Annotated in this window: 46 protein-coding genes and 2 pseudogenes (2 of these 48 cut by a window edge); 12 read left to right on the top strand and 36 right to left on the bottom strand. The window is 59.7% G+C overall.

Annotated features, from left to right (window positions below; translation table 11 throughout):
- A protein-coding gene (locus WS68_RS22070) for an NAD(P)-dependent oxidoreductase (RefSeq protein ID WP_059572769.1) crosses the window boundary here: on the bottom strand, nt 1-713 show its 5' portion. The gene continues 163 nt to the left of window position 1, outside the view; only the first 713 of its 876 coding nucleotides appear in the window; its start codon is at nt 711-713; its stop codon lies off the left edge, out of view.
- 248 nt (nt 714-961) lie between these two features.
- Here WS68_RS22070 and WS68_RS22065 point away from each other — a divergent pair, with 248 nt between their 5' ends.
- Together WS68_RS22065 and WS68_RS22060 are read left to right on the top strand one after the other, a co-directional pair.
- Nucleotides 962-2,068: a CE1758 family FMN-dependent luciferase-like monooxygenase gene (locus WS68_RS22065; protein ID WP_059572768.1), complete on the top strand. Its 1,107-nt coding sequence runs from the start codon at nt 962-964 to the stop codon at nt 2,066-2,068.
- 58 nt (nt 2,069-2,126) lie between these two features.
- A complete protein-coding gene (locus WS68_RS22060) occupies nt 2,127-2,687 on the top strand; it encodes a CE1759 family FMN reductase (protein WP_082710210.1) in 561 nt (186 codons plus the stop codon).
- Between the two features lie 315 nt (nt 2,688-3,002).
- On the opposite strand, the gene rfbA is transcribed toward WS68_RS22060, so the two are convergent.
- From rfbA to WS68_RS22015, 9 genes are all read right to left on the bottom strand, one after another.
- On the bottom strand, nt 3,003-3,878 hold the full coding sequence (gene rfbA / locus WS68_RS22055) for a glucose-1-phosphate thymidylyltransferase RfbA (protein ID WP_442857182.1): 876 nt from the start codon (nt 3,876-3,878) through the stop codon (nt 3,003-3,005).
- Between the two features lie 36 nt (nt 3,879-3,914).
- The gene (gene rfbB, locus WS68_RS22050; protein WP_059572765.1) at nt 3,915-4,970 is read right to left on the bottom strand and encodes a dTDP-glucose 4,6-dehydratase; all 1,056 of its coding nucleotides are present in this window, start codon (nt 4,968-4,970) and stop codon (nt 3,915-3,917) included.
- Nucleotides 4,971-5,002: 32 nt separating this feature from the next.
- The gene (locus WS68_RS22045) at nt 5,003-5,890 is read right to left on the bottom strand and encodes a prenyltransferase/squalene oxidase repeat-containing protein (RefSeq protein WP_197419655.1); all 888 of its coding nucleotides are present in this window, start codon (nt 5,888-5,890) and stop codon (nt 5,003-5,005) included.
- 85 nt (nt 5,891-5,975) lie between these two features.
- On the bottom strand, nt 5,976-6,503 hold the full coding sequence (locus tag WS68_RS22040) for a hypothetical protein (protein ID WP_059572763.1): 528 nt from the start codon (nt 6,501-6,503) through the stop codon (nt 5,976-5,978).
- A 781-nt stretch (nt 6,504-7,284) separates the two neighbouring features.
- The gene (locus tag WS68_RS22035; RefSeq protein ID WP_059572762.1) at nt 7,285-8,211 is read right to left on the bottom strand and encodes an alpha/beta hydrolase; all 927 of its coding nucleotides are present in this window, start codon (nt 8,209-8,211) and stop codon (nt 7,285-7,287) included.
- 41 nt (nt 8,212-8,252) lie between these two features.
- The gene (locus WS68_RS22030) at nt 8,253-8,750 is read right to left on the bottom strand and encodes a thioesterase family protein (protein WP_059572761.1); all 498 of its coding nucleotides are present in this window, start codon (nt 8,748-8,750) and stop codon (nt 8,253-8,255) included.
- A 2-nt stretch (nt 8,751-8,752) separates the two neighbouring features.
- On the bottom strand, nt 8,753-9,718 hold the full coding sequence (locus WS68_RS22025) for an L-carnitine dehydrogenase (RefSeq protein ID WP_059572760.1): 966 nt from the start codon (nt 9,716-9,718) through the stop codon (nt 8,753-8,755).
- Nucleotides 9,719-9,769: 51 nt separating this feature from the next.
- Complete coding sequence (locus WS68_RS22020; RefSeq protein ID WP_059573087.1) at nt 9,770-10,699, bottom strand: 3-keto-5-aminohexanoate cleavage protein; 930 nt, start codon at nt 10,697-10,699, stop codon at nt 9,770-9,772.
- Nucleotides 10,700-10,758: 59 nt separating this feature from the next.
- The gene (locus WS68_RS22015) at nt 10,759-11,709 is read right to left on the bottom strand and encodes a choline ABC transporter substrate-binding protein (RefSeq protein ID WP_059573085.1); all 951 of its coding nucleotides are present in this window, start codon (nt 11,707-11,709) and stop codon (nt 10,759-10,761) included.
- A 265-nt stretch (nt 11,710-11,974) separates the two neighbouring features.
- On the opposite strand from WS68_RS22015, the gene WS68_RS22010 reads away from it, so the two are divergent.
- Together WS68_RS22010 and WS68_RS22005 are read left to right on the top strand one after the other, a co-directional pair.
- The gene (locus WS68_RS22010; protein WP_059572759.1) at nt 11,975-12,919 is read left to right on the top strand and encodes a GlxA family transcriptional regulator; all 945 of its coding nucleotides are present in this window, start codon (nt 11,975-11,977) and stop codon (nt 12,917-12,919) included.
- 443 nt (nt 12,920-13,362) lie between these two features.
- Nucleotides 13,363-15,066, top strand: coding sequence for a M36 family metallopeptidase (locus tag WS68_RS22005; protein ID WP_059573083.1), 1,704 nt, complete (start codon nt 13,363-13,365; stop codon nt 15,064-15,066).
- Nucleotides 15,067-15,125: 59 nt separating this feature from the next.
- On the opposite strand, the gene WS68_RS22000 is transcribed toward WS68_RS22005, so the two are convergent.
- The 12 genes from WS68_RS22000 to WS68_RS21945 all read right to left on the bottom strand — a co-directional run bounded on the left by WS68_RS22000 (nt 15,126) and on the right by WS68_RS21945 (nt 30,783).
- Nucleotides 15,126-16,274: a porin gene (locus WS68_RS22000; RefSeq protein ID WP_059572758.1), complete on the bottom strand. Its 1,149-nt coding sequence runs from the start codon at nt 16,272-16,274 to the stop codon at nt 15,126-15,128.
- Between the two features lie 235 nt (nt 16,275-16,509).
- Nucleotides 16,510-18,165 carry an APC family permease gene (locus tag WS68_RS21995; RefSeq protein WP_059572757.1) on the bottom strand — a complete coding sequence of 552 codons (1,656 nt, stop codon included), beginning with the start codon at nt 18,163-18,165 and terminating at the stop codon, nt 16,510-16,512.
- Between the two features lie 177 nt (nt 18,166-18,342).
- Nucleotides 18,343-19,206, bottom strand: a complete 864-nt coding sequence (locus WS68_RS21990; protein WP_059572756.1) for a glycine betaine ABC transporter substrate-binding protein — start codon at nt 19,204-19,206, stop codon at nt 18,343-18,345.
- Nucleotides 19,207-19,320: 114 nt separating this feature from the next.
- Complete coding sequence (locus WS68_RS21985) at nt 19,321-20,487, bottom strand: hybrid-cluster NAD(P)-dependent oxidoreductase (RefSeq protein ID WP_059573081.1); 1,167 nt, start codon at nt 20,485-20,487, stop codon at nt 19,321-19,323.
- Between the two features lie 19 nt (nt 20,488-20,506).
- Complete coding sequence (locus WS68_RS21980) at nt 20,507-21,748, bottom strand: aromatic ring-hydroxylating oxygenase subunit alpha (RefSeq protein ID WP_059572755.1); 1,242 nt, start codon at nt 21,746-21,748, stop codon at nt 20,507-20,509.
- Between the two features lie 45 nt (nt 21,749-21,793).
- On the bottom strand, nt 21,794-22,579 hold the full coding sequence (locus WS68_RS21975) for a drug:proton antiporter (RefSeq protein ID WP_059572754.1): 786 nt from the start codon (nt 22,577-22,579) through the stop codon (nt 21,794-21,796).
- Complete coding sequence (locus WS68_RS21970) at nt 22,576-23,748, bottom strand: electron transfer flavoprotein subunit alpha/FixB family protein (protein ID WP_059572753.1); 1,173 nt, start codon at nt 23,746-23,748, stop codon at nt 22,576-22,578. Before WS68_RS21970 ends, WS68_RS21975 begins: the two co-directional genes overlap by 4 nt.
- Before the next feature lie 3 nt (nt 23,749-23,751).
- Nucleotides 23,752-25,674, bottom strand: coding sequence for a (Fe-S)-binding protein (locus WS68_RS21965; RefSeq protein WP_059572752.1), 1,923 nt, complete (start codon nt 25,672-25,674; stop codon nt 23,752-23,754).
- A 3-nt stretch (nt 25,675-25,677) separates the two neighbouring features.
- Nucleotides 25,678-27,741, bottom strand: coding sequence for an NADH:flavin oxidoreductase (locus WS68_RS21960; RefSeq protein ID WP_059572751.1), 2,064 nt, complete (start codon nt 27,739-27,741; stop codon nt 25,678-25,680).
- Nucleotides 27,742-27,801: 60 nt separating this feature from the next.
- The gene (locus WS68_RS21955; protein WP_059572750.1) at nt 27,802-28,335 is read right to left on the bottom strand and encodes a DUF5943 domain-containing protein; all 534 of its coding nucleotides are present in this window, start codon (nt 28,333-28,335) and stop codon (nt 27,802-27,804) included.
- Between the two features lie 132 nt (nt 28,336-28,467).
- Nucleotides 28,468-29,439: a dipeptidase gene (locus WS68_RS21950; RefSeq protein WP_059572749.1), complete on the bottom strand. Its 972-nt coding sequence runs from the start codon at nt 29,437-29,439 to the stop codon at nt 28,468-28,470.
- Nucleotides 29,440-29,508: 69 nt separating this feature from the next.
- Nucleotides 29,509-30,783: a serine hydroxymethyltransferase gene (locus tag WS68_RS21945; protein ID WP_059572748.1), complete on the bottom strand. Its 1,275-nt coding sequence runs from the start codon at nt 30,781-30,783 to the stop codon at nt 29,509-29,511.
- 433 nt (nt 30,784-31,216) lie between these two features.
- Between WS68_RS21945 and WS68_RS21940 the strand changes: the two genes are divergently transcribed.
- The gene (locus WS68_RS21940) at nt 31,217-32,242 is read left to right on the top strand and encodes a GlxA family transcriptional regulator (protein WP_059572747.1); all 1,026 of its coding nucleotides are present in this window, start codon (nt 31,217-31,219) and stop codon (nt 32,240-32,242) included.
- Nucleotides 32,243-32,368: 126 nt separating this feature from the next.
- On the opposite strand, the gene fdhA is transcribed toward WS68_RS21940, so the two are convergent.
- Both fdhA and WS68_RS21930 read right to left on the bottom strand, forming a co-directional pair.
- Entirely contained in the window at nt 32,369-33,568 is a 1,200-nt protein-coding gene (fdhA, locus tag WS68_RS21935; RefSeq protein ID WP_059572746.1) for a formaldehyde dehydrogenase, glutathione-independent, read from the bottom strand.
- A 212-nt stretch (nt 33,569-33,780) separates the two neighbouring features.
- Complete coding sequence (locus WS68_RS21930) at nt 33,781-34,803, bottom strand: succinylglutamate desuccinylase/aspartoacylase family protein (RefSeq protein ID WP_059573079.1); 1,023 nt, start codon at nt 34,801-34,803, stop codon at nt 33,781-33,783.
- A 391-nt stretch (nt 34,804-35,194) separates the two neighbouring features.
- On the opposite strand from WS68_RS21930, the gene WS68_RS21925 reads away from it, so the two are divergent.
- The 3 genes from WS68_RS21925 to WS68_RS21915 all read left to right on the top strand — a co-directional run bounded on the left by WS68_RS21925 (nt 35,195) and on the right by WS68_RS21915 (nt 38,081).
- Nucleotides 35,195-35,431 carry a DUF7661 family protein gene (locus tag WS68_RS21925; RefSeq protein WP_059514867.1) on the top strand — a complete coding sequence of 79 codons (237 nt, stop codon included), beginning with the start codon at nt 35,195-35,197 and terminating at the stop codon, nt 35,429-35,431.
- 163 nt (nt 35,432-35,594) lie between these two features.
- The gene (locus tag WS68_RS21920) at nt 35,595-36,515 is read left to right on the top strand and encodes a YihY/virulence factor BrkB family protein (RefSeq protein ID WP_059572745.1); all 921 of its coding nucleotides are present in this window, start codon (nt 35,595-35,597) and stop codon (nt 36,513-36,515) included.
- Nucleotides 36,516-36,908: 393 nt separating this feature from the next.
- On the top strand, nt 36,909-38,081 hold the full coding sequence (locus WS68_RS21915; RefSeq protein WP_059572744.1) for a porin: 1,173 nt from the start codon (nt 36,909-36,911) through the stop codon (nt 38,079-38,081).
- Between the two features lie 220 nt (nt 38,082-38,301).
- Here the strand turns inward: WS68_RS21915 and WS68_RS21910 are convergent, their stop codons facing one another.
- The gene (locus WS68_RS21910) at nt 38,302-38,745 is read right to left on the bottom strand and encodes an HU family DNA-binding protein (RefSeq protein WP_059514874.1); all 444 of its coding nucleotides are present in this window, start codon (nt 38,743-38,745) and stop codon (nt 38,302-38,304) included.
- Nucleotides 38,746-39,726: 981 nt separating this feature from the next.
- Nucleotides 39,727-40,614 carry a UTP--glucose-1-phosphate uridylyltransferase GalU gene (gene galU, locus WS68_RS21905; protein WP_059572743.1) on the bottom strand — a complete coding sequence of 296 codons (888 nt, stop codon included), beginning with the start codon at nt 40,612-40,614 and terminating at the stop codon, nt 39,727-39,729.
- A gap of 588 nt (nt 40,615-41,202) precedes the next feature.
- Here galU and WS68_RS21900 point away from each other — a divergent pair.
- Nucleotides 41,203-42,369 (top strand): acyltransferase family protein, encoded by a 1,167-nt coding sequence (locus WS68_RS21900; RefSeq protein WP_059572742.1) that lies wholly within the window; start codon nt 41,203-41,205, stop codon nt 42,367-42,369.
- A 261-nt stretch (nt 42,370-42,630) separates the two neighbouring features.
- Here WS68_RS21900 and WS68_RS21895 read toward each other — a convergent pair.
- Nucleotides 42,631-45,060: pseudogene (locus tag WS68_RS21895) on the bottom strand (glycosyltransferase family 4 protein); the annotation flags it as partial.
- Entirely contained in the window at nt 45,057-46,523 is a 1,467-nt protein-coding gene (locus WS68_RS21890) for an oligosaccharide flippase family protein (RefSeq protein ID WP_059572741.1), read from the bottom strand. The pseudogene WS68_RS21895 and the gene WS68_RS21890, both read right to left, overlap by 4 nt.
- Nucleotides 46,524-47,071: 548 nt before the next feature.
- Here WS68_RS21890 and WS68_RS21885 point away from each other — a divergent pair.
- From WS68_RS21885 to WS68_RS21875, 3 genes are read left to right on the top strand one after another with little or no spacing between them, the layout of a single operon-like run.
- Complete coding sequence (locus WS68_RS21885; RefSeq protein ID WP_059573078.1) at nt 47,072-48,127, top strand: acyltransferase family protein; 1,056 nt, start codon at nt 47,072-47,074, stop codon at nt 48,125-48,127.
- On the top strand, nt 48,124-48,333 hold the full coding sequence (locus WS68_RS21880) for a hypothetical protein (RefSeq protein ID WP_059572740.1): 210 nt from the start codon (nt 48,124-48,126) through the stop codon (nt 48,331-48,333). Before WS68_RS21885 ends, WS68_RS21880 begins: the two co-directional genes overlap by 4 nt.
- A complete protein-coding gene (locus WS68_RS21875; protein ID WP_059572739.1) occupies nt 48,330-49,307 on the top strand; it encodes an NAD-dependent epimerase/dehydratase family protein in 978 nt (325 codons plus the stop codon). Before WS68_RS21880 ends, WS68_RS21875 begins: the two co-directional genes overlap by 4 nt.
- Nucleotides 49,308-49,468: 161 nt before the next feature.
- Here the strand turns inward: WS68_RS21875 and WS68_RS21870 are convergent, their stop codons facing one another.
- From WS68_RS21870 to WS68_RS21835, 8 genes and pseudogenes are all read right to left on the bottom strand, one after another.
- Entirely contained in the window at nt 49,469-50,458 is a 990-nt protein-coding gene (locus WS68_RS21870; protein ID WP_231753084.1) for an alpha/beta hydrolase, read from the bottom strand.
- Between the two features lie 100 nt (nt 50,459-50,558).
- A pseudogene (gene cysE, locus WS68_RS21865) lies at nt 50,559-51,068 on the bottom strand (serine O-acetyltransferase); the annotation flags it as partial.
- Between the two features lie 91 nt (nt 51,069-51,159).
- On the bottom strand, nt 51,160-51,783 hold the full coding sequence (gene thrH, locus WS68_RS28525) for a bifunctional phosphoserine phosphatase/homoserine phosphotransferase ThrH (RefSeq protein WP_231753083.1): 624 nt from the start codon (nt 51,781-51,783) through the stop codon (nt 51,160-51,162).
- Between the two features lie 16 nt (nt 51,784-51,799).
- Complete coding sequence (locus WS68_RS21855) at nt 51,800-53,665, bottom strand: FAD/NAD(P)-binding protein (RefSeq protein WP_059572737.1); 1,866 nt, start codon at nt 53,663-53,665, stop codon at nt 51,800-51,802.
- Nucleotides 53,659-54,675: a 2,3-diaminopropionate biosynthesis protein SbnB gene (gene sbnB / locus WS68_RS27925; RefSeq protein ID WP_059572736.1), complete on the bottom strand. Its 1,017-nt coding sequence runs from the start codon at nt 54,673-54,675 to the stop codon at nt 53,659-53,661. The genes WS68_RS21855 and sbnB overlap by 7 nt, the downstream gene beginning before the upstream one ends.
- On the bottom strand, nt 54,672-55,721 hold the full coding sequence (gene sbnA / locus WS68_RS27920; protein WP_231753082.1) for a 2,3-diaminopropionate biosynthesis protein SbnA: 1,050 nt from the start codon (nt 55,719-55,721) through the stop codon (nt 54,672-54,674). The genes sbnB and sbnA overlap by 4 nt, the downstream gene beginning before the upstream one ends.
- Nucleotides 55,715-57,022, bottom strand: coding sequence for a SidA/IucD/PvdA family monooxygenase (locus tag WS68_RS21840; RefSeq protein WP_059572735.1), 1,308 nt, complete (start codon nt 57,020-57,022; stop codon nt 55,715-55,717). The genes sbnA and WS68_RS21840 overlap by 7 nt, the downstream gene beginning before the upstream one ends.
- A gap of 10 nt (nt 57,023-57,032) precedes the next feature.
- Nucleotides 57,033-57,671, bottom strand: the 3' portion of a protein-coding gene (locus WS68_RS21835) for an ABC transporter substrate-binding protein (RefSeq protein WP_059572734.1). 354 nt of this gene lie beyond the right edge of the window; the window shows 639 of its 993 coding nt (coding positions 355-993); the start codon falls outside the window, past its right edge; the stop codon is at nt 57,033-57,035.

The following is a 57,671-nucleotide window of genomic DNA, read 5'->3' as shown; positions in this document are numbered from 1 at the left end:
TTCAGACCCAACGCCAGCTTGAATCCAGCCGGTTGATAATTTTTTTCGGCCATCAGCCGGCCATATCCCTGATACACCGGAACGGAAAATAGTGTGGCGCCGATCAGCTCAATGAAATCCTTGGTGGGAATACCATGACTTTCGGCCAGAGCAGCACCTTCGGCCATCGATTCGATAGCGGACGCGATCATGAGATTGACCGACAATTTGACGGCATTGGCCTGAGCCGGATTCTCCCCGAACTGCCAGATTTTTTGCCCTAAAGGCGCTAATAGCGGCCGAATCTTATCGATCAAATCGAATCGCCCGGCGGCGAGAATATTCAGCTTTCCCGATGCGGCGACGTCGGGCCGCCCCAATACCGGCGCTGCGATATACCCGATTCCTCTTTGTTGATGCAATGACGCCTGTTCTGCGGCCAGCGCCACCGAGACCGTAGCCATATTGACGTGAATCGCCCCGCTCTGCATTTCATCGATGACACGGCCGCGTACCAATATCGCCCGAACCGCATCATCGTCGGACAACATCGAAAACAACACGTCAACCTTGGCTGCGTCGGCAGGCGTGCCGGCGACTTCCGCCCCGAGCCTATTCAGCTCCTCGACAGCCGATGATGAGCGATTCCAAACCCGGACATCGTACCCGGCCTTGATGAGATTGGCAGCCATCGGCTTGCCCATGGTACCCAACCCGATAAACCCGAGTTTCATTCACATCTCCCGAAAATCGATCATTCGAAGCTTCGCGCCGCCGGCAAACGGCTGGTGGACATGCCATCGAGGCAATATTTCGTGCCGCTCGTTGTTATTGTACACGTATCAACGTACTATCGAACAATAGATCTGATGTTCTGCACTTGGCCGTGCACCGAACAATTCGGGCGTCGGCGCGAATGGTGAAGGTGAGCCGTTCGAATGTTGGCTGCAGTGCCGTCAGGCTGTCATTTAACGGAGGCTACATGCAGTTCGGAATTTACAGCGTTGGCGATGTCACGCGCGACCCGACGAACAATACCGTTCCCACCGAAGCAGAGCGCATACAGGCCATGATCCAAATCGCGAAAAAGGCTGAAGAAATCGGCCTGGATGTATTCGCGAGCGGCGAGCATCACAACCCACCTTTTGTTACGCCCGCTCCGCCGGTCACGCTGGCCTATATCGCTGCGGTAACCAAAAAAATCATTCTGTCGACATCGACGACTCTGATTACGACCAACGACCCCGTCCGCCTCGCCGAAGAATATGCGCTGCTGCAGCATCTAGCCGGCGGCCGGGTCGACCTCATGCTTGGAAGGGGCAACACGGCACCGGTCTATCCGTGGTTCGGCAAGAATATTCTGGATGCGGTGCCGCTTGCATTGGAAAACTACGACCTGCTGTATCGCCTATGGCGCGAAGAGTCCATTAATTGGCGCGGAAAATTCCGGACGCCGCTACAGAATTTCACGTCCATACCCCGGCCGCTGGACAATGTGCCGCCGTTCGTCTGGCATGGTTCCATTCGCACGCCGCAATTCGCCGAACAGGCCGCATATTATGGAGACGGATTTTTCGCGAGCCATATCCTCTGGCCACGCGAACACTTCATGCAACTCGTCAATTTTTATCGGGAACGCTACGCACATTATGGCCACGGTAAGCCTGAGCAGGCCATCGTCGGACTCGGTGGGCACATTTACATCAGGCCCAATTCGCAAGACGCAAAGAGAGAGTTTCGCCCTTATTTCGACCATGCGCCGGTTTACGGCTACGGGCCTTCTCTCGAAGAATTCATGGAGGCCACCCCGCTGTCGGTCGGCAGTCCGCAGGAAATCATCGACAAAACGCTGACCTTCAGGGAGCACTTCGGCGACTATCAGCGCCAGCTTTTTCTTTTCGACCATGCGGGGATACCGCTGAAAACCGTGCTTGAAATGCTGGATCTGTTCGGGAGTCAGGTGCTTCCCGTGCTGAGAAAAGAAACCCAGAAGAATCGAAACGCTTTGGCTGTCGATCCGCCGACTCATGAAAACAGGAAAGCGGTGCATAAAAACAACGAAATCCTTAAAAGCTACGCAAGCTCTTAAAATTCATTGATACGAAAACTCGATTTCCGATTCCATCAACGAGCATGAGGTGACCCAAATGAAAAAAATCGCCATCATCACTGCCGGTGTGAGCTTTCCATCATCCACCGATTTTTTGGCATCCAGAATCATGGATACCGTCAAGGAAGTATCCGGAGAAGACGATGAACTGGAATTTGAATGGGTGGAGTTGCGAAAGCTAGCCGCTGAAATCAGCCAAGCTATTGTGACGGGGGAAAAAGGCGCCGCGCTGCAAAACGCGATTGACTCCACCATGGATTCGGATGCCTTGATCGTGGCAACCCCCGTCTATCAAGGATCGTACAGCGGGCTTTTCAAGATGTTCATCGATCTGCTGCGCCCGGACGGGATAACCGCCAAACCGGTGTTACTGGCGGCAACGGGCGGCAGCGTCAGACATTCGCTGATGCTGGACGGTGCAATGCGAACCCTCTTCGGCTATTTGCGTGCGTGGGTGGTACCTACCGCGATATTCGCCACGTCCAAGGATTGGGCTCAAAAGGAAACCGAAGAGATCTTGAATGAAAGAATAAAATCGGCATCCAGCGAACTTTGGACCCTGACAGCCAATCAATCCCAACCAGCCTTGCTTCAATAAACAAGCCACGATCGAGGCGATTGATGATGAAAATTCAATTCAAATAAATCGCCACTCTATTTTCAAATTCATCTCATGAAAAATATTTCAGGAGCACGATATGTTCCTCCATGAAGACGGCAAATGCGCAACTTCATTCACAACATCATTCCCCGCAATACCTTTCCGCAAGCGCCCCAGCAATAACGAGCCCAGGCACGCCTAAACCTATACCTGGCCGAAGTGCCCGCTCCACCGCGCCTTCGAACTTGCCAATCCCAAAAAACCCAGGCAAGCTGCAATGCTTACCTGAGTCGCAACCTGCTCAATGCTCCGTTATGCCAACAGCGTGGAAAGATATCGTCCGTAGCTATTCTTGCTCAAAGACGATGCGCGCTCATGCAACGCTTGTTGACTGATCCAACCTTTGGAGAAAGCGATTTCCTCCAAGCAAGCGACTTTCAACCCCTGCCGCTTTTCAATCGCTTGAACGAAATTCGACGCCTCGAGCAACGAATCATGGGTACCGGTATCGAGCCACGCGAAGCCGCGCCCAAGAATATTGACGTACAAATCACCTCGCTCCAAATAGGCTCGATTGACGTCCGTTATTTCCAGCTCGCCACGCGCGGACGGCTTGATCGATGCGGCGATATCCACTACATCGTTGTCATAAAAATAAAGGCCCGTAACGGCAAAATTCGATTTCGGTTCGCGCGGCTTTTCTTCCAGGCTGATCGCCCGGCCGGACGCATCGAACTCCACCACACCAAATCGCTCCGGATCCAGCACGTGATAGCCGAAAATCGTGGCGCCGGTTTCCCTCGATGTAGCGTCGCCCAGAATCCCCGACAAACCGCTGCCATAGAAGATGTTGTCGCCGAGAATCAGGCAGACGTTGTCGTTTCCGATAAATTCTTTTCCGATCAAAAACGCCTGTGCCAAACCATCAGGGCTCGGCTGAACTGCATAGCTGAGTGAAACGCCGAACTGACTGCCGTCACCTAGCATTCGCTGAAAACTACCGATGTCGTCCGGCGTGCTGATGATCAGTATGTCCCGGATATTCGCCAAAAGAAGCACGGACAACGGATAGTAGATCATCGGCTTATCGTAAACCGGAAGCGACTGCTTCGAAACACCGAAGGTTAGCGGATGCAGCCGCGTGCCGCTGCCCCCGGCCAAAACGATTCCCTTATAAGTGGCCATCATTCAATCTCATGAAATTTTATACTTTCGACCGGCGGCCTAGACCACACCGATCCGTTCAAGCCGGTAAGCGCCGGACAACACTCTTTCCCACCACCAGGAATGATTTAAATACCACTCGACTGTTTTTCGCAGCCCGGTGCTGAAGCTTTCGACCGGCTGCCAACCGAGTTCCGACGTGATCTTCCGATGATCGATCGCATATCGGGTATCGTGCCCGGGCCGGTCTGCGACAAAGGTAATCAGATCGCGATAATGGCCGATCTCGCGCGCGGGCCGCAGCTCCTGCAGCAAATCACAGATCGATTCGACGACTTCTAGATTCGTCCGCTCATTTCCACCGCCGATGTTGTAGGTTTCGCCGACCTCCCCCTTGGTCACCACCAGATACAGCGCCCGTGCGTGATCCTCGACATACAGCCAATCTCGAATCTGCTGACCGTTGCCGTAAACCGGCAACGGCTTTCCGCCCAAAGCACTGAGAATCATGTGCGGAATAAGCTTTTCGGGGAAGTGATAAGGGCCATAGTTATTCGAACAATTCGTAATAACGACCGGCATCCCATAGGTGCGATGCCAAGCTCTGACCAAATGATCGGACGCCGCTTTCGATGCGGAATACGGCGAACTCGGCGCATAAGGCGTTTTCTCCGTAAACGGACTGTCATCCTTCTCCAGATCGCCAAACACCTCATCCGTCGAAATATGGTGGAACCGGAATGCCTCCTTCTTGGTTGCCGGTAATCCGGACCAATAACGGCGGCTGACTTCGAGCATCACGAACGTCCCGTTCACGTTGGTCTGGATAAAATCGGCTGGCCCGGTAATTGAGCGATCGACGTGCGACTCGGCTGCCAAATGCATGACTGCATCCGGCTTGAACTTTTCGAAGATCGACTGAATTTCTTCCGTATCGCAGATGTCTGCCTCGAAGAAAAAATACCGCCCCGAACTTGACACGTCCTGCAGGGAATCGATATTCCCTGCATAGGTAAGCTTGTCGATATTGCCGATCACGGCATCTGTCGACGTGGCCAAATATCGAATCAAAGCAGAACCGATAAAACCGGCTCCACCCGTCACGAGAATTCTCATAGCATTGCCTTGCTCAATTTAACAAGCGGTTTTCAGTTGACGACAGCAACCCAATACGGAGTCAGTGAGCGCTGCAGAATCAAAAGGGTTTGGATACAAGTAAAGCTTTCGTCCGTCGTCGCGGAAGTTGTCCCTAGCGGGCCGAAGCCGCCGTCCTCTTTCTGGTGCAAAGCAACCCACTGCTTGGCCTCTTCGGGGAATTTCGGCTCCGAATCCAGCAAGTAAAGCGACGCGATCGCCATGTAAGTCCCGACCAGGCTGCGCGCACGCCCCGGCCGGTACAGAAACGGGCCGCTGGGATCCTGGAGCGCGCGCAGCCAGTCGACCGTTGCCGTCACATGAGCAAGCCGTTTGCCCAGCGCGCCAAGCGTCGACACCGCGCGGTACGTGGAAAAGGTATCCGGCGGTAAGCCCGGCATATTCGAGAATCCACCGTCAGCGCAGCGGCACGCAAGCGCGAACGCGAACACACCACGCTTGTCGGCAGGCTCTGCCTCCAATGCATGCAGCGACAAAACGGCCAAATTCGTATGCCAAATATCCGAGCGCAAGCCGGGCACGTTTCCGAATCCGCCATCCGGGTTCTGGCAGCGATTGACATAGTCGATGCATGCCTGCGGATTCAGCGGCTCGCTATTAAGCAAGCGCAGCGAGACCGTCGCGCAATACGTTGCGAACACATCGCTGAGCTGCCCCGGCTGCTCCGAAAATCCGCCGTCCGCGTTCTGGCAATTCCGTATCGATCTGACCAAGTCTTCCGCCGCGGCGATCGGCATATCGAGCGCGCGCAAATCGGACAGCACGTGCAACGCGGAAAACACTTGCCAAGTGCGATCGGCACGAAATCCGAGCGGCGAGATCTCGGCAGTCAACCCATACGGCAACGAATTGGACGGCCTTGCGCGATCCAACCAGTTCAAATATTTGTCCACGTTGACTGGAAGCGTCGGAACCGCGCCGGTATGCGGATCTCGAAAGTTGCCGTTGAGCGCATGGTCAATCAGTTCACTGCCGATAGCTCACTTCCTCGTCCTTGTCCGTGACTTCAGCCGACTCAGCCAACTCCAATATCTTCACGGCGGCCCGATCCGCCCCCTTCCAATCGGGTGACGCAACCCTTGAGTGCGGCAGGAAATATTCGTCGGCCTTGCGGTCCTTCAATAGCTCGGCCTCGATGATCTCCGCCAATTCATCCTTGTCGTAACCGACATAGGTCGGGAACCCCAACTCGCACAAACGGCGCAGTGCTTCGACTTCGTGGTATTCCGAGTTGGACGGCAGGATGAAAAGCGTCGGGATGTTCAATGCCGAGATTTCGGTCACCGTGATCCAGCCCGGCGCCGACATCAGCAATTCCGCTTCTTTGAGCAACCCCATCCAGTTCGGGTAGTAAGGAACGCTGATGATGCCGTCGCCCGCCTTGACCTCGTCGCGCCCGAGCAGCACCATCTTGAGATCCGGACGCTGCTTTTTGAGGATTTCGTAGCTCTCGATATACCCGTTGAGCAACCCTTGCTTGCTTTCGGCGAACATCGTGGTGCCGCTGATCGACGCGATGATGTACGGCGAATCGCCAATGCCCAGGTCTGCGCGAACCGTACCCCCGGCCCAATTTCCGAGCCGTTCGATATTTCCGAATGGATTTCGATAAGTGCGTCGCCAGACAGCGCATCCTTTTCGGATGGTTGTCGAGTGGTCATACCTGGAAATTCCCCGTACATGCCGACTCGTCACTCAAAGACGAATAGGCGGATTCCTGTGAACATGCGAGCAGCGATAGTTGCACTGTACGATAGTAATAGTACTTTTCGTTTCGTATTGCAATACCCCTTGAGTTACGTCGGGCATTATATGTAACTATTTGATTTTTAATATATACGCCAGCTATGAAACCCGAGAAGTCTACCGGCACAGGCTATTTTTAGCAATTTTCTTATTATGGCCACACAAAATGAACACTATAGAATTCAATGTTTATTATTTATGCCCAAATCGAGTGAATCCTTGTGCGGAATCAGTGATACTTTTGCCCCACCGCAATGCACATACCCAAATCAAATCATTGAAGCAAGTAATTTTTTTACAGAAAAATATGCCAATCATTCCAGTAAAAAAATTTTATTAAGCATCTTCTTAATTGAATTTTCACGGAACTCCGTGCCATCCTCAGCATATTTGTGCGGGCGGATTTCTTGCGATCGCGGGGTATCGCATCGCGAATGCAGCCACGCTCGTCACGGTACGTATAACGCGTCGTTATGCGGCTAATCTTTTGACGGAAAAGCGCGGCCAAATCAAACATTCAGAGTTCTTGTCAAAAGCGTTTTGCCTGAACGAGAAAATCGCAGACGATCCGGTGCATCCGCGCTGCCTGCGGACTTGTGTCGAGCGCCCGCCACGCGCCGTGCACCAGCCCTCTGCCGAGCCAATAGTGCGCGTCAGCGCCTGCCGAACGAATACGGCAAACATATGCATATGCATCATCCCGCAGCGGGTCATGTTCGGCACCGATCGCAAGCACCGGCGGTAAGCCGTCCAAACGATGCGCATCGAGCGGCATGGCGCCGTGCGGCGGTGCATCGCCCCAATAATGCCGAAGATATGCATGGACGTCCGCGAGCGTCAGCATTGGCGCATGGGCTTCCGTCTCGCGAGCCGGCAGTTGCGGCTCGAAGCCCAGCATCGGATAGATAAGTGCGATAGCACAAACACCATCACGGCCGGCATCGCGCAACGATGCAGCAACCCATGCGGCGAGCGTGCCGCCCGCACTGTCGCCAACCAAACGAAAAGGCCCCGAGGTCGAATCGAAAGGCAAATAGCCGCCAAGTGCGGCGCCGGCAATGCACAGGCAATCGTCGAATGCGGCGGGCGCGCGATGCTCGGGCGCAAGCCGATAATCGACAACGATCACATCGAGCCCAGTATCCGCCGCGATTCTGGCTGCGATCGGCGCATGGCTATCAAGCGAACCAACGACAAAGCCACCGCCGTGAAAATACAGGACCGTTCCGCGCGCAACGCGGCAGTGCGACCGATAACGGCGTAACCGTATCGCACGACCGCCGGCAGCGATGAACCTGGCATCGGATACAACAACGCCGATCGGCAGCGGCGGCGTAAAAGCCGCAGCAAATCGATCGTAAAGCGCACGTTGCTCGTCGATCGGTCGCGATGAGGCATCGTCTGGATACCATGCGGCAGCCTGAGCAATAAAAGCTTCAATTTCTGGCTCCAGCATGACTTGCCTAGGTCTGAATCGGTTTGTCGATTGGAAGCGGATCAGCGTGGAGCAGGCAAGCCTATGATGCGTCTCGCATAAGCCGGAGTCGAATATCGGCGCTGCATTGCATGCAACTGCGCGATACGCTCGGCGATATCATCATCGAATGGTACGGCTTTTGGGCCGCTCGTATCGACGTGCAACAGCATCTGCTCGCTCGCCGACACAGCTTCATCGGCTCCATTCGCAAACATTTCGAGATATAAGTGCAGCCGCTTCGCGTCGTGCGCAAGCACGCGGACATCCACTCGCACGCTCGCGCCTTCCTTGATTTCGTGCAGGTAATTGATATGTGCCTCAAGCGTATAAACGGATCGGCCGCGCGATCTGCGCGCGGCATCGTCAAGACCGATCGAGTCGAGCAATGCATCGGTGGCGAAGCTGAAGATCAGCAGATAAAACGCGTCACGCAAGTGCCCGTTGTAATCTGTCCATTCCGAGCGCACCGTATCGCGGTAAATCGTCAGTTCCGTCGCGTGCATTGACGTCGTCGTCATCGTCACTCCTCGTAGCGCATTCCGTGACGCGCTTTCACCGCGGCAATCGCCGCAATTACTTCTGTAATGCACTCGTCCCGATAGCGTTCGAGCGATTTGATGCTCCGCTGTCCTTGCTGTTTCTCCGTACCCTCAACAATGCGATCGACCAGTGCGTCGGTCAAGCGCGGCGCAACCAACTTGGTCCACGGCAATTCCAGTGCGGGACCGAATTGCTGCATGAAATGGCGCATGCCAGCCTCGCCGCCCGCCAGGGTATACGTTAGAAAGGTTCCCATGAACGACCAGCGTATTCCCGCGCCGAAACGGATTGCGTCATCGATCTCGCCCGTCGTCGCAACGCCTTCGTCGACAAGATGCAATGCTTCGCGCCACAATGCTTCGAGCAGACGATCCGCGATAAAGCCGGGCACTTCCTTACGCACCCTCAACGGCCGCATTCCAAGTGAGCGGTAGATATCGATCGCCGCGTCGATGGTTTCCGGCGCGGTTTGCACACCACCAAGCACCTCGACCAGCGGAAGCAGATAGACCGGATTGAACGGATGCCCGACGACGCAACGTTCCGGCCGGAACGCGCGCGCATGGAAATCGGTCGGCAACAATCCGGACGTCGATGAACCGATGATTGCATCGGGCTTTGCCGCACGACTGATTTTCTCGTGCAGCTCAAGCTTTAGTGTTTGCCGCTCCGGCGCGCTTTCCTGAATAAAATCCGCATCGGCGACGCACGCTTCAACCGTCGAAGCGAAACGCAATCGCTGTTGCGACGCACCGGGCTTCAACCCGATGCGCTCGAGCGCTGGCCACGCGTTCTCGACATTCGCCCGCAATTGCTGCTCCGCATCTTTTCCGGGATCCCAAGCAATGACGTCGATCCCGTTTGCCAGTGCGCGCGCCACCCAGCCACTGCCGATGACGCCGGTGCCAACCGCCGCGAACGTATTGATTTTAGTGATGACAGCCATGGACGATCTACCCTTGGTGGAGAATGAAACCAAATCAAGCAGTCCGATGCATTACGCATAGTCAGTAATCGCCCGCCTTTCGAGCTGCCGCTCGCCGCGTGGCGCAAGCCCGAGCTTGCGCCGCCCTTCAGCCGGGTCCAACACGCGCCCGCCCAATCGTTCGACGATCTCCCGCGCACGCTCGACGAGCGAACCGTTCGATGCATGAACCCCGCGATCAAGCCATAGATTGTCTTCGAGACCGACCCGCACATGCCCTCCAAGCAGCATCGCTTGCGCGACCATCGGCATCTGCATCCTGCCGATCCCGAAGCCGGCCCACTGCGCGCCGGAAGGCAAATTGTCGACCATCGCCTTCATCGTGCCCGTATCGGCAGGTGCTCCCCATGGAATACCCAGGCAAAGCTGGAAAAGCGGCGGATCATCTAGGAGCCCTTCCTTCAGTAATTGCTTCGCGAACCACAAATGGCCGGTATCGAAAATTTCCAGCTCGGGCTTCACGCCAAGCGCCTGAATTTTCTTCGCACCCACTCGCAATTGTGCGGGCGTCGACACGTAAATAAAGTCACCGTCGCCGAAATTCAGCGTTCCGCAATCCAGCGTGCAAATCTCGGGCAGCAATTCCTGGACGTGCGCAAGCCTCGTCAGTCCGCCCACGAGATCCGTGCCTTTGCCAAAGCGCATTGGATCCTCGCCGGGACCGATCTCGAGATCGCCGCCCATGCCTGCGGTCAGGTTGATGATGATATCGACGTCGGCTGAGCGGATCCGGTCCACCACTTCCCGATATAAATCCGGATCACGACTGCCTCGGCCCGTTTGCGGATCACGCACGTGGCAGTGCGCAACCGTCGCGCCCGCTTTTGCCGCCTCGATCGCCGCGTCGGCAATCTGCTTTGGCGTCACGGGGATGGCCGGATGCCTGCCGACCGTGTCGCCCGCGCCCGTCACCGCGCAAGTCACTATGACTTCCTGATTCATCGCGCCCGCCTTGTTCGAATAAAAATGAGTATGCTCGATGACAACTGTCAGCAGGCCGCTCAAAGCCCGAGATATGCCTTTACTGCAAGCAAGCCGTCCTTGCCATCGTAGGTTTTCACCCCCGCCAGCCACGTATCGAGCACTTGCGGGTTCTGTTTGATGTATTCCTTCGCTGCATCCACTGGCTTGACTTTGTTCATCACGGACAGCATCAGCCGGTTTTCCATTTGTGTCGTAAAGTGCAGATTGCCGACGAGCTTGCCTGCATTCGGGCAACGCGCCATATAATCGGGCGCAGTGAGTGTATAGACCCGCGCCTCGCCATAGTTCGCCCCGAATGCCGCATCGCCACCCGACAAATAATTCATGTTGATCTGGATATTCATCGGATGTGGCTCCCACCCGAGGAATACGATCCATTTCCGGTTGCGAATCGCCCGGTTCACTTCGACGAGCATCCCCGCCTCGCTCGATTCAACGAGCTTGAAACCACCGAGCCCATACTGATTCGTATCGATCATCTTTTGGATCGTCGCATTCGCGCTGCTGCCCGGTTCAATGCCGTAGATCTTGCCGCCGAGTTCGGCGCGATGCTTCGCGATATCGTCGAATGTCTTCAAACCCGCCTGATAAACATAGGCTGGTACCGCGAGCGTCGCTTTCGCCCCCGACAGATTCGGTGGTTCAACAACCGTGATCGACTTCGAGTCGATAAACGACTGGATCTGATGTTGTTGCACCGGCCACCAATAACCAAGTGAAACGTCAAGTTGCCTATTCTTCAGGCCTGCAAATGAAATCGGCACGGACGCAATCGTTGTCGTCGGCTTGTAGCCGAGGCCAGCGAAGAGTAGCGACGCGAGCGCCGTGGCCGACGTAATGTCGGTCCAGCCGATATCCGCGAACCGCACATTACGGCATGCGGCCGAATCCTGCGCAAACGACGGTTGTGACAGCAAGCCGACTGCGAGAAGCGTTACACCGGCTGCGAGTGTTTCGATCGGCTTCATCGTTCCCTCCCGATTCGACGGATCATGCATGCCGATTCCGGTAAAGCGGTTCGGCCTGCATCGTGGAATCAAAGGTAACGAGTCATATTCGTGATAAAGCGACCAGCGGCGACGTTCCCTTGCCTGTTTGCGACTCTTCGTAAAAACCACTAGGTGACCAAAAGATCGAATGGAACGGTGCTTTTCCAGCATTTTTGGAAAGCCTGCCTTGCCTCGGTGCGTCTTGCTTGATACGCTCAGTCACAATCGGTCAGATGCGCGAGCCATGCCAGAAGACTTTTATTTCCTATTGCTGCCTGGCTTTTCCGCACTCGGCTTCATGTCGGCAGTCGAGCCGCTGCGTGTCGCGAACCGCTTCAAGCCCGATCTTTACCGATGGCGCATCGTCAGCAGCGACGGTATGCCGGTTGTCGCGAGTAACGGCATTTTGCTGAATGCGGATGCCGCGTTTGCGCAAGTCACGCGTGCAAGCACGATCTTTGTCGTGGCAGGCTTCGATCCGCTTGCTTGCTATACGCGCGCGCTCGGCGACTGGCTGAAACGTGAATACCGGCACGGCACGACGCTTGGCGGGATCGATACAGGCAGCTTCGTGCTCGCGCAAGCTGGCCTGTTCGATCCGTCACATGCGCTGACGCTGCACTGGGAAGCGCTTGCAGCATTCCGCGAACGCTACCCGCACCTGAAGACGACCCAGGAGCTGTTCGAAATCGACGGGCGGCGCATCACCTGTGCCGGCGGCACGGCATCGATTGATATGATGCTCGCCCTGATCGCGCGCCGGCACGGTGCCGAGCTAGCCGCCACGATCTCCGAGCAGTTCGTGCTGGGCCGCATTCGCCAGCATTCCGAGCGCCAGCGCCTCGAGATCGCCGCGCGGTACGGCGTACACAATCGCAAGCTGATTCAAGTGATCGGCATGATGGAGCGGCACATCGACAATCCGCTGACGTCCGCCATGCTCGCTCGAGAAGTCGGTGTAACGCGCCGTCAGCTCGAACGTCTATTCAGTTCGACCTTGAACGACACACCGGCGCATTTCTATCAGCGCCTACGGCTTGAACGTGCCCGCGAATTCATTCAGCAGACCGATATGACGATCGCCGCCGTCTGCGCGGCTTGCGGCTTCGAATCACCTTCGCATTTCTCACGAACCTATCGCGCGCAATTCGGCTTGAGTCCGACGGACGATCGGCGTGCCCGGCGCTGAATTTTTGCACCGCATCACCTGACTGTGCACTACCTTACTGATCTTGCACGTCGAGTCCGACATCGAAAATACATCGAAATAGCATTGAAAATATTCCGTAACATGGCTAAAAATAGAGGGTCACGCCGGCAACTCGAGGCTCTACACGAGGGTGCGTGAATAGAAAAGCTGTATATCGAATATCGATTCCGAGGGGCTCATTATGACGATGCACGATCTATTCTCGCAGCACCTGTCTTTCGATTCGCACGCCATCCTGCACGTCCTCTTCCATCCGTCACCCGGCTCGCGCTGCATGCGCTGATCGCCGGCGGCGACACGCCGCTTCACGCTTTTATCTGTCCGATTGCATCGGCTCGATCGAGCCGGCGCAGGGATTTTGTCGTCCGAGAGTTTTCTCGTGTTCGTTTCGTTATCCAAATCTTTTGAGATCAGGAGAGATGATGCTGACATCCCCAAAAGCACTGCCGCTCGCATTGAGCCTCGCCATCGGTTTCGGCATCGCATCGACGGCCTGGGCAGATTCGAAAGCGCCGAATCCGCAAGAAGAAAGCCGCCGCGCCAGCCTGACGCGCGGCATCGTCCCTCCCATCGATCAGATAAGCAAAACTGGGCAAATCCGCCCTGGGGTAGTGTCGATTACGCTGCCAAGCCCGGCATTTCGTGCAAAGAAAGCCGATGCCGCGACGATGGCACGCGAATTTATTGCTGCGCACGCCGCTCAACTCGGAATCGATCAAAGCTCAGTCGCCAATCTAGCGGTTGCAGCAGAGCGACGCGATGATACTTTTACCGTCGTGCGTTTCCAGCAACGCGCGGCGGGGCTTCCCGTCTACGACAGCGACATCGCAGTCACGGTCACGCCGGACGGTCGCGTCTTATACGTCGCCAGCAATGCGGTGAGCGGCGTCACGCTTGTATCGAGTAAATCACAAGCCGTCGATAGTCAACAGGCGCTCGATCGCGCACGCGCCTATCTAGGCATTGGCGGATTTGCAAACGTTCGGTCACAACTCGTCGCGTTCGTCGACGGCAACGGCACGCACACGGCATGGAAGGTGCGCGGCAAACCGCAAGACAGCTTGCACGGCGATTGGGAGTTGATCATCGATGCAAACAGCGGCGAAGTGCTGCGCGCAGAAGACAAAGCATCCTACGCGACGGACGGTGCAGGTTTCGCATTTTTGCCTGATCCCCTCTCGTCGACGAGAAGCAGTTACGGTAGCACCGGCTTCAAGGACAACAACAACGCGGATTCGACGCAATTGACCGCCGCAAGGGTGCCTGTGACGCTCAAGGAGCTTACTCAGGCGGGAACGAATTACAAACTCGCTGGCCCCTACGCGGTATGCGTCGATTTCGATGCACCCAATGACAATGCATGCCCAGCACAAACATCGACAACATTTGATTTCACACGCTCCAGCCCGTATTTCGAAGCGGTAAACGCGTACTACCACATCGATACGTTCCTGCGCTATGTAAACCTTGATCTTGGTATCAAGGCGACGCCGTATCAATATGCGGGAGGCGTGCAATACGACCCACACGGTCAATCTGGCGCAGATAATTCGTCATACTCATCGAGCTCCGGCAAGCTCTCGTTCGGCCAGGGCGGCGTCGACGATGCGGAAGATGCGGACGTCGTCGTTCATGAGCTGGGACATGGCATTCATGACTGGATCACGAACGGCGGACTCTCGCAAGTCGAAGGGCTGTCCGAAGGCACGGGCGACTACCTCGCGGCTGGATACAACCGTGATCACGGCCGCTGGAACTCGTCCGATGCGCAATACAACTGGGTGTTCGTCTGGGATGGTCACAACGAATACTGGGCCGGCCGCGTGACGAACTACAACGTAGGGCGCACCTACGCCCAGATTCGGAACCAGGAAATCCATTCCGCCGGACAATACTGGGCTTCGTGCAACCTCGTCGCGCGGGATGCGATCGGCGGCGCGGCCATGGACAAGGCATTCCTCAAAGGGCTATCGATGACCAATAGTTCGACCGGCCAGAAATCCGCGGCCCAAGCCGTGCTGACTGCAGCCGCAGCGCTCGGCTACAGTAGCACACAGATCGATGCGATCGGCAACGCATACAACAAAAGCTGTACATATAGCGTGACCGTGCCTAAGGCCATGTGACAAGAGCCCCGCTGTACCGGGGCTCCATCGGGGCGTGCGGTGTAATCCGCGCGCCCGAATCAGAACGAATGCCGCATCCCGATTCGGATGTCGGCCTGCGTTTGCGTCGTCGATGGCGTAAAGCTGTAGCCAATCACCGCATCGACGCCACTCGACGCACGCAGGTAATCGCCGGATACATAGACATCGGTCCGCTTCGACAACAAGTAGTGAAGCCCTGCCGAGCCCTGGTTCCAATGGTGCCCCTCAAAACGTGTGTGCTGATAGCCGCCGATGAAGCTGAATGCAGGCGTGATCTGGTAGCTCGCCCCACCTTCGTAGACTTGCATGTGCGACGATTGACCGAACCCTTTGATCGTCGTGTAAGTGAAATTACCGATCAGCGTTAGATTCTTGACCGTATAGCTTCCACCGATGCCCAACGTGCTCTGGCTATCCACGTCCATCGGCGTGCTCGAAAACAAATCGGAAATTTGCCCTGTAGCGGGATCGACGCGAGCCGTCGGCTGACCTAGAAAAGTCTTCACACCGAGCATTGCATAAGGATCGAATGCATAGATGCCGTTCGGATTGTTCAGACGCGTATACGCAGCGCCCATCGACAGATCGCCTTGCGTGTAGTTGGCACCGACGCTGTATGCACTGTTACGGTGAAAGTTTCCTGCAACGTTGCCGAACGAGTACATTGCGCCGAACTTGAAGCCTCCAAACGTATTCGACAGAAACTTCACGGAGTTCGGCAAACGGTCGCCGTTGAACCGGTCGAAATCGCCCTGGTGAATCGCATAGCCGCTCGCCCATGCGGATACGTTGGTTAGGAAGACCATCTCCTCCGTCATGTCGAGCTGATTGCCGAACGATAGCGTGCCCCAATCGTTTTGTAATCCGACATATGCCTGCCGACCAAATTCCGCTCCGTTGAAGCCGAGCGCGCCGGTTCCAAGCCTGAAGCCGGTTTCGAGCGTAAATACGGCTTTCAGCCCGCCACCGAGATCCTCGACGCCTTTGAAACCGATTCGGTTTCCATATGAGACGCCATCGTCGAACTTGAAGACGTGCGAGCCACCGGAATTATTCACGTAGGTCACACCTCCATCAACGATGCCATACAGTGTGACGCTGCTTTGCGCACGGACCGCAGCCGGCATACCAGCCATTGCAACCGCAATCGGAATCACGCGCAGCCAAGCGACATTCGAGCTTTTCATTATCACCCTCCCCGAGTCATCGGAAAATTTCGCGCGCAGTTCACGCGCCCGCGAGCACCGTCGAATGACGCCAAGCCGCGGCATCGCTCGCTGATACCGTTGGCGAAAAATACAAACCCATATTTCATTCAACCCGCGTAAACGCGACAGCGAATGTTCCACACGCGACGGCGAGCGTCGCGTGTTCCAAACAGACAGATATGTGAAAGGAAGTGAGATGGCCGCGATGAGCGCCTTAGCGGCCCCACGCAACGTAATATGAAATACCGATGGTCAGCACTGCGCCGGCCAGCGCAGCGTAAGGCGCGATATCGAGCCAGCGGCTGCGCTGCGATATCGTCAGCGAAATATCGCGGGCCATTTGCTCGGGGAAACGACCACGGTCCTGCCAGTAATGGCGATAGACGAAAACCGGCACGATCAGCAGCATCGCAATCAAGCCGTTACGCAACGTACCCGTGCCTTGCAGATCTGCCCCAACGCCTACGTAGACAAGATTCGCGTAGCCGCATACGGCACCGAGCACAAGCAACCATGTCGGGCACCGGAACGGCCGTGCCCGGTCGCCACGGTCCATTCGATGAATCCATCCCGACTGCAAATTCAGGAAAACGAACAACATGTAGCAGACATTCGAGATCGACAGCACCGTCATGTAGTCGGACATCATCAGCAGCACGAGATTGAAACCGAGATCGGTCCACATTGCGCGCGTCGGCGCACCATGCTCGTTGACGTGCGAAAGGTATTTCGGCAGCCAGCCATCAACGGACGCCTGATAGAGCGTGCGAGACGAGCCCATCATCGACGTCATCACGATCAGCAGGATCGACAGCATCAGCATCACGACGATCGCATTGGCCACCCATGCCCCGCCGCCGACGATACGTGCCATCGCAGCAGCAACACCCGTGCCATCGCCGATGTGTGGGTCGAGCATCGCCGCAGTGCCTAGCGCCCCCTGAAACGCCATCGGCACGAGTGTCATGACGATCAGGCACAGCGCACCTGACCAGAAGATCGCCTTCGCGGTATCGCTGCGCGGATCGCGAAATTCGCGGGTATAGCACACCGCCGTTTCAAAACCGTATGACGCCCAACCAGCCATAAACATCGCGCCGAGTGCCATCACGACACCCTGCCCATTCCAACTTCCGAAGGAAGCCGCGGTCAGGTTGCCGTGTGCATCGCGTCCGAGTGGTAACAAAGGCAGCAGATTCGACATCGGCACATCGCCCGTGACAAACGGCACGGTGCCGACGATCAAAAGAGGCGTCAATGACGCGATACCGAGAATGCGTTGCGTACGCGCGGCTTTCGAAGCACCGCTATGCTGCAGCCTGAAGGTGACGAGCAACAGGACTGCCGCGATCACAAACGTTGCGTCGACACGCAGAGTAAGACCGGACTTGATGAAGCCGAGATCGAAAAGCGTCCATTTCCAATTGAGGATCGCCGCGTCGGCAGGAAACAAGCTGGTGAGTGCGTAGCTTGCAGCAAGACCGCAGCCCAGAGCAAGCATCGGCGACCACGCGAGCCAGTTGCACCACACCGAAACGGGTGCGATCAACTTGCTGTAACGCACCCAACCCATCGCACCGTACACCGATGCGCCGCCCGATTTATGGGGAAACAGCCCGGAAATTTCCGCATAAGTCGCGCTTTGAATCAAACCCATCGTGATCGCGGCGATCCAGATCGCCCACGCAGGTTGACCGACCGTCGCACATACACCGCCGATCGTGAACAGCACACCCGCAGGCACACCGCTCGTTACCCAAAAAGCATCCTTCCAATCCAAGCCGCGATGCAGCGTGCGGCCTTCTTCTTCATGTGAGATCGTTGATTCGATATCGCTGGTGCTGCGCGTGCGCAGTCCTGCTTGACTCATTAAAAGCCCTCCCGTGAGGAGCCCGAACAAGATTACATTCTACCAACAATTTTGAACAAAACTAAAAAAATGCTAATTTTCCGGCTTAAAAGTTCAATTTTTTGTTAATTAATTCGGATAACTGTATATTTTATTTGCCCTCCCAATTCCTGCCCCAATAGGCTCGCACGGGGCTCGTCACGGCATTGAGCCGAGCCATTCGGCAACCCGATCGCGATGTGCCGCGATCCATGCATCGGCTGCGGCGGCAGGCTTCGTACCGTTCTGAATCGCGAGCATCACGTTGTCGATCTCGCCAGGCTTCCACTGAAATTTCTTCAGGAACGCGACAACCGGCTTAGCCTTCGCTTCAAGGCCAGGGTTCGCGACGCTATCGACATGCTCGGCCGCGCCGTAAACCCTTTTGGGATCCTCTAGAAAGCGCAGATTCCACTTTGCGAACATCCAGTGAGGCGCCCATCCCGTCACGACGATCGGTTTGTTCGCGTGAATCGCGCGCGCTAGCTCTGCAGTCATCGCACTACCCGAACTCGGCATCAGCGTGTAGTCGAGGCGGTATACTTTGAGCACATCGCCGGTCTTGCGCATCAGACCCGCGCCCGCATCGATACCGACAATGCGGGCGCCGAATTCGGTTTTATCAGCATTCAAATCCTCGATCGTCTTCGCATTCACGTAGGCAGGCACAACCAGGCCGAGCCGCGCATCCGGAAAATTCACTCCGAGATTGACGACCTTAGCCTTGAACTGATCCCAATACGCGCCCTGCGTGGTGGGCAACCATGCAGACAACGTCGCATCGAGATCGCCGCGCGCAACGCCTTGCCACATCACGCCGGCTGCAACAGGAACAAGTTGGACTGGGTAGCCCAGCCGCGTCTCGATGATCCGTGCGGCGACATTGGAAGTCGCAACGCTATCGTCCCAGCCTTCGACATAACCAATTTTCAACGTCGGCTTCGTATCGGCAAACGTCGACGAAACCGCAAACAAAAGTATCGATAGCACACCGCTGCTCACCCATTTTGCAAAGCGCTTCATGCTCGATCCCCCAAATGTTTTCAAGACGTGAATGACTTCTTTAGATTCGTCGATCAGAAATCCCCGATACTCCGTCTTTACGACATGCATTTGCCAAGCCACGACGCGGCGAGCCTATTTATCAACGACTAGATCGGACAGTGGCTTGCTGCAACATAGCAGCACCATGCCTTGATCGATTTCCCTCTGGCGGATGCCGCCGTTGTGCTTCATGTCTACCTGTCCCGAGACCAGCTTCACCTTGCAGGTACCGCACATTCCCTGGGTACACGATGCTGCTAAACGCACGCCTGCCAGCCGTGCGGCATCTAGCACGTTTTGATCCGGATTGCAGATGATCTCGCGCCCGATTTTCGCGAAACTGACCGCATACTGCCGGGCTTGGGTACCGCCGGCGCTACCCGGCTCAGCACTGCACGGCTCACCTTGCACGTTGCCGCCGCTCGTCGGTGCGTCCTCTTCGATAAGCGCTTCGAATGAAAAACTCTCCTCGTGATAACGGCTTCGATCAAATCCCGCTTCGCCCAGTAGATCCCGAACAGCCTTCATATACGGCGCTGGCCCGCAAGTGAAGATTTCTCGATCGAGAAAATCCGGAGCGATCAGCTTCAATAGCGGCAGGGACAAATAACCGGTTACGCCGTGCCAGTTAGTACGCGAGCCAAGCCGCTCGCAAACGAATGCCGTGCGGAAATTCGCCTGAGATGCGGCAATCAGATCGAGTTCGTGCGCAAAGATGATGTCGTCCGGCGTGCGTGCGCTGTGCACGAACACGATGTCGCGATCTTCGGCAAGGTCGTGATGCGCTCGGCTCATCGACATCAGCGGTGTGATGCCTGAGCCCGCGGACAAAAACAGATACTTGCGCGCGGGATGCCGAGCACAACTGAATACGCCCGCAGGCCCGAGCACACGGACCGGCGCGCCGGGCTGCAGATTGTCGTGCAGCCAGTTCGACACCCTTCCACCGGGCACACGTTTCACCGTGATCGAAATCGTATGCGGCCGTGCCGGCGACGATGAGATCGTATAGCAGCGGTTAAGCGTCTCGCCGTCAATGTCCAGTTCCAGCGTGACGAACTGCCCCGGCTCGAACGAAAATGCCCGCCCCTGAGGCGAACGAAAGAAGAAACTTTTTACATCGTGCGTTTCCTGCCGCACCTGGCAGCAGACGAGCGATTCCTCGACATCGCTCGACCAGCGTTCCGGCAATTCCCTCCAGAATGCCGGACGTGTCACACGGCTGTCGATGGGCTCGAAATTCTCGGTATCTCGCATCATGTTGCACTCCGTCGCCGCGCTATACGCCAATATAGGCGGCCAGCCGGTCGATATACCATTCTGAGAATTTCTCGACATACCCTTCGGTATACGGGGAATATGGCCCCGGCTCATAGGCGCTGCTCGACGCGCCTCGTTGGGAAAACTCAACGAGCGCACGATCCTGATCGTTCGTCGCGTTCCAGACGGCAGTCAGATTTTTCAGGTCGTAATCGACACCCTCCCGCGCATCCTTGTGTACGAGCCATTTTGTCCGCACGAGCGTTTCACCCGGCGACAACGGAATAACCGAAAAAGTCACGATATGGTCACTCATGAAGTGATGCCATGAGTTGGGCTGCGTCCAGAAAGACAGGCCGCCGAGATCCGCGCGGCGGAACTCGCCAAGCAGTTTCTTCGACGCGATCTTTGCATCAAGCGTTTGGGATTCACCACTGCGATCGAGCGGCAAGCGCTGCGTGCGAAAACCGGTCACGTCGGTCAAGCGCTCGATTTCAACGGACGGCAGATTCAGCGCATCCCACTGCGCGGCGCGCTCGACGCAGACACGTTCGAACTCGGCCATGCCTTGCGCATTGGTCGGCGACGGCTGATAGCCGAATCCATATTCGTACAGCGAAACGACCAGTTCCGGATGGTTCGCGATGCAGTGATAGCATTCGCGATTGTTCTCCATCGTCAGTTTCCAGTTTCCTTTCTCGACGATGTCGACCTGTGCCGCAATTTTCGCGTTCGGCAAATCATGCGGCAGCATGTACGGCTCCATCGCCGCACGCATCCTGGCGAAATCGGCAGGCGGTTCATCGGCGAGACAAACGAACAACAGCCCCGCTAGATTTTGCAAATGCACAGGCTTGAGGCTGTGTTTGCAACGATCGAATTGCTCGCCCATGTGCTCGGCGAACATGAGTTTGCCGGTCAAATTGTAGGTCCAGCTATGGTATGGGCAAACGATATTGCCGACCGATCCCTTCCCCTCGTTGCACAATCGCGCGCCACGGTGCCGGCAGACATTGTGAAATGCGCGGATCTCCATATCGTCGTCGCGCACGATCAAAATCGAATCTGACCCAATCTCGACCGTTACGTAATCGCCCGGCTCAGGCACATCCGGTTCGACTGCCACCTGGATCCAGTGCCTGCGAAATATCGCGTCGATATCGAGTGTGAAAACCTCGTCGCTTAGATAAAACGGAGCCTCCAAGCTATAGCCTGCTTTGCGCCGCGCCACCAGCGCGCGGATGTCTGCCGATACTGTCATCTTTTGCTCCGGATTCCTTGGTTTTTGCCGACAGGCATCGTCGATTCAATAGTCGATAAGCCGATGCTCGCGCAAATACGCGAGAATCACTTGTGCTTTTTCGACCGAACTCCCTTCAATTACGACGTTTCCGCCACGGCTCTCGGTGGTCGTCGCGCTCAGCATCCGTGCATGGCCCGAACGCTTATCCTCCGCCGCGAGCTTCACCGGCTGACGAGTCGCGGCGTGCTTCGTCCACGGTGCGGCATCGGCCGATGCGTCCACCGTAACGTGCGCCGCGCGCACCGCGCCCGCCCGCAATCGTGCATATGCGTAGCGCGGCGCGGCGGTCGCGAGCGGATGCACAGCGACGACAGCGGGCAATGCCGCGTCGACACGTCTTCGCAGACCTTTCGGCAAGAACTGGCGCAGCGTCGCCCGACCCGCTTCGACGCCGACGTCTACCGCCGCCCCGGCAAATTGCCAGCCCAGTGATGCCGCCAAGCGATACGGCAACATACCGGAGTCATACGCTCCTTCCGAACGGGTTCCGGTCAGCACGAGATCGCAACCGCGCACGCGTGCGGCAAGCGCGGCGATCTCATCGTCACGGTCCACGCATTCGAGCACTTCGATTTCAGCCGCACCTAGTGCAAGATACTCGGCAAGCGCCGGATTGCCAGGATCGCCCGCATGAATCACGTCGAGCCGCGCGCCATGCTCGGCGGCGAGCGCGCGGCCGATGTCGAGCGCTGCCGCGTCGTTGCGGCTGTAGCGCGGCACCCCCGATACCGGATTGCGCCCGATCGACACCAGCACCGCGATAGTTTCAAGCCGGCGATACGTGTTCATGCAATCACTCCTTCCCGCTCATGCGAATGCTGCGCGACGCCCGTCTTCGCGTGCGCCGCGCGGGCAGCGCTTACCGCCTCGATCAATGCAGCGATCGTCGACTGAGCATCACCGACGATCGTCAGGTTCGCGCGCTTGACGATTGGGGCGCTGCCGTCAAGATTCACCGCGATCACATGTCGGCAGTCCTTGATTCCTTGCAAGTGTTGGACGGCCCCCGAAATGCCGAACGCAATGTAGACACTCGCTTCGACCGTCTTGCCAGTCGCGCCAACCTGCTTGTCACGTGCGAAGTGGCCGTTGTCGACCGCGACACGGCTTGCGCCGATCGCCGCGCCGAAGGCTGTCGCCAGTTGCTCGAATGCCGTGATGTCGGTCACGCCGTTGCCGGCTGACACGATGAAATCCGCCTCTTCGAGCGCGACTTGAGCCGCGTCGATCGCTTCGATGCCAAAATCCCGATATGCATCGCCAGCAGTCGAACCGAAGCCTGAGGACGAGTCGATCGCAAGCGCACGCGCCGCGCCCGAGAACGGGAGCTTCATTTCAACGGCGTTCGGTGCAAGCAGTACGACGTCGGGCAGCGAGCGCGTCGAGAAACTGCGTTTTGCGTCGGTATAAACGCCCACGTGCTCGGCGTCGATCTCGACAACGTGCGTCGCAACGCTCGCATTCATTGCGGCGGCATAGCGACGGCCGAGATCGCCGCTGCCTGACGCGTCGTCGGGCATGAACACGTGCTGAGGCGACAACGCGGCAGCACACGCTCGCAATGCGTCGAGTTCGCGCTCGGGTTCAAACGTCCGGCGGTCGAAATCAGGCAAGACGATCAGCGCATCGGCGCCAAACGCTCTCGCGTCGTCGATCAATGCGCCGAAAACAACGAGCACGACCTCGGTTTGCGCATCGGCAATCAGTGCAGCCGCCGCGATCGCCTGGCGCGCATGATCATCGAGCGTGCCACGCTCGCTGTGGCATGCGACCAGCAACACACGCTTTGCATCGTGCACTGCGCGCAACGGCTTCGCCGATTCCACATGCCCGGCGCGCGGCGGCCACTGCGCGGCATCGGCCGATATGCCACCCGTCTCGCCAAGCGTGATACGCCTGAACCCTGCAGCCGTCACGACGAACGGCCGGCGTGGATCGATTCTTTTGAGCAGCGTCATTGATTACTCCAGCGATGCGGCGACCAGTTCCGCGATGTCGAGCACGTCGGGCCGTGGGCCAACGACGCCTTCGAGCATCGCTGTGCAGTTCGGGCAGCCCACTGCGACTACTTCGGCGCCCGCTGTCCGCGCATCGGCAATCCGAATATCGGGAATCCGCTGCTTGCCTGGAATATCGGTGAGCGGCGCGCCGCCGCCGCCGCCGCAACAGCGGCCGCGCACGCCGTGCCGCTCCATTTCGACGATTTGGATGCCGATCGTCTTCAGAAGCTTGCGCGGCGCATCGGTCTGCCCGTTGTAACGGCCGAGATAGCAAGGATCGTGATAGGTAATACGCTTGTCACGCAGCGCTTCGGCTGCGCGCGGCGAAATTTTGCCCGCTGCGATCAGTTCCGCGATGAACTCCGTATGGTGCTTCACGGTATATCGCACACCAAGCGCCCGATATTCGTTTTGAAGACTGTGCATCACGTGTGGATCGGCCGTCACGATCTGTGTGAACGAAAGTTTGCCGAGCGTATCGATCAGGCGCGTCGCGCTTTGCATAAACGTCGCCTCGTCGCCAAGCCGGCGTGCGACGTCGCCCGTATCCGTTTCCGCCGCACCAAGCACCGCATAGTCAACGCCCGCTCGATTCAGCACTTTTACGAGCGCGCGCAGCGTGCGCTGATAGCGCATGTCGAACGCGCCTTCGCCCGCAACGATCAGCACATCGACAGGATGTGCCGGTTGCGCGATGCGCGCACCGAGATCGACCGACCAGTCGTAACGCGCTGCCACGTCATAACCGCCCATCGTGCCTGTTTCACGCAGATTCGCGAGCACTTGCGCACCCTTGCCAGGCACCGCTCCGTGAACGAGCGTCTGGTTACGGCGCATGTCGACGATCGCGTCGACATGCTCGATCAGCATCGGACACTCGTGCACGCAGGCACGGCATGTCGTGCACGACCACAAGGTATCCGCCTCGATCAGTTCGGGCACGATCGCGCGTTGTGGCGCGCCGCCATGCTTGCCGACAGGAATACCTGGCGTGGGACTGCCCGCATAGGCCGAATCGGTGCCGCCCGCCATCCCGACGACAAGATCTTGGATCAGCTTCTTCGGATTGAGCGGCTGGCCGGCCGCGAACGCGGGACACGCGGCTTCGCATTTACCGCACTGCACACATGCATCGAAGCTTAGTAGCTGATTCCATTGGAATTCCAAGGGTCTCGCGACGCCGAATTCGTTATGTTCGACATCGACGGGCTTCAGCGCGTTCGGCGGTATCGCCGGGCCGCCCGCATACGTAGCACGCGTCGCGTCGAAGCGCTCCTGGCGCGGATGAAACGCAAGGTGCAACAGACCGGCAACCGCATGCTTCATCGGGCCGCCGCGCGCCGCGCCCACGGTCATCGCGAACGCGCCCGCACCGGTCATCAGCGCACAGATCAACGCGAATCCGCCCGACATCACCGACGCCGGCACGAACACCAACAGCATGAGACCGAGCGAGAATGCCCCAAGCAACCACGGCAGCGTATTCCAGGGGCCGCGCGACAGCCTGGCAGGCACGTCCTTCGCATGCCGCCGGCGCCAAACGTACACCGCGCCGACGAACATCACGAGCGCTGCAATGAAGATCATTACATCGAGCCACGGCGAATAGAGCGCAAGCCCGTAATTGATGAACACGAGCATGAGCGCAGCTATCGCGCCGCCAGCGGTCGCGACATGCGTTTTTGCGATATATGGATCGCGGGCAACGACATGATGCAGATCGACGAAATAGCGCTTCGGAATTGTCAACAGGTTGGTAATCCCAAACGTGCCGGGCGCGCTCGCGCGGCCAAGCCGCCAGTATGCCGCCCGCTTCGCGACGGCAAACGCGAGCCCTATGATCGACATCCACAGCAGCACGGTAATCAGAATGGCCGGATTCATCGGTCAGAAATCCTTAGCAAGTCGCAGTGCATCGTAGATTGCGCCGTGGATGTTATGCATCGAGATGCAATCGCCGACGCGAAACAATAGGAAACGGCCGTTACCCAGCGCTTCGGACAAACACGGCTGAGGTTGTGCGGCGAAGAGCTTATGAACGTCGATCTGCCCGCGGTTCACCGATTCTGGTTTCAATTGCCAGTACAGCACATCGTTCGGCGCGATACCGTTTTCGATCACGACTTGATCGACCGCGCGCTCCTCCTGTTCTTCCGTGTATTCATTGCGCAACACGGCGATCTTCTTGCCGTCCTCCTCATACACGCGATCGAGCCAATAATTCGGCGTATGGATCACGCCCTGCGCATACAGCCTGCGATAGAAGATCGGGAATGTCGTGCCGCCGCAATCGTCAGCAACCTTCACGTCCGGCGTGACGATCTCGACCTGAGAGCCGCGGCTTGCGATGAAATCCGCCACGCCCGCGCCCGCGTGCGTGCTGACCCCGTCGTAAACCAGCACGTTGCGCTTCGGCTCAACGCGGCCCGACAGAATGTCCCAAGCGCTGACCGCGAGGCCCTCGGCGACACCCCATGCGCTCACCTGCGATGTGAAACTCGCGCCGCCTGTCGCAAGCACGACGATATCCGGCTTCTCGGCCAGAATCGCTTTCATATCGGCTTCGACACCAAGCCGCCGATCGACGCCCAAACGCTTCGTTTCCAGGTCAAACCAGCGGACGATGCCAGCCATCTGTTCGCGTTGCGGCGCCTTGGCGGCCAGCAGGATCTGCCCGCCGACTTCGCGATTCTTTTCGAACAACACAACATCGTGACCGCGCGCACGCGCGACGCGCGACGCCTCGAGTCCAGCCGGCCCCGCGCCGACGACGACGACCTTGCGCTTCGGGCCGCGCGATTTCTCGATCACATGGGGCATCGTCGCTTCGCGCGATGTCGCCGCGTTCTGCACACACAACACGTCGAGCCCGTTGTACTGACGGTCAATACAATAGTTCGCGCCGACGCACTGCTTGATCTCGTCCTCACGGCCATCGCGGATCTTGATGACCATATGCGGATCGGCGATCTGCGCACGCGTCATCCCGACGAGGTCGACCATCCCGTTCGCGAGCAGCCGCTCGGCCTGCCCCGCGTCGCGAATGCTCTGTGCATGCATCACCGGCACCTTGACGACCGATTTGATGCCTGCCGCGAGGTGCACGAACGGCTCCGGCGGCAACGCCATCGGCGGCATGCAATTCGCGAGCGTATTGTGTGTATCCGCTCCCGAGCCGATTACGCCGAGATAATCGATGAGGCCCGTGTCGGACATTGCATGCGCAATCTCCTTCAACTGCACGTGATCGAGGCCGTCCTCATGAAATTCGTCGCCGCACATCCGCAAGCCGACGCAGAAATCGCTGCCGACCGCTTCGCGCACCGCACGCAGCACCTCCAGACCGAAGCGCAAGCGGTTCTCGAGGCTGCCGCCCCATTCGTCGGTCCGGAAATTCGTGCGCGGGCTCCAGAACTGATCGATCAGATGCTGGTGCGCGGCGGAAATCTCAATGCCGTCCATGCCGGCGTCTTTCACACGCTTGGCGGCTGCGGCAAAATCGCCAATGATGCGGCGAATCTCCTCCGGTTCGATCACTTTCGCATTGCCGCGATGGACAGGTTCACGCACGCCGGACGGCGACATAAGATGCGGCCAATGCTCGCCATGGAACGCCGAGCGGCGGCCCATGTGGGTGGCCTGAATCATGATTTTCGCGCCGTGCCGATGCATCGCTTCGGCAAGGCGAGCAAGCGGCTCTATCACTTTGTCGGTCGACAAATTAACCGATTTCCACCAACCTTGCGGGCTGTCGATCGATACCGGGCTTGATCCGCCACAGACAGCAAGGCCAACGCCGCCTTTCGCTTTTTCCTCGTAATAGCGAATATAGCGCTCGCCCGGCAACCCGCCCGGCTCGGCATAGACTTCGGCATGCGCGGTGCTGACGATCCGGTTGCGCAGCGTGAGCTGGTTCAGCGTCAGTGGTTTGAACAAGTGGGGGTAACGCATTGCGATCGACCTCTGACGTTTATGCTAGCGAGATGTGATGTTGACCTGACGAATATCGTGTCAGTGCGCAAGCGGCGACACTTCGAATACGCAATAGTCGTGCCCTTCGGCCGAACATTGCGTCTCGCGCGACCACGAGCGCGGCGCGTTCTTATTTTCCGGTGTCGTATCGTTGACCCAGTCCATTGCACCGGCGAACCAGCCCGCGAACATGTAGCAGAGCTTGCCTTCCTTGCCAGGCTGCGCGAGTACGAACGACGAGTGGCGCAGTTCGATGCGTGCGCGCGCATGAATAGGGTCAGCGTCGATGATCGAAAACAGTCCCCAGCCGCGCTGAGACAACCTTTTCAGGTAATGCTCGAACACCGCAAGCCCGGCGAGCCCGTGCTGTTTCGCTTCCTTATCGCACCAGTGATAGGCCGACTTATAGCCGGCTCGATAGAGAATCTGCGCGTACACGTCGCGGCCAAGGGCTTCCTCAACCGCCGTGTGATTGTTCGTGAAAAAATGTCGCGGCACGTATAGCATCGGCAGCGCATCGGTGGTCCAGACGCCGGTAGTCGGATCGACGTCGATCGGCAATTGCGGTTGCATCGTGTGGCTCCGAGAAAATTGCGTGTGTCGCAGCGGCTTGCGCGCGGCACTTATCCATATGCCGTGGCGAATTTCGGCTTATTGAATCAAGTGTTCCAATGCACAGGAATTCGGATATTTGATCGGGTGAAACTAAGCGCCCCAAACTTCCTTGAACACGCGCACCCAGTTTTCGCCCATGATCTTGCGGATGCGCGTCTCCTTCCAGCCTGCACGCTCCATCGCGGCCGTCAAATTCGGAAATTCGCCGATCGTGCGGATACCTTCAGGATTCACGATTTTCCCGAAATTCGTGAGTCGCCGGTAACGCCCCTTGTCATGAGTGAGCCAATCGAAAAATTCGACGCTGTAGCCCTGTGTAAAATCAGTGCCAATACCGACCGTATCCTCGCCAACCAGATTTACGACATAGTCGATTGCTTCGATATAGTCGTCGATCGTCGCTTCGATCCCACGTTTCAGGAACGGCGCGAACATCGTCACGCCGACGAATCCGCCGGCATCGGCGATCTCCTTCAACTGCGTATCGCTTTTGTTGCGCGGGTGTTCCTTAAGCCCGGACGGCAGGCAATGCGAATAGCAAACGGGCTTCTTCGAGAACGCGATCGCCTCCGACGACGTATTGCCGCCCACATGTGACAAATCGACCATGATCCCAACACGATTCATCTCGGTAATCACTTCGCGGCCGAAATCGGACAATCCGCCATCGCGCTCGTAGCAGCCGGTGCCGACAAGATTTTGCGTGTTGTAGCAGAGCTGAACGACGCGCACGCCCATATCGGCAAACGCCTCGATATAGCCGAGGTTGTCCTCGAATGCGTGCGCATTCTGAAAGCCGAGGATCACGCCAGTACGGCCCTTCCGCTTAGCCCGCAGGATGTCATCCGTCGTGCGCACGAGCGTCAACATTTCGCCGTTGTCGCGAATCTGCTTTTTCATCTGCGCGATGTTGTCGACCGTCTTCGCGAAGTTCTCCCATACCGACACCGTGCAGTTTGCGGCCGTCACGCCGCCTTTGCGCATATCTTCGAATACCGAACGGTCGAATTTCGAGATATTCAGGCCGTCGATGATGATGCTGTCTTCGTGCAGCGTGCTCATGGGTTGAAGGCTCCAGTCTGTTTTTGCGCGTAATCCGGTTCGGCAATGCAGCGGCCGGGGGGTCGATTTTCAATAGATCGGAAAACGTTCGCAGAGCGCGAATATCTCCCGGCGCACCCGTTGTTCAGTCGCGCGGTCTCCTTCGGGATTCGCGCGCAATGCATCGAGCACCTCGACGATCAACCTGCCGACCTCACGAAACTCCGCGACGCCGAAACCGCGCGTCGTACCGGCCGGCGTGCCCAGGCGAACGCCGGAGGTAACCGTCGGTTTTTCCGTATCGAACGGAATCCCGTTTTTATTGCACGTGATGCCTGCACGTTCGAGCGCCTGCTCGACCTGCATGCCCTTCAGCCCTTTGGGCCGCAAATCGACAAGCAGCAGATGATTGTCGGTGCCGCCCGTCACGAGATCGACGCCGCCCGCCTTGAGCACGTCACCGAGCGCTTGCGCATTCGCGAGCACTGCATCGATATAAGTCTTGAAGCTGTTCGCCAGCACCTCGCCGAACGCCACCGCCTTGCCGGCGATCACGTGCATCAGCGGGCCGCCCTGCAGACCGGGGAACACCGCCGAATTGATCTTCTTCGCGATCTCGTCGTCATTGGTGAGCACGAAACCACCGCGCGGGCCGCGCAGCGTCTTGTGCGTCGTCGACGTGACGACATGCGCATGCTCAACCGGATTCGAATGCCGGCCCGCGGCGATCACGCCGGCGATGTGCGCCATGTCGACCATCAGCTTCGCGCCAACGGCATCGGCAATCGCCCGGAAGCGGGCAAAATCGAGCTTGCGCGGATACGCGGAAAAGCCCGCGATAATAAGGGCCGGCCGATGCTGATGCGCGAGTTCATCGATTTCGTCATAATCGATTAGCATCGTGTCGCGATTAACGCCGTACTGAACCGCGTTGAACCATTTACCGGACAGCGCAGGTTTCGCCCCGTGCGTCAGGTGTCCTCCCGCGTCGAGCGACATTCCAAGCACCGTGTCGCTCGGCTTCGCGAGCGCCAGCATCACGGCGCCGTTCGCCTGTGCGCCCGAGTGCGGTTGCACGTTCGCATGCGCCGCACCGAAAATGCGCTTCACGCGCTCGATTGCCAGCGCCTCGATTTCGTCCACGCATTCGCAACCGCCGTAGTAGCGCTTGCCCGGGTAGCCCTCCGCATACTTGTTCGTCAGCACCGAGCCTTGTGCTTCGAGCACCGCTCGCGACACGATGTTTTCCGAAGCGATCAATTCGACCTGGGACTGCTGCCTTTCGAGTTCCTTGGCGATTGCGCCGCGCACGGACGCATCGCACTCGGCAAGCGATTGCGAAAAGAATGGGTTGGCGTTCGACATCGAGCTTTCCGTCACTGGAGTGGAGGATGGCCGCAAGACGCGGCCAAGCCCGTCTCGCGGCGTTCCGGCGTGCCTTCGAAGCAAGCGCCGACGGCTCTATTCTTGTCGTTCGGATTTTTTGCCGATTGATGAATTCAGACGCTTTCTTTTCCTTTTCCGACATCCGCGTCCGTTTTGAACAAGTAGCGCCCGGCTGCCCGATCCGGACACTAAAAAATAACGTTCATACTGCGCGCGGCACTGACACAGTGCCGCCGCTGCACCCGTGTCGAGCCACGGCTCCCGCACACGGTGCAATGCAGCAACGCGCATGCGCGCGCCGGCCGCTTCGATCTAGGGTTTAGCCGTATGGCACGCTTGTTGCGCTCGCTCCCACAATACGCGAGCCGAGTGCCCCGGCGTCGCATCGAGCTCAAATAAGGAACGTTCCCCCATGTCGCCCGACCGCACCGCGTCGATGTCACATTTCGCGTTCATGCCGCTGCCGAACTTCACGATGATCGCGTTCACCAATGCGATCGAAGTCCTCAGGATGGCAAACTATTTGAGTGGTCAGTCACTTTATCGCTGGTCGATCATCAGTCCGAATGGCGGCACGATCACCGCAAGCAATGGGCTCGCGGTCGATACCGGCCCGGCCGAATGCGTCGGGCAGCCGGACGCCGTATTCGTCTGCGGGGGCGTCGACGTGCAACACTCGACGCTACCCGAACACTTGGCCACGCTACGCCGCTTCGCTCGTGCCGGCGTCACGCTCGGCAGCCTGTGCACCGGCACTTATGCACTTGCGAAAGCGGGCCTGCTGGTCGGCTACGCGTGTGCGATTCATTGGGAAAACCTGTCGGCGCTGAAAGAGGAATTTCCCGACACGCGCTTCCTGAAGGAATTGTTCGTGATCGATCGCGACCGTATCACTTGCACGGGCGGCGTCGCACCGCTGGATATGATGCTGAACCTGATCGCCGCGCGCGTCGGCACTGCACGCGTCACGCAGATCGCCGAGCAGTTCATCGTCGAGCACGTGCGCGACACGCATGCGCAGCAACGGATGCCGCTTGTCGCACGGCTGGGTTCCGCGAACAAGTCGCTGTTCGAAGTGATTTCGCTGATGGAAAACAACATCGAGGAGCCGCTGTCGCGCGAGGAACTCGCTCGGCTGGCAAATATGTCGCAGCGGCAATTGCAGCGGCTCTTTCGCGAGCATCTCGGCATGACGCCGACGCATTATTACTTGACGCTGCGCCTGCGCCGCGCCCGCGAATTGCTGCTGCAGACCGACATGTCGATCATGCATATCACGATGGCCTGCGGCTTCCAGTCCGCCTGCCACTTCAGCAAGAGCTATCGGGATGCGTTCGGCACCGCGCCGACGCGCGAGCGCCGCAAGCAGGTTGCCCCGCTCGCTCAATCCGCGCTGCCGGGTAGTGCAACCGCGTCGCCGCTGTTGCTTCACGCATGAGACTGCACTCGGCAGCCGCTCGGGATTCCGAATCATTCGAAGCTTGCCGCTCCCCCGCGAGGAAGCGGCAGAACGCTGCCGGCGCGCTCGATTGCACCGGCAGCCCGCGCGCAACGAAAATGAAAATCAAGCCGCTTTCAGCATTCCATGCGGATCGATGACGAATTTGCGCGGCGCGCCGCCGTCGAACTTCCGGTAGCCTTCGGGCGCCTGATCGAGCGGGATCACCGTTACGTTGACGATCTGCGCGATCGGCAGCCGGTCGAACAAGATCGCCTGCATCAGATTGCGGTTGTATTTGAGCACGGGCGTCTGGCCGGTGTGGAACGTGTGCGACTTCGCCCAGCCCAGGCCGAAACGGATACTTAGGCTGCCGTGCTTCGCGGCAGTGTCGACCGCGCCCGGATCGTCGGTCACGTAAAGGCCCGGAATCCCGATCGCGCCAGCCGGCCGCGTAATCTCCATCAGCGCGTTGAGCACTGTTGCAGGCGCCTCCGCTTCGTGGCCGGACGAACCGTGACCGTGGGCCTCGAAGCCGACGCAATCGATCGCGCAATCGATCTCCGGCCTGCCGAGAATCTGCGCGATCTGCTCGCCGAGCGTCGCGTCCCGCGACAAATCGACAACTTCGAAGCCCATCGCCTTCGCGTGCGCGAGGCGCTCGGCATTCATGTCGCCGACGATCGTGCACGCCGCGCCAAGCAGGCGCGCCGACGCGGCAGCCGCCATCCCGACAGGCCCGGCCCCTGCGACGTACACGGTCGACCCCGGCTTCACGCCAGCAGACACCGCGCCGTGATAGCCCGTCGGCAGGATGTCGGACAGGCACGTGAGATCGCGAATCTTCGCCATTGCCTGGTCGCGGTCGGGAAATTTCAGCAAATTGAAATCGGCATAGGGGACGAGCACGTATTCGGCCTGACCGCCAATCCAGCCGCCCATGTCGACATAGCCGTATGCGCCGCCCGCGCGCGCGGGATTGACGTTCAGGCACACGCCCGTGTGCTGTTCGCGGCACATCGCGCAGCGGCCGCACGCGACGTTGAACGGCACCGACACCAGATCGCCGATCTTCAGCGTCTCGACGTCGCGCCCCACCTCGATCACCTCGCCCGTGATCTCGTGGCCGAGCACGAGGCCGACGGGCGCGGTCGTGCGGCCGCGCACCATGTGCTGATCAGAGCCGCAAATATTCGTGCTGACCACTTTCAGAATGACGCCATGACCAATCGCACGACCGCTCGGATCGACCATTTTCGGATAGTCGATGCTCTGCACTTCGACGCTGCCTGGCCCTTGATACACGACACCTCGGTTGCTGCTCATCGCATTGTCTCCATGTCTCGTTGGCATTGCGCCGCACACCGCCGGGCCGGCGCCCGGACGTCAGCCGGCGTCGCGCACGCCTATCGAGCGTAGCTCGCAAGCCGAGGGAACAAGCAGCCAAAACCGACACCGGCTTGACGATGCCCGCCATCACCGATGCTGCGGCGCAACGTCAACGGGAATGAACAATATGATGTGACGCAGCGCAGGCGTCATGCCGCGGCGTCGTCCTCAGCGAGCTGGAACAGGCAATCGCCGCGCTGCACCTGGGCGGGCACGCGCTTGCAGACCACCTCGCCATCGCTGTCGAAACATTGTGTGACCGGCTGGCGCAGCGGCGTGTCCGGAAAATGGATCAACGCCGCCGGCTGACCGGCCCGCACCCGCTCGCCGAGTTCGACGAGCGGCTCGTAAAGCCCCTTGTCGTATGCGTAGACATAATGCCGAGCGCCGGCCACCCGCATGAAGCGCGTCCGGGCCGGCGGGCCGTCCGGCACGAGATGGCCGTGTAGCGTGCCGACAAAGCCGAGAAAATGCAGCAGCCCCTGGCGCGCGTCGCGAATCAGCGCGGAATCGGACATCCCGCCGCCGCCAAGCTCGGTCAGGATCGAGATTGCGCCTTGCCGGCGCGCAGCAGACGACGCATGCACTGGATTAGGCGCGTGTACGAACGCGCGCGGCAAACCAAACGCGGCAAGCAGCGCGCGCACGCGCGCGCGTTCGGCCGCATCGCGCGGTTCGAGCGCAAGCATGTTGCCGCCGTGATACAGCAGCGAGCTGCCGCCCGAATGCAAATCGACGAGATACTGTGCGCGCGGCAGCAGCGTGTGTTCGATATAGTCGGCGATTACCGCGGTCGGCGAGCCCATCGGGTCGCCAGGGAAACTGCGGTTCAGATTTCCGCCGTCGAGCGGCGACACGCGCAATCCGGCCTCCGCCGCCGGAAAATTCGCCATCGGCAAAACGATGAGCTGCCCGTCGACCATTTGGGGATCTATTTCTGTCACAAGACGCGACGCAACAATCTGCCCTTCGTACTCGTCACCGTGATTGCCCGCCAGCACGAGCACCGTCGGGCCGCTGCCGTTGCGGATCGACACGATCGGCAACGGGATCCATCCGTATGCCGAACGGTGGACCGAATGCGGCAAACGCAGATAGCCCGCGTGCTTGCCGTCGGCGTCGAGATCGATTTCACAGTGGATCGGATTGCGAAAGCCAGGAGTGTCGGTCATGATCGGCATCGGCCGGCGACGGCCGCAGGGCAAACGACGCGATGCGGGCAAGCTTACTTGGAATCGTTCTCATGTAAACGGCACGCAGTCCTCGCGGACAACAGGATCGTAACGTGCGGCCATACTGGCTGAAACCATGGAAGCGTCTGATCGTTATCCGCATCGCGTTGCTTTGGATAGCGGACGAACGGGATTGCCGCCGTGCAAATAGCCGCAATCCGCCGATTCTGCTAACGTGGTCCTGCCTCGCATGCAACGCACGCGCAATCGACAGAATAGAAGAATCGAGCAAGCGCAATGCGCACCGACGCATGCGCCGACGCAATCGCGGCCGCCGGCGCGCTTCGCCGGCCCCGGCGGCGAAAGCCCTCCCTCCCACGGAGATCGCCGTATGGCAACGGAATATCAGTTCGACGTGTTTGGCAAGCAGATCTGGGTCGAGCGTGTACAAGATCGCTGGGTGCCGTTCTATCCCGGCAACGACGGCAAACGCCGCCCCGCACATTTCGTGATCCCCGATTTTCTCGACGCCGCCGAGTTGGGCCAGTATCTCGGCGATCTGTTCCATGAGAGCGCAACCCCTGACAAAGGCAACGTCAAGCGCCTCGATCTTCCGGAGCCGGACTGATCCGGCCCACCCTGATTCCGCGGCCGCCGGCCGCACGAACCGCCCCGGCCGCCGCCTGCTACGCCGTCATGCGCAATTCGAATAAACTTTTCGTGCCGAATGGCATCCGAACGCAGGACAGCCAACCACACCGGCGCCGCCCGCGCCCCGGTACGCATATTCGATGAAACTTCAGATTCCTCAGCAATCGGACAAGCTCGTGCGCCATAACGTCAACTGGGTGCTGAACGCCTTCAAACGCTTCTCAGCCGACCGTTGCCCGGCCATGGCGGCAAGCATCGCGTTTTACGCCGCGTTCTCGCTTGCACCCACGCTCGTGATGGTGATCGCCGTTGCAGGCTGGTTCTTCGGCGCCGACGCCGCGCGCGGCGAAGTGTTCAACCACGTGCACGAGCTGATCGGCAACGAAGCCGCGGCCGGCGTGCAGACGATCGTCGAGAATGCTCACCGCAGCGGCAGCCGCGGCGGCGTAGCGGCATTGATCTCGTTCGCGATGCTCGCGATCGGCGCATCCGCGACGTTCGCGTCACTGAACACGGCGCTGAGCATCATCTGGCCTGCCGACGGCGAGCGCGCGTCGTCGGTGCTCGGGCTCGTGCGGGTCCGGCTGATTTCATTCGGGCTGGTGCTCGGCGTCGCGTTCCTGCTGATCGTCTCGCTCGTGCTCGATACGGCGATCACGTTCATCGGCCACTGGCTTTGGGGCAATTCGCCGTATGTCATTATCGGCAATGCCTTGCAATTCTCGGTCGGCATTGCCGTGCTCGCCGCTGCGTTCGGCACGCTGATGAAATTCCTGCCGGACGCGCGCGTGCCGTTTCGCGATGCGATGACGGGCGGCATCGTCTCTGCCGTGCTGTTCTCGGCGGGCAAGAAACTCTTCGCGCTGTATCTCGCGCACGCGGGCACCGCAAGCGCGTTCGGCGCAGCGGGTTCGTTCGCAGTGCTGCTGATGTGGCTATACTTTTCGGCCGCCGTGCTGCTGCTCGGCGCGGAATTCGCTGCAGCGCGCAACGCCACGCATCTTCGCGCCCCAAAAGAAACCCCTTCCCCAACCGCAGTGCGCGACCGTTCATCCGGTTAATTCGACGGCCATGCAATCCTGGAATCGCAATATTCCTTCGAATTCCATACTGTTTTATTTATTTTTGCTTTCTCGGATTTCTCTTACCACGTACTCACCGGGAAAGTAGCCCGCATCTCACCCGCAAACGTTTGCGAGCGCCTTTTTTTACATCAAACCGGTAAAAATGCGCAGCTTTGCAAATAGCCGCCCTTTCCAGAAACAATCGCAGAACAGCACCGGGAATTCCCACATCAAATAGAAATAATTCATTATGTATTTGATGTAAAAGGGATTTATAGCAACTGTCACCTTTATGAGACACTTTTTGTTTTTATGATTCCTTACGTTGGGTGCATTACGCTATTCTGCAAATCGCAACAAAAACGATTGACTCGCGTGGAGAAAAACCCAATGAAAAAGCTCACTTTGTCGACTCTGTCTCTTGCACTCCTAAGCGCTGCCGGCGCAGCTCATGCGCAAAGCAGCGTTACGCTATACGGCGTCATCGACACGTCGATCACCTACGTCCATGGTGTCGACGGTCAGGCCAAGAATCTCTGGGCAATGGGCAGCGGCAACCTGCAGGGCAGCCGCTGGGGCCTGAAAGGTGTCGAGGACATCGGCGGCGGCTTGAAGGCGATCTTCCAGTTGGAAAATGGCTTTGATTCGGCCACTGGCCACCTCAATCAAGGCGGCCGTATCTTCGGCCGTCAAGCGTTCGTTGGGTTGCAAAGCAACCAGCTCGGTACGCTCACGCTCGGCCGTCAATATGATCCGCTCGTCGACCTCGTACAGCCGATCACTGCCGACAACTATTTCGGCTCGCTGTTCGCCACCCCGGGCGATGTCGACAACAACGACAACAGCCTGCGCGTGAACAACGCGGTCAAATACACGTCGCCCGTGTATGCCGGTCTCCAATTCGAAGCCATGTATTCGTTCGGCGGCATCGCGGGCCGCGCGGGTTCGGGCCTCACGTACTCCGTGGCGGCGGCTTACAACAACGGTCCGTTCAGTATCGCAGGCGGCTACTTCAACGCAAACAACCTGCTCACCGCGAATCGCCCGAACAATGCGTGGACCGCGCCATCGGCGGACGCGCTGTTCGACAGCCACATCAACGACGCCTACATGAGCGCGCGCAGCGTAGCGATCGCGCAAGTGGCCGCGCAATACGTGTATGGTCCGTTCACGTTTGGCGCCGGCTACGCGAACTCGGAATTCGATCGCGACGGATATTCTGTAGCGGGCTTCCACAAGAGCCAATACTATGACACCGGCCGCGGCTTCGTGATCTATCAGGCCACACCGGCGCTGATGCTCGGCCTTGGCTATATCTTCACGAAATCACGTGGCGACGCGGACGCGAAGTACCATCAAGTTTCGGTGGGCGCCGACTACTCGCTGTCCAAACGCACGGACGTCTATTTGGCAGGCGCGTACCAGCACGCAAGTGGTACACAGCTGATCAATGCCGGCGGCACACTGGTTTCGCAGCCGGCGCAAGCATCGATCGGCTCATACGGCTACAACGGCACGAAGAACCAGGAAATGGTCGCGGTCGGCCTGCGCCACAAGTTCTAAACACGAAGGCGCCGTCTGCACGTACTTCGGTTTCGCGACAATGCATCCACGCGTCGCGAAGCCGAAACCGCGCAGTCAACCCGATATGCACGCCAACGGCATGTTTTATACATGCTTCGAACGATTCGGCATACGGACAAAAAAACCCCGCGTTTTCACACGCGGGGTTTTTTTAGGACTTATCGCAAGCAGGATGATTCCGGCAAACCGCACGCCGTCCTTACGCTGCTGCGTCCTTCAGCTTCTTCAGCGCACGCGCCTTGACGCGAACGCTCGCCGGCTTGGCCGGGAACCAGCGCTCTTCACCGGTGAACGGGTCCTTGCCGAAGCGCTTCTTTTTCGCTGCCACGGCTTGTGCGGTGATCTTCAGCAGGCCCGGCAGCGTGAACTCGCCCGCACCCTTCTTGTGGATCGAACCGAGGATAGTGTTCTCGAGCGCTGCCAGCACTGCCTTCACGGTCTTCAGCTCGACCTCGGCGCGCTCGGCGATGTGAGCGGCGAGCGATGCCTTGGTGAACGAATCCTTGATCGGCGTCGGAGCGGCGGGCGCCTTCGCGACGGCCTTCTTGGCTACGACTTTTTTCACGGGCGCTGCTTTCTTGGCAGCCACTTTCTTGGCCGGTGCGGCAGCCTTCTTGGCTACCTTTTTTGCGGAAGTCGCCATGTTTCTCCTACCAGGTGTGGTCATTGGATACACGAAGCGCGCAACATGCGAGCTTCAACGCCGGATTCTACAAGCGCCGCGCCGCTTCGTGCAGCACTTTTGTGCGTATTTAGCGGGTTTCCCGTAGATTTTGTTGCGTGCCGCCGACTACGATCCCGCATTCACCCGTGTAGACAGAGGTTTTCGTACCGCGCTCAAGCCTGCGGCGACCGGGAATCGCGCTCGGGATTTGCATTCCTATACTTTCCGCCGATATCGCATTGCTCGGAACCTGGATTGCGCGAAGTCCGCTACGTGAAGGATCTCGACGGCATACTCGCTGCCGCCGTCACACCCGTTTTCGCTGCTCATCGAGCGGCACGCCGGCTCGGTCGATGCAGTCAAGCTCCGCGTCCAAGGTATTTTTCTCGATCAGCGGCGCTCTGATCGTAGGCTAGCCGCATCGCAATCAGCGCACGATCGAGCCCGGTGCTCCAGGTTGGCGCTACGCGTTCCGGTTGACGAGCAGGTCTGCATCCGGTCGAGACGCTGCGCGAAGAAGCGGGCCGATCGCCCACCACGGCACCGTCGGCTACGGTTGCCACATGCTCCACCATCTGATCGCAGCGCATTCCGGCGTAATACAGGCGGCCGGCCAGAGGCTGCACGTACCGCCGTCGCAGCGCGCGCCGCCCTTCGGAATCCCGTGATTGCCGCTCTCGGCACTGCTTGTCCACCTATGAGGCAGTATCAAATGCGCGCTCGGCTACAAGGAACCGCTAAATGCCGCATTGCGCGATCGCTGCGCGACGCGAAAAGCCAGGTTCTCGATACCCCTAACGACTCGCCGCGCGCTGCCGAATGCGTCATCCCGCGACGTTGCCCACACCGACGCCCCTGCCTGCGATGACGCATCGAACAAAATCCCCGCTTCAAGAGAACCGGGGATTACGGAACCATCGCCACACACCGCGGCATTTCAGAATTCAGAACAAAACGCCGTCATGCAACCGACGCGGCCACCGACAAACAGGTCCGTAAATAAGCTTCGAAATCGCGGCCCACTTCCGGATGCTGGAGCGCAAGCTCGACGGTCGCCTTCAGATAGCCGAGCTTGCTGCCGCAGTCGAAGCGCGTGCCGTAATAGCGGTACGCGAGCACCTGCTCTTCGGTCAACAGCGACTGCACCGCGTCCGTCAGTTCCAGTTCGCCGCCCGCGCCCGGCTTGGTCCTGCGCAGATGCTCGAAAATGCTCGGCATCAGTATGTAGCGTCCGACGACGCCGAGATTCGACGGCGCCTGCTCCGGCGCAGGCTTCTCGACGATGCCCGACAGCTTGATGATGTCCTCTTCCCACTCGCGTCCCTCGACGACGCCATACGAACGGCTATCTTCGCGCTCGATGGTTTCGACGCCGATCACCGTGCTGTGATAGTGATTGAAAACGTCGACGAGTTGCTTAAGCACGGGTTGATCGCCATGCAGCAGATCGTCGGCGAGAATCACGGCGAACGGCTCGCCGTGCACGAGCTTTTCCGCGCACTGCACCGCATGGCCAAGCCCGAGTGCCGAGGGCTGACGCACATAGAAGCAATCGACGTGGCTCGGCTTGATGCTGCGCACGAGTTCGAGAAGTTTTTCCTTGCCGCGCGCCTCTAGCTCGGATTCGATTTCGAACGACTTATCGAAATGATCCTCAATCGCACGCTTGCTGCGGCCCGTCACGAAGATCATTTCGGTGATGCCAGCATTGATCGCCTCCTCGACCGCATACTGGATCAGCGGTTTGTCGACTACCGGCAACATCTCCTTGGGACTCGCCTTGGTCGCCGGCAAAAACCGTGTGCCTAGGCCGGCAACGGGAAACACGGCTTTGGTGACTTTCAACATGATCGCATCCCGAATATTTGGAGGTAACCCGGCTATCGGAGGTCGATATCCGGAAAACATCACACTAAATTTATCGTCCAATAATTAAATTTTTTGTTATTTGATATGAGATTGCCTGATTCACCTCCATGCGCTCGACCTTAATTGCCGCAAGGCCGCTCAATCCCGCCGCCGCGCCACTTGCTTTTCGATAGCTTGCCGATTCGATGCTCTATTTACCACTACTATTCGAACTCCTCCGAATAACGCGCATCGTGCCGCCCCAAGCCGCGGCAATTGATCGGCTCGTTCTTCAGCGCATCCCGATAAGCCGACAAAACGGCCATTATGAGCAATATGACACCGATCGCGATCCAATGAATATCCATTGCGAACTCCGCACCCGTTCGGTTGAAGCCACAAGCTAACAGAAAAAAATCGGTAAATAATTAATTATATGTCGGCGCTTGCACCAATACTGAAAACCAATGAGATTATTCACCTCCGTCTGATTTCATATTTTTTATTTCCCGTTCGAATTTATTGCGGATTACGATCGGCCGTCGTCCTTTGCGCGTTTCTCATTGTCATTGTAAGGAGCCGGATCGAATGGATGCGTGGAGCAAGGCACCGGACACACGGCCGGTCATCGCCGAGAAAGAACATCTGATCGACGCGCTGCGCGGCTTCGCGGCACTCGCCGTCGCATATTTTCATTGCCGGCAGGTCGTATGGGTCGGCATGCAGAGCTTTTATCGCGCACACGGCCATTCGCTCGCGCCCGACGTATTGCTCGGCTATTTGACGTTTCCGTTCGCGTGGGGCAGTGCGGGCGTGCCGATCTTTTTCGTGATCAGCGGCTACTGTATCCACCGCAACGCAGCACTGCGATTCGCCGCCGATCCGTCGTACCGGCTCGACGCGCCGAACTTCTGGGCCCGTCGCCTCGTGCGAATCTACCCGGTGCTGCTCGCCGCGCTCGTGCTCACGCTCGCGCTCGACGCAATCAGCCTGCAATTCAAGCCCGTCAGCCACAAGATCCGCGATATTGGGCCGACTGCGTTCGTCGTCAACCTGCTAGCGCTGCAAGGGGTGGCCGGCTATACCTACGGGTCCAACGGCGCATTGTGGACGTTGTCGCTCGAAGTGCAGTTCTACGCTGTTTATCCGCTACTGTTCGCGGCACGCCGGCGTTTCGGCATCCTGCCCGTCGTTATCGCGGTCTCGCTCGTCAACCTGGTATCCGCATGGGTGTGCATACGTCACGATATCCAGTTCTTCACATCGTACTGGCTGCCGTGGATGCTCGGCGCGTGGATTGCCGATGAACGCGCACAGCGACGGATGGCCCGCGCCATGCCGTCAGGGCTCTGGCATGCGGCGGCAGCCACCGGCATCGCGCTCGGCTGTATCGCGTTTCATTTTGGGCAGTACGGCGCATTCCAGCTCTGGGCCGCCGGTTTCGCATGCTATCTATACGCGGCGCTGGCGCGGCCCGTCTCGGCTTCCTTGCCAATGCGCGTGCTGTCTTGGTTCGGCAACTTCAGCTATTCGCTATATCTGATCCATTTACCGCTTTTCGTATGCATCGGCTCGGTGCTCTATCAGTCGGCGCTGCAGATGTCGATCTGGCCGTCGTTTGCGTCCATCGCAGCCGTCTTGCCGCTCGCGTATCTGTTCTATCGGGCGGTCGAGCGGCCGGCGATACGTTGGTCGGCCAGTCTAAAGCCGAAGCGGGACGCCACGGCCGCCGCGAGGCGGCAAATGCCGGTGTGAATCCGGCAGTCGCCCCCAAATGGGAAGACAGCCAACGCGAGATGCGTGACCATGCTCCCCAAGCGTATTTCCGGGTCTAGGAGCGCCACCGGTACGCGCAAAACGGCAGATCGGCATCGGAAAAGCGACGGTTACGTCGTCACCAAAAGCTCGGCGGCCGGGCCGCGGCCCACGCTGTCAGCGCGGAACGCGCGGCCGGTCATCGTATCCGTCGCGCCCTTCACGCCCGCTGCCGCTCACACGCTGTCGCGCGAACGGCCGGCGCCGTTGCGCCGTCTCGACCAGCACCTGCTCGACCTGTTCGACATATCGCCGCGCGCCAAAGCGGTTTAACGCGGTTTCATAGCCGTTCTGGGCGAGCCGCTTGCACAGCACGGCGTCGGTTCGCAGCGCGGCGAGCGCGCCGGCAAGCGCGTGTGCGTCGCCGGGCTCGCATAGCAAACCGTTTACGTCGTCGTCAACGATCTCGAGGACACCGCCCGCACGGGCGGCGACAACCGGCCGCTTCGCGAGCATCCCCTCGACGATCACCCGTCCGAACGGCTCTGGCATGATCGACGTATGCGCAACAACATCGACCGCTTTCATGCAAGCCGGGATGTCACGCTGAAAGCCGAGGAAATGCACGCGCTCCGTGAGCCCGTGTTCGACGACATACGCATTAAGCCCGGCCGCGTAATCGTCCTCGCCGAACAGCGGCGCGCCGACGAGCGCGACGTGCATGTCCCGATAGAGCCGGGCGGCCTCGAGCAAAACGTGCTGTCCTTTCCAGTGCGCAAGCCGGCTGAACGACCCGACGATCCACGCATCGCACGGCAGCCCGAAGCGCACGCGCAGCGCAGCCTGGCGCACCGGCTCCAATTTGACGAACGGCTCGGCCGAAATGCCGTTGAAGACGACCTGCACTGCGTCGCGATCGAAACCGCTCAGTGCGACAAACGCCTGCGCGGACGCCTCCGAGTTCGCGATCACACGCGTCACGCCGAACCGCGCGCAATACCGAATCGCCGCGCGCTGCTTCGGCCCGAAATGCACTTCGCTGACGATGTCGCGCAAATGCCAGACGACCGGCTTTCGTGCGAGCCGCCCGGCAATCGCGCCAACCACCATCGCACGCTGCGTGTTCGCGTAGATCACGTCGAAACCGCGCGCTCGGCGCGCGATATCGCGCACGAGCGCCAGCAAACTGCCTGCGGTGCGCAGCGACATGCCGCCCTGCTTGCGCACACCGGCGAGCAAGCGCTCACCGACCACCTCGACGCGCACGCTCGCTTCGATCAGCGCCTCGCGAAACGGACCGTCGCCGAACAGCACAACGTCGGCGGCATCGCGCAGTTGCATCATCGCTTCGAGCAGCGACAGCTCGGCGCCCCCCAGCACGCCAGCCTGATCAAGTACGAGCGCCTTCAACCCACTTGATTTCAACGACACGGCAGGCGGCTTGGTGCGCCGCGTGAGCCTCGCTCTCGCCTGCGCATCGGGCAATAGCGCATCGATCTGCGCGACGAACCCGCGGCGGAAGTGCGCAGCGGAAAAACGCTCCGCGTTCACCCGGCAATCCTGCGGATCGAAACGTTGCGGCGCGCGCTCGAAATCACCCACGGCATCCATGATCGCGCGCACGCTCTGCTCGTCGAAAAACACACCGGTCGGACGCTCGTGCGATACACCCCGCACTGTCTCGAGCGCGCCGCCCTTGCCATACGCAATCACGGGCGTACCGCACGCCTGCGCCTCGACAACCGAAATCCCGAAATCCTCTTCGGCCGCGAATACGAACGCTTTCGCCCGGCGCATCCTGTCGTGCAGTACCTCGAACGGCTGATAACCCATGATCTCGACATTTGACGCCGCCTTCGCACGAATCTTGGCGATGTCCGGCCCGTCACCGATCACGATGAGCCGCCGCTCGGGCATCTGCGTGAATGCGTCGACGATCAGATCGATCTTCTTATACGGCACCATGCGCGACGCCGTGACATAAAAATCCTCTTTTTGCGCGCAGAGCGAGAATCCGTCGACGTCGACCGGCGGAAACACCACCGCCGCGTCACGCTGATACACCTTGCGAATCCGCCGCGCGACAAACGCCGAATTCGCGATGAACCGATCAACCGAATTCGCCGTGCGCACGTCCCAGTTTCGCATGTAATGCAGAATCAGCCGCGCGAGTGCGGATTTGACGCCGCGGGTCAACTGAGCTTGTTCGAGGTACTGATGTTGCAGATCCCACGCGTAACGAATCGGCGAGTGCACGTAGCTGACATGCACTTGGTCAGGGCCGGTCAAAATCCCCTTGGCAACCGCATGGCTGCTGGAAATCACGAGATCGTAAGACGATACGTCGAGCTGCTCGATCGCGATCGGCATCAGCGGCAGATAGCTGCGGTACCGGGTACGGGCGAACGGCAGTTGCTGGATGAACGACGTTTTCACCGGCTTGCCGCGCAGGAAGGTGCGATCGCCGAGAAAATCGACGACGCTGAACAGATCGGCGTCCGGAAAGCACGCGACGATCTGTTCGAGCACACGCTCGGCGCCCGCATAGGTGACGAGCCAGTCGTGCACGATCGCAACGCGCAACGTTCGCGCGACGGCATTCGCACGCGGCAGCGCTGGCAGCGTGAGCCGCGCGCCGCACACATCGCGCGCCGCGCGGCGCACCGCATGTTCGGTAAGATCGCGTTTCATATGCTTTTCGTCACATTCAAGCGCATGAGTACGGCGCGTGCGAGCACGCGGATGCTGGGCGTCATCGTGATCGACCAGCCGGCGTTCAGCGCGAGCGCCGCCGCACACGCGACGATCGCAGCGGGCAATCCCGGCAGCGCATGCGCGGCATACAGGCTCGCGAGCAGGCATGCAAGATGCGCGCTCATGTCGAACGCGATGGCACGAATCCGGATCGCGCACAGAGACAGCAGCATCCCGTAATCGACGAGTGCACGCACCGCGACGGCAACCGCCGCACCAACCAGTCCGAAATGATGGATGCCGATCCATAGCGCACCGATGAAGAACGGCATCTGCACGAGGCCCGCCGCAGCGGCGCGTGCGGGATTGAGTTGCGATTGGATCAGGATGCGCGCGACGCTCGCCTGCCCGGCAGACCAAACACTGATGACGAGCATGCGGCCGACGGGCGACGACGGATTTGCAAGATCGCGGCCAACCCATAGAGAAAGGAACGGATCGAGCGCGAAAATCGCGACGATCGCGATTGGCGTGAACACGGCATTCAAAAATTCCAGCGACTGCTCGACGAGCGTGTCGGCATCGTCGCGGCCGAGCGCCGACAACCGCGGAAACAGCGTGCGCACGAGCGCATTAGGCAGCATGCTCAACCGCGTGACGAGATTTTGCGGCACCGTGTAGTACGTCACGTACTTCGCACCGAGTCCCGCACCCAGCATCACGCGGTCGAGGGTATCGGCAATCATGCTTGTTGCGCTCGCAATCAGCATCCAACCGCCGAAATTGAAGAGCCCTTTTGCAATGCCGAACCGGGGCGGTTCGATCGAACGGATACTCAGTACCTTGATGCTCGCCGAACCCAGCATCACGGCCGCGATCAAGCGCGCGACGACCGCGGCGGCGAGCACGGCCTGCAACGTCGGCGCGACAAGCCATACCGCGATCAAGGGCAGCAACTGGAACAGGAACGTGCCGATTGTCTGGTTCGTGTTATAGACACCGAAACGCTCCGCACCGTTGATCGCCCCAGCGAACACCCACGATACGTTCGCGAGCGGAACCGCAAACGCGAGCCACGGCAGCGCGAGATACACCTCGTGCCGCAACTCGGCCGATACCTTCGCGAAGTATGCGGTATAGACAAACGCGCCGGAATAGAGCAGCAAGCCCCCCGCCATCCCGGTTCCGAGATTGAGCCAGAACGCACTCCAGTACACGCGCGCGCTCAACGCGCTGTCGCCGCTCGCGAATGCCTTCGAGATGTAACTCTGCGCGGCCATGCTCATGCCGAGATCCAGGATTCCGAAATAACCGATCAGCGTCCACACGAGGCTCACAACGCCGTAACGCTCGATGCCTAGCGTGTGAATATAGGCAGGCACGGTGACGAGCGAAACGAATGTCGGCAAAACCATGCCGAAGAAATTGATTGCCACGTTCTTCAGAATGCGTTTATCCATGATTGCGTCGCGTCGCCGCGTGCCCGATCATGACCGGCCGCGCGTCGCTCATGCCGGATTGCGCCGCGTAACCGGAAGTATTACCGCTTCCATCAGCGTCGAACGTCGCAAAACGCCATCTCCTTTCGGACCTCGCGCACGAAGCGCGCATTTGCGGCGCCGAGCGTATCGCAAAATTGGTTTCAAATGGATTTCAAACGATGAATCGCAGGTTACAAGCAAAAAAATTCATAAAAAATTGGAAATATTTACGAATAAATCACCACAGAATACCGTTGTACAATTTCGCACCCGACTTTTTTTCTGCGCGTAATAACGACCGGCCGCCAGCGGTCCATTCAAGTAGAAAGTGCAGGGCCGCCCAGCGCACCGTAGCCATTCCATAACGGTGCCGTGCCTCGAAGGCAATCCGAATCCATCGAATTACGATTTGTTTTTTACCAATTTATTTTGTCTAAAATTGACTAAAGATCGATTTTTTATTTATCGACATATCGATAACCGTCACGCTCAATTCCAACATGCCCAACATGCCCAACATGCCCAACATGCCCAACATGCCTGCTGCTTCGCCCGTTCAGGCCGGTCGCATCGTCCAGCTCGACGGCCTGCGTGCATTCGCGGTACTGTCGGTGTTTTTTCATCATGCGCTGAAAGTGCCGCTGTGGATCGGCGTCGATCTTTTCTTCGTGCTGAGCGGCTTTCTGATTACCGGCATCCTGCTCGAACGCAAGGCACGCGGCCAGTCGTATTTCGGCTATTTCTACGCGCGCCGCGCGCGCCGCATCTTGCCTCCGTATCTATTGCTGCTGGCCGTTTCGTCACTGCTGTTCGGTGTCGAATGGATACGCCATTGGCCGTGGTATGCGTTTTTCTCGACGAACCTGGGGCTCTCGCTCGGCGGCATCGGGCACGACAGCCTGAACGTGCTGTGGTCGCTCGCGGTCGAAGAGCAGTTCTACCTATTCTGGCCATTCGTCGTGCTGCTTTGCCCGATGCGCGTGCTGGCATGGATCGCCGGTGCGCTGATCGTCGCCGCGCCGGCAATGCGCGCCGTTGCAACGCCATGGTTCAGTTCGTCTTGGCCTATCTATTATTTGACGCCGTTCCGAATGGACTTGCTTGCCGCCGGCGCACTGCTCGCGATCGCCATCACGCGCGACCGGAGCGCACTCGAGCCATATTACGGCGCGGCCGCCGCGCTCGCGCTGGCGGCACTGGCAGCGCTCGTGTGGCTGCATCTGTCGTTTCCACGCTTGCGCGCGGCACACACGCCGCTATCGAATGCGGCGCTCTATAGCATCTCGGTCGTGCTTTGCACGTCGATCGTCGTGATCGCGCTGCGTGGTCGCGGCATGGTTCAGCGCGTTATGACACATCCCGTGCTCGTCTACATCGGCAGCGTCAGCTACTCGATTTATCTCGTTCACGTGAGCATGTTGTACGCACTCTGGCCACTGCACTGGAATCGCTATCTGACAGCATTGCTTGCACTGGGGGCCACGCTCATGTATGCCACCGCAAGCTGGTACGGCTTCGAGCGGCGCTTGGTGCTCAGCGCAGCGCGGCAGACGGCCGCAAGTACCGTGCGCGCGTCCACATGATCTACGGCATGCATTCCATTCATCTTTCATTCGATCAATCCGGAACGGCCGCGCAACGTATGCAACGTATCAGTGCCGGTACGTTGAACCTGCCCGAAGCAGCGCGTGCCGTGAGCCTGAAGACGCACCGCTATCGGACACTGGTTTCGGAGAAGTTCGGCAACGTGCAAGCAGCCTTACAAAACGGGAGCACACCGCGCCAATGAAAACTTTTGAACGCCGCGCGCGGCGCGCGCTCATTACCGGCATTACCGGTTTCACCGGGCGGCATCTTGCCCAACGGCTCGACGCGGCAGGCTACGAAGTCTGGGGAATCATCGCGCCCGGCGCGGACGTCAGCGGCGATCCGCTGCTGCAGCGATATCGCTGCATTCAAGCCGATCTGCTTGACCTCGATTCGTTGCACGTGGCCGCGGCCGACGCGCAGCCGCACGCGGTCGTTCATCTCGCGGCGCGCGCGCACGTCGCGCACGCAAATCCATACGATACGTACATCGTCAACGTCATCGGCACGCGCAATCTACTCGCAACGCTCGCCGGTCTCGGCACACGCCCCGACGCGGTGCTGCTTGCCAGCAGCGCAAGCGTCTACGGCAACCTGTGTGGTGAAGCGCTCGATGAAACCGTGCCGCCGCAACCGGCAAACGATTACTCAGTCAGCAAGCGATCGATGGAATATCTGGCGCAGCTGTGGCTCGATCGATTGCCGATCGCGATCGTGCGGCCTTTCGACTATACGGGCGTCGGTCAGCGCGACCGACGTGACACGTGGTGGCTGCCCAACCTCGTCGCGCATTACGCGAGCGGCGCGCGTCGAATCTCGCTCGGCAATCTTCACGCGAGCCGCGATATCTCCGACGTGCGCGACGTCGTCGACGCATATACGAGACTCATCGATGCCTCCCCGGCCGGCGAAACGTTCAACGTCTGCTCGGCGTGCGGTTATGCGCCGAAGGAAGTGCTCGCGATGCTCGCGCGCATCGCCGGGTATGTAATCGACGTCGATGTCGATCCGCGTTCCATGCGCGAGAACGAAGTGAAGAAGTTCGTCGGTTCGCGGCGCAAGCTTAACGAGGCGATCGGTGACGTGCGCATCACGCCGCTCGAAGAGACGTTGCGCTGGATGTACGACGAAATGCGCAGCGCACCGCCGAAGCACGCCGACCACCGAGCGCGCTGAGCGCCTGCGCACATGCATCCGCCGCCGGACCGAAGTGATCGCGCGTAAACCCGTGCGCCATGTCACGCCTAAGCACATACGAAGCGCGATGCCGAAAACGCAGCAGCTATTCGCGGCGAGCGCGACGAGCCGGCGCAAAATCACGCCCGCCGCCCGCGCTGCTATTCGCGAAGCGCCTCGCCCAGACGTCGGCCCGAATGCCGCATCCATTCGCGTGCCGATTTCGAATGCGCTTGCAGCCGGGCGAATCCATGCGTCATGTCGGCCGCGTCGATCAGTTCGACCCGACCGCGCGCGTTGCCGATAAACCGGGCAATCGCCCACGCGTCGTCATACAGCGGATCGACGCGCGCGGCGACTATGATCGTGCGGCATGGCCTGTCCAGCGGTGCACGCGCGAGCGGAAACGCGCGCACGTCGTCGCACGCAGGCGCCTGCGCCGATAGAAACTGTGCCCAGTACCAACGCATTTCGTCGGCGCTCAACCCCGGAGAATACGCGTGCATCCGGGCACTCCCTCCAAAAGCGAGCGCACGGGCAACCGGATAGAGCAGCAGTTGCGCGCGAACCGCCAGCCGATCGCGCTCGGCCGCCATGCGCGCCGCCCCCATTGCCAGATGCGCGCCCGCGCTGTCCCCGCCAACGCCAATGCACCGTGCGGCAAAACCCAGCCGCGATGCGCGTCGCGCGAGCCAGCCGAGCGCGTCCAGCGCATCGTCGACGGGCGCGGGAAACGGATGCTCAGGCGCGAGCCGGTATTCGACGCTCGCGACACCGCACCGCGCATCCAGCGCCAGGTTCGACGCGATAACCTCGTGCGTCGACGCATCACCGACCACCCATCCGCCGCCGTGAAAATAAACGAGCAGCGGCAAGTTGCGTCCACCTGCCGCAGGACGATAGAGATTGGCCGACAACGTTCTGCTTTCGAGCGGGATGCGGATTCGCTCGCGCCTGACGCCAGCAGAAAGCGGCACGCTGAACGCGGCCGCCACTCGCTCGAATCGCGCGCGAACGGCGGCCGCGCCCGCCGTCCTGGGCACCGGAACAAACGCGCGGCTGGCCGCTGCGTAATAGTCGATCAGCGCCCGATCGATCCCGTCAGTACGCGTCGAAATCATCGTTGCCGCGCCCTCATTCGAACTCTGCATGATGCGGCCCGTCGACTGCCGCCCGCGCGCGCGCCAGGGCCTCGCCCGCGGCAGCGGCATCGCGCACCTCCGGCACGCCGCCATTGAACGGCGTCCGCGCGACGGCGCGCGCCACGCTTGCGATCACCCGCTCGCCAGGCGCGACGGCTTCCATCACCACCGCGTTCGGCCCAACCTTCGCGCCAGCGCCGACCGTAAACGGCCCGAGAATCTTGGCGCCCGCGCCGACCACGACGCCATCGCCCAACGTCGGATGGCGTTTGGTGCCGCGCCGCAGCGACGTTCCCCCGAGCGTCGCGCCCTGGTAGATCGTGCAATCGTCGCCAACTACGGCAGTCTCGCCGATCACGACGCCCATCCCGTGATCGATCAGCACTCTGCGCCCGATCACCGCCCCCGGATGGATCTCGATCCCGGTCAGCAGTCTGCCCAGATAGCCAATAAAACGCGCCGGCCAGTGGATGCGCATGCACCACAACCGATGGGCCATCCGATGCAGTATCACCGCATGCAATCCTGGGTAGCACGTCAATACTTCGAAACGGCCGCGCGCAGCCGGATCCCGCCGCCGGATTGCGTCAATGTCTTCTCTCAACCTCGCCAATAACATGATCGTCTCCGTTGATAGTCATCGAGTGATGGCTGTTTATTTGCCTTTTTCGCTGGCCGTCCACCTGCCGCCCGTCCGCACAGCGGCCGGGTCATCCAAACTCGCGCAATCCGCAACGGCGGGCCAGCATGCTCATCGCATCGAAAAGCTCGTGATAGTCGCGGCATACGCCAATCTCCGGATGTGCCGCCGCAATCGATTCGGGCACGTTGATGAAGCGCGCAGCGTCGGCCGCCTTCAACATTCCGATGTCGTTGAACGAATCGCCGGCCGCAAATACGGAGTAACCGAGATCCTGCATCGCCCGCACCACTTTCGGTTTCTGATCGTCCAGACGCGCAGCCCAGCCCGTGACCCTGCCGGCCGCGTCAAACGTCAAGCGATGGCAGATCGCCGGTGCACAACCGAGCTTCGCGGCGAGCGGCCCGAGAAAGTCCCGATACGAATCGGATACGAGCAGCGTGGGCCAGTGTGCGCGAACCTCGTCCAGAAATTCGCGCGCGCCTGGCAGAAGCTCGACCTCGCGCACGATCGACACCAGACGCCCGATCGACAAGCCGTGCTCGTTCAGGCTGCGGATGCGCGCTGCCATCAACGCGTGATAGTCGGGCTCGTCCCGCGTCGTGATGCGCAGCGCAGCGATTCCTGTGGCTTCAGCAATTTCGCCCCATAGCTCCGGCAAAAGCGTTCCTTCGATATCCAAACAAACTAGCATCGGTATCCTCGACAGTTCAGGCGGTTTGCATCGCGGCGACGCCATCGATACAACAAAGCACGGCCCGATGGGCATCGCTGACGGCGCGCGACGGCGCACCCGGCGACGGCACGTAATGGTTGTAGTAAGAAGCGCCCTCGACGCACGGACCGAAAATCCACAGGTTGGGCGCGACCGCGCCGGTAATGCCGATCGGATGCCCGTCGCTGTCCGTCTGGACGCCGTCCAGCCCCATCGCCGGCTGTACTGGCGTGACGACCCCCTTTGCGTGCAGCGTGGCCAGCAGTGCAGAGCCGGACTCGTGCACGCCGGAGCTGTCCACCCGCGCAGTAAGCACCCGCGACACGACACGCGGCCGTATATCGCCAACAGCAGCGTCGCGGCTTGCGATCGTGTACGAGCCGGTTTGTTTGTCGCGCCGCACATCCGGATTCACGCCGGGGAAAATCTCGACGATTCCGGCGTCGATCAACGCGACCAGGTCTTCGTGCCGCTCTTTCTGCGGACCGGCGACCATCCGGTTGATCAACGCACTGTACGGCCCATAGAAAAACGCGTGCGATTGTGTCGAGAATCCGCCGTAATTCGCGAGATCGCGCAATGCATCGCGCAAATCGCGCCAGACTTCGAGCGCTGCTTTGCGGGGGCTCGCAGCGAGCCCCTTGCGGCTTTCCGCGATGTCGTCTTTCAAAAAACTCAGCAACCATTCCGGATAGCGCTGCCCCGTGCCGCACGCGGGCACGCTCAGACGCAGCAGCGTGTCTGGATCGAACGGCCCGAAACGCGATGCGCATGCGCCGAAGATGCGCTCGATCGACGTCTGCTCCTGCGCGCCGGCCATTTGCCCGCGCAGCGCGACCATGCTGGCGGGCTCTGCCAGTGTCGCAGCCGTCAAATAGAACGCGGCTCGCATTTCATTTTTCATGATCGGCAGCACGTCTCGCACGAAATCGAGCGAGCCTGCCCGCCGCCTCAACATCGCCACTCGCTCGGCAGTCAGGAAAACGGGCTTGTGCCGCTCGCGCGTGAGCGTCGTGTCCGGCCGGCTGAAGAAAGGCAGCCCCGAGCGCGAATAAACCAGCATCCGCGGCTCACGCCCCGAGCGGACATAGCGAAGCCCATTGTCCGCACATCGGACAAAACGGCCGCCACGGCCAACCGTCAACGCCGAAATCAAATCCGCGCTGGTCAGCCCAAGGCCCGCTATCGCGATACGCTCGCCGGCCGAGACATCGGCCAGCAGCGTCTGGGTCGCAGCGCAACCGACAGGTCCGGGAATCACATCGATGAATGCATCGCCGCTCTTGCGCTTTCGCCCCGTGTGACCGATGGTGACGAACGCATGCGTGACGTCGCAGCGTTCGCCGTCGGCGCCATGCAGCGTCAATCCGCCTGCGTCATCCAGCGCAACGATATCGATCACCTTCTGCCGATGCAGCACGATCCGCAGATTCGGCGGCGCAAGCGTGCGCAAATGCTCGAACGACCATGCAAGATATTGGCCGAGCCGCCGCCGCGGCAAGTAGTCGAGTTCCGATGCCCTGCGCTCGGTGCAGTGCGCATCCCGGTCCTCGCGCATCCGGACATCGCGTGTAACGCACCACTCATGGAAGGTCGGCCCCAGGCGATCGAGCCGGCCGCCGGCTGCGCCGAAATCCGCGAAGATACTCAACTGCCCAGCGATCGTGTTGAGCATCAAGTAATCGGGCTGATCCGGCGAGTGCACGCCCACGCCAGGCACGCCGGGCTCGAAAATGACAGCCTTGACCGAACGATGCGGCCGCTGTCGAGCCGCCCAGACCAAGCGCTCGAGCACGACGAGCCCGCGCGGGCCCAGACCGACGATGCCAATCACCGTTTCCGAATCCGCACTGCCTACCATCTCGCGACCTCCGGAAAGAAACCGGGCACGGACAGTGCCAAATTGTCAGCCACCGCGATGTCATAGACCTGCTTGCCGATCGCGAGATCGAGAACACCCAGACCAAACGGTGAAAACACCGTGGCCCGCGCCGGGTCCAGCGCAATCTCGCCGCGAATCAATTGCGCGATCGTTCCGTTGATGAACGCGCGGCTGCCCGACATTTTTTCCGCGAGATGCGGCGACGTGTCGGCTTTCAGGCAATGATCGACGTCGTCGACGACGTTGTTGGCCTCCATTAGCAACGAAGGCGCAAGATCGCGCAGCGAGATGTTGAGGATCGTCTGACCGGCGCGCAAGCGGGCCGGCGTATCGACGTATGGCGTGCCAGCGTTCGTCGCGAACACGACCAAATCGGCATCCAGCGCCGCCGACAGCGTGTCGACGCGAACTTTGGCGGCAATACGCTTCGCCGCATGTGAGCTCAACGATTCGGAAGACTGAAGATCACGATCATGGACGACTACTTCGTCGAACGTCCATTCGTCCGCGACGAACATGTCGAAGATGTTCTTCGCAATGACGCCTGCGCCGATGAAAGCAACCGATCCCGCACGGCGCGCATGCCCGGTACACCAGTTCGCTGCAAGCACGGCCGAGGCGGCCGTGCGCACCGCGCTGATCTGCGACGCCTCGAGAAACGCAAACGGATAACCGGTGGCCGGATCGTTCAATACCAACGTGGCGGATGCACGGGCGAGGCCCTTACCGAGATTCGACGGATAGCTTGCGATCCACTTGATGCCGGTGACGTTGATCGAACCTTCGATCGCGGCCGGCAATGCAATGATCCGATCCGACGGACGCTGCGGGAAGCGCAGAAAATAGCTGTCCGGATTGATCGTCTGTCCGTCGTGATGCGCGAGGTACGCTTGCTCGACCGACGTGAGCGCGCGTCGCAACGTCCGGTCCAGGATACGGCGCACGCTCACGCCTGTTACGACATGAAATGGCAGTGAATCATGTGTCATTGACGCAACTCCTCTACGAATGAGCCAACAGATGAATGAAAAGACGGAATCTGCGAAATATCGCCGTCAAGCGGAACCGCGCCGAATCGCTCGCGGACCCAGTCGTCGTCATAGACCGTGTCGAGATATCGCTCGCCGAAATCCGGCGAAATTGCAACCACGGTCGCTCCACGTGCGATGCGCTCACGCCAGCCGAAGAGCCCGGCCAGCACCGTGCCGGTCGACGCGCCGACCAACAGCCCGCGCGTGCGCGCGAGATGGCGACACATCGCAATCGTGTGCGCCTCGGGAATCTGTTCCATCGCAAAGATTCCGTCTGCCTTGAAAATCGGCGGCATCCGGCTCGAACCCAGCCCCGGCAAATAGCGCTTGCTCGCCGGCTGGCCAAACGTCACCGAGCCGATGCTATCGACCGCGACGATCCGGGTGGCGGGCCGGTACGCGCGAAAATAGTCGACGCAGCCCATCAGCGTGCCGGTCGTGCCAGCGCCGACGAATAGATAGTCGATTTCCGGAAACGCGTTCGCGATAGACGCAGCGGTCAACCGCCGATGAATCGCCGCATTCGCGGGATTCGAATATTGATTCAGCCATACGTATCGTGCGTCCCGGGCGAGGCAGTCCTGGACATAGGCGATTCGCGTGCCGAGGTAGCCGCCATTCGCATCCTTTTGCTCGACCATTACGATGGTCGCCCCGTATGCCGCCATGATCTTCTTGTTATGCGCAGACGTGTTCGGATCGACCACGCACGTAAAACGTAAGCCGCGCGATGCACACACCATGCTCAGTGCAACGCCTAGATTTCCGGACGACGATTCGATCAATACGGTATCCTGATTGATCAATCCCTGCTCATCCAGACTTTCGAGCAAACCCAGCGCTGTCTTGAGCTTGATGGAGCCAGCCAAGTTCAGCCCTTCGAGCTTCAGATGCACGCTGGCGGGAACGAGGCCCGCCAGCGTCAGGAACGCGCCGTCGTCGACGAATTCGGCCACCGATGCGCGCGAGCGGCGCGCAATCACGTCCATGCTTGCAATCAACATGATCGCACCTCCTGCGGCTGTTCGTTCGGCGCCAGCAGCGACGCAAGAATCCGTTCGGCACGCATCGCCATCAGCGAGAAAGATTGCCCGTCGCCGATACCGTGCGCACGCTCCGACAAACCGTTCGCAAATATTTCGACATCGGCGTTTTCCGTCTCGATCCGATAGTCGCGGCCGATCGTGATGCCGCCGTCGCCATCGATCGCAAGCCATGGCTGCAACTCGGCGAGCAGGGGTGGAATCAGCGGCTGCTCATAGCCGGTCGCGATGACGATCGCGTCCACGTTCAGCCATGTCACACTGCCGTTGAACACATCACGCACCGCCACGCGATAAGCGGCGCCATTCCGCTCGATCTCGATTGCCTCCTGAAACACATGCACATTCAGGCGCTCGCGCCCCGCCAGTTGGTCTTCGTAGACCAGCGAATACAGCGCCAGGCTTTCGTCGGGATCGATGCCCGAGTAGTTGGTCGCCTTCACTTCGGCGAGCAGACGCCGCCGCGCCTCGGGCTCGAGATCGTGGAAGTAGTCGACGCGCTCCGGAGAAAACGCCAGATTCGGGAAATGGCCAAGCTGCGTGATCTTGAAGCCGCTCGACCGATGCAGCGATTCGATCAGGGCGTCCGGATGACGGCGCAGCAGATCGGCGATGGCCTCGCTCGCGCTTTGCCCCGAACCGACGACCAGCCAGCGCTTGCAGTCGGCAAGCGCTGGCGCGGCCACGGCGCTCAAATACTGGGCGGTATGAAACACCCGCTCGCCGAGATGCGCGCAAAAGACTTCCGGCACGCGCGGATGGCTGCCGTTCGCAAGCACCAGCCGCCGGGTGCGCCGCACGCCCTTGGACGTCACGACCTGCAAGCCGGTGAGGCGGCCGTCGGTGGTCTGCGGCAGAATCTGGCGAACCGGTTCGTCGTAAGCCACGTATTGGCTCAGTTGCCCCGCCACCCAGCTTACGTAGTCAGACCACTCGAACCGGCTCGCCGGCCGCCCGAGCTGGCTGAACCGGTACAAGCGACCGTTTTCCTTCAGATACATCGCAAACGAATAACGGCTGCGCGGATCGCGCGGCGTGACGAGATCGCGCAGCGGATGATGGTTGATGTCGGTGCCGGGCAGCAACAGTTCAGGCTGCCACTGCGTGTTCGACGCGCGTTCGAGAAACGTGACAGCCTCGTAAGGCGGCCTGCCGTTCGCTTCGCTCCAGTCGGCGATCGCGCATGCAAGCGCGATCGCGGCAGGGCCGAAACCCACGCAGATCAGATCTGAATCAAATGCACTCGGTAGATCTCTCTTCATTACAGGTTCCTCATATTGACTCATTGGACGCGCCTGCTTCGATCACCTGTTCGAGCATCAAACGCCCGGATTTCAGAGACCAGATCGCATGCGCGGTATCGCGGTTTTGCCGCGCCGAAAACCGGACGCGCGCGGTTGGGGTATCGAAGCTCATGTCGCCGATGCGTTGCGGATCGATGCTCGATTCGGCCGCCAACTGCGCGGCGATATGGAGCGCAGCAAACGTCTCCAGCGCGTTGACGCCGGGATTTTCCGCATACCAGCGGACGTAGCTGCGCGCGAGCACCTCGCCGCGCGCCAACGCATAAGCAGGTGCGAAACCGACGATGCTCACGTGCCCGGCATCTCCGATCCGCTCGGCCAAGCTCGCCGAAGCAGCGTCGTCGGTCAGGAAGATCGGCTCCGTGCAGCCCGCGTCGCGCCGCTTAAGCACATAGTCGGCGCTCGCCTGCACACCGCCGACGAAAACCGAGCACGTCCCAGGCGAAGCGTCGTCGCCATCGTTCAATACGGCAATGCCATGCAACGACGCCGCATCCGTGATGTCGGCCGCGAGTTGCTGCCCGTGGCGGGTCGGCTCGCAAGCAATGCGCAACCGGCGCCACCCGTGCGACGCAAGATGCGCGACGAGCCGGCCCGCCAGTACGCA

Source organism: Burkholderia sp. TSV86 (assembly GCF_001522865.1).
GTDB lineage: Bacteria > Pseudomonadota > Gammaproteobacteria > Burkholderiales > Burkholderiaceae > Burkholderia.
Note: the sequence above shows the minus strand (reverse complement) of the source record. Positions and strands in the feature narration are given on the sequence as shown.

Excerpts from the sequence above, each read along its gene's own strand:
- WS68_RS21960 (WP_059572751.1), bottom strand. The coding sequence starts at position 27,741 with ATGCGTTACCCCCACTTGTTCAAACCACTGACGCTGAACCAGCTCACG.
- WS68_RS21915 (WP_059572744.1), top strand. The coding sequence starts at position 36,909 with ATGAAAAAGCTCACTTTGTCGACTCTGTCTCTTGCACTCCTAAGCGCT.
- WS68_RS21990 (WP_059572756.1), bottom strand. The coding sequence starts at position 19,206 with ATGAAGCGCTTTGCAAAATGGGTGAGCAGCGGTGTGCTATCGATACTT.
- WS68_RS22025 (WP_059572760.1), bottom strand. The coding sequence starts at position 9,718 with ATGGCTGTCATCACTAAAATCAATACGTTCGCGGCGGTTGGCACCGGC.
- WS68_RS21910 (WP_059514874.1), bottom strand. The coding sequence starts at position 38,745 with ATGGCGACTTCCGCAAAAAAGGTAGCCAAGAAGGCTGCCGCACCGGCC.
- WS68_RS21880 (WP_059572740.1), top strand. The coding sequence starts at position 48,124 with ATGATCTACGGCATGCATTCCATTCATCTTTCATTCGATCAATCCGGA.
- galU (WP_059572743.1), bottom strand. The coding sequence starts at position 40,614 with ATGTTGAAAGTCACCAAAGCCGTGTTTCCCGTTGCCGGCCTAGGCACA.
- sbnA (WP_231753082.1), bottom strand. The coding sequence starts at position 55,721 with ATGTTGATTGCAAGCATGGACGTGATTGCGCGCCGCTCGCGCGCATCG.
- WS68_RS22060 (WP_082710210.1), top strand. The coding sequence starts at position 2,127 with ATGAAAAAAATCGCCATCATCACTGCCGGTGTGAGCTTTCCATCATCC.
- WS68_RS21840 (WP_059572735.1), bottom strand. The coding sequence starts at position 57,022 with ATGAAGAGAGATCTACCGAGTGCATTTGATTCAGATCTGATCTGCGTG.
- WS68_RS22020 (WP_059573087.1), bottom strand. The coding sequence starts at position 10,699 with ATGAATCAGGAAGTCATAGTGACTTGCGCGGTGACGGGCGCGGGCGAC.
- WS68_RS22035 (WP_059572762.1), bottom strand. The coding sequence starts at position 8,211 with ATGCTGGAGCCAGAAATTGAAGCTTTTATTGCTCAGGCTGCCGCATGG.
- WS68_RS21995 (WP_059572757.1), bottom strand. The coding sequence starts at position 18,165 with ATGAGTCAAGCAGGACTGCGCACGCGCAGCACCAGCGATATCGAATCA.
- WS68_RS21985 (WP_059573081.1), bottom strand. The coding sequence starts at position 20,487 with ATGATGCGAGATACCGAGAATTTCGAGCCCATCGACAGCCGTGTGACA.
- WS68_RS21930 (WP_059573079.1), bottom strand. The coding sequence starts at position 34,803 with ATGACCGACACTCCTGGCTTTCGCAATCCGATCCACTGTGAAATCGAT.
- WS68_RS21885 (WP_059573078.1), top strand. The coding sequence starts at position 47,072 with ATGCCCAACATGCCTGCTGCTTCGCCCGTTCAGGCCGGTCGCATCGTC.
- WS68_RS21890 (WP_059572741.1), bottom strand. The coding sequence starts at position 46,523 with ATGGATAAACGCATTCTGAAGAACGTGGCAATCAATTTCTTCGGCATG.
- fdhA (WP_059572746.1), bottom strand. The coding sequence starts at position 33,568 with ATGAGCAGCAACCGAGGTGTCGTGTATCAAGGGCCAGGCAGCGTCGAA.
- WS68_RS21920 (WP_059572745.1), top strand. The coding sequence starts at position 35,595 with ATGAAACTTCAGATTCCTCAGCAATCGGACAAGCTCGTGCGCCATAAC.
- rfbB (WP_059572765.1), bottom strand. The coding sequence starts at position 4,970 with ATGAGAATTCTCGTGACGGGTGGAGCCGGTTTTATCGGTTCTGCTTTG.
- WS68_RS22015 (WP_059573085.1), bottom strand. The coding sequence starts at position 11,709 with ATGAAGCCGATCGAAACACTCGCAGCCGGTGTAACGCTTCTCGCAGTC.
- WS68_RS22005 (WP_059573083.1), top strand. The coding sequence starts at position 13,363 with ATGCTGACATCCCCAAAAGCACTGCCGCTCGCATTGAGCCTCGCCATC.
- WS68_RS22040 (WP_059572763.1), bottom strand. The coding sequence starts at position 6,503 with ATGTTCGCCGAAAGCAAGCAAGGGTTGCTCAACGGGTATATCGAGAGC.
- WS68_RS21925 (WP_059514867.1), top strand. The coding sequence starts at position 35,195 with ATGGCAACGGAATATCAGTTCGACGTGTTTGGCAAGCAGATCTGGGTC.
- WS68_RS21870 (WP_231753084.1), bottom strand. The coding sequence starts at position 50,458 with ATGCAGAGTTCGAATGAGGGCGCGGCAACGATGATTTCGACGCGTACT.
- thrH (WP_231753083.1), bottom strand. The coding sequence starts at position 51,783 with ATGCTAGTTTGTTTGGATATCGAAGGAACGCTTTTGCCGGAGCTATGG.
- rfbA (WP_442857182.1), bottom strand. The coding sequence starts at position 3,878 with ATGATGGCCACTTATAAGGGAATCGTTTTGGCCGGGGGCAGCGGCACG.
- sbnB (WP_059572736.1), bottom strand. The coding sequence starts at position 54,675 with ATGACACATGATTCACTGCCATTTCATGTCGTAACAGGCGTGAGCGTG.
- WS68_RS21855 (WP_059572737.1), bottom strand. The coding sequence starts at position 53,665 with ATGGTAGGCAGTGCGGATTCGGAAACGGTGATTGGCATCGTCGGTCTG.
- WS68_RS21980 (WP_059572755.1), bottom strand. The coding sequence starts at position 21,748 with ATGACAGTATCGGCAGACATCCGCGCGCTGGTGGCGCGGCGCAAAGCA.
- WS68_RS21940 (WP_059572747.1), top strand. The coding sequence starts at position 31,217 with ATGTCGCCCGACCGCACCGCGTCGATGTCACATTTCGCGTTCATGCCG.
- WS68_RS22000 (WP_059572758.1), bottom strand. The coding sequence starts at position 16,274 with ATGAAAAGCTCGAATGTCGCTTGGCTGCGCGTGATTCCGATTGCGGTT.
- WS68_RS21955 (WP_059572750.1), bottom strand. The coding sequence starts at position 28,335 with ATGCAACCGCAATTGCCGATCGACGTCGATCCGACTACCGGCGTCTGG.
- WS68_RS22030 (WP_059572761.1), bottom strand. The coding sequence starts at position 8,750 with ATGACGACGACGTCAATGCACGCGACGGAACTGACGATTTACCGCGAT.
- WS68_RS21900 (WP_059572742.1), top strand. The coding sequence starts at position 41,203 with ATGGATGCGTGGAGCAAGGCACCGGACACACGGCCGGTCATCGCCGAG.
- WS68_RS21970 (WP_059572753.1), bottom strand. The coding sequence starts at position 23,748 with ATGACGCTGCTCAAAAGAATCGATCCACGCCGGCCGTTCGTCGTGACG.
- WS68_RS22065 (WP_059572768.1), top strand. The coding sequence starts at position 962 with ATGCAGTTCGGAATTTACAGCGTTGGCGATGTCACGCGCGACCCGACG.
- WS68_RS21950 (WP_059572749.1), bottom strand. The coding sequence starts at position 29,439 with ATGAGCACGCTGCACGAAGACAGCATCATCATCGACGGCCTGAATATC.
- WS68_RS21945 (WP_059572748.1), bottom strand. The coding sequence starts at position 30,783 with ATGTCGAACGCCAACCCATTCTTTTCGCAATCGCTTGCCGAGTGCGAT.
- WS68_RS21975 (WP_059572754.1), bottom strand. The coding sequence starts at position 22,579 with ATGAACACGTATCGCCGGCTTGAAACTATCGCGGTGCTGGTGTCGATC.
- WS68_RS22010 (WP_059572759.1), top strand. The coding sequence starts at position 11,975 with ATGCCAGAAGACTTTTATTTCCTATTGCTGCCTGGCTTTTCCGCACTC.
- WS68_RS21965 (WP_059572752.1), bottom strand. The coding sequence starts at position 25,674 with ATGAATCCGGCCATTCTGATTACCGTGCTGCTGTGGATGTCGATCATA.
- WS68_RS21875 (WP_059572739.1), top strand. The coding sequence starts at position 48,330 with ATGAAAACTTTTGAACGCCGCGCGCGGCGCGCGCTCATTACCGGCATT.